Annotated in this window: 42 protein-coding genes and 1 pseudogene; 7 read left to right on the forward strand and 36 right to left on the reverse strand. The window is 71.7% G+C overall.

Translation table 11 applies throughout. From position 1 onward, the window contains the following. Nucleotides 1-270: 270 nt before the first annotated feature. Complete coding sequence (locus ABZ956_RS29675; RefSeq protein WP_361900303.1) at nt 271-978, reverse strand: NAD(P)-binding domain-containing protein; 708 nt, start codon at nt 976-978, stop codon at nt 271-273. A gap of 218 nt (nt 979-1,196) precedes the next feature. Here ABZ956_RS29675 and ABZ956_RS29680 point away from each other — a divergent pair, with 218 nt between their 5' ends. After that, nucleotides 1,197-1,781 carry a TetR family transcriptional regulator gene (locus ABZ956_RS29680; protein ID WP_361900306.1) on the forward strand — a complete coding sequence of 195 codons (585 nt, stop codon included), beginning with the start codon at nt 1,197-1,199 and terminating at the stop codon, nt 1,779-1,781. Nucleotides 1,782-1,811: 30 nt separating this feature from the next. On the opposite strand, the gene ABZ956_RS29685 is transcribed toward ABZ956_RS29680, so the two are convergent. The 3 genes from ABZ956_RS29685 to ABZ956_RS29695 form a co-directional block, all read right to left on the reverse strand. Further along, on the reverse strand, nt 1,812-2,468 hold the full coding sequence (locus tag ABZ956_RS29685) for a DUF4360 domain-containing protein (RefSeq protein ID WP_361900309.1): 657 nt from the start codon (nt 2,466-2,468) through the stop codon (nt 1,812-1,814). Between the two features lie 195 nt (nt 2,469-2,663). Beyond that, a complete protein-coding gene (locus ABZ956_RS29690) occupies nt 2,664-3,311 on the reverse strand; it encodes a DUF4360 domain-containing protein (RefSeq protein ID WP_361900312.1) in 648 nt (215 codons plus the stop codon). Nucleotides 3,312-3,409: 98 nt separating this feature from the next. Next, complete coding sequence (locus ABZ956_RS29695; protein WP_361900315.1) at nt 3,410-3,673, reverse strand: hypothetical protein; 264 nt, start codon at nt 3,671-3,673, stop codon at nt 3,410-3,412. A gap of 267 nt (nt 3,674-3,940) precedes the next feature. Between ABZ956_RS29695 and ABZ956_RS29700 the strand changes: the two genes are divergently transcribed. After that, complete coding sequence (locus ABZ956_RS29700) at nt 3,941-4,876, forward strand: DUF5995 family protein (protein ID WP_361900318.1); 936 nt, start codon at nt 3,941-3,943, stop codon at nt 4,874-4,876. A gap of 190 nt (nt 4,877-5,066) precedes the next feature. Further along, nucleotides 5,067-7,127 (forward strand): phosphocholine-specific phospholipase C, encoded by a 2,061-nt coding sequence (locus ABZ956_RS29705; protein WP_361900321.1) that lies wholly within the window; start codon nt 5,067-5,069, stop codon nt 7,125-7,127. A 35-nt stretch (nt 7,128-7,162) separates the two neighbouring features. Here the strand turns inward: ABZ956_RS29705 and ABZ956_RS29710 are convergent, their stop codons facing one another. Then, entirely contained in the window at nt 7,163-7,747 is a 585-nt protein-coding gene (locus ABZ956_RS29710; RefSeq protein ID WP_361900324.1) for a hypothetical protein, read from the reverse strand. A gap of 437 nt (nt 7,748-8,184) precedes the next feature. Here ABZ956_RS29710 and ABZ956_RS29715 point away from each other — a divergent pair, with 437 nt between their 5' ends. Further along, nucleotides 8,185-8,487, forward strand: coding sequence for a hypothetical protein (locus tag ABZ956_RS29715; protein WP_361900327.1), 303 nt, complete (start codon nt 8,185-8,187; stop codon nt 8,485-8,487). A gap of 168 nt (nt 8,488-8,655) precedes the next feature. Here ABZ956_RS29715 and ABZ956_RS29720 read toward each other — a convergent pair whose 3' ends face one another. Further along, complete coding sequence (locus ABZ956_RS29720; RefSeq protein WP_361900330.1) at nt 8,656-9,876, reverse strand: glycosyltransferase; 1,221 nt, start codon at nt 9,874-9,876, stop codon at nt 8,656-8,658. A 409-nt stretch (nt 9,877-10,285) separates the two neighbouring features. Next, on the reverse strand, nt 10,286-11,419 hold the full coding sequence (locus ABZ956_RS29725; RefSeq protein WP_361900333.1) for an amidase domain-containing protein: 1,134 nt from the start codon (nt 11,417-11,419) through the stop codon (nt 10,286-10,288). 268 nt (nt 11,420-11,687) lie between these two features. Here ABZ956_RS29725 and ABZ956_RS29730 point away from each other — a divergent pair, with 268 nt between their 5' ends. Continuing rightward, nucleotides 11,688-13,697 carry a SpoIIE family protein phosphatase gene (locus ABZ956_RS29730; RefSeq protein WP_361900336.1) on the forward strand — a complete coding sequence of 670 codons (2,010 nt, stop codon included), beginning with the start codon at nt 11,688-11,690 and terminating at the stop codon, nt 13,695-13,697. A 13-nt stretch (nt 13,698-13,710) separates the two neighbouring features. Next, the gene (locus ABZ956_RS29735) at nt 13,711-14,454 is read left to right on the forward strand and encodes an SOS response-associated peptidase (protein WP_361900339.1); all 744 of its coding nucleotides are present in this window, start codon (nt 13,711-13,713) and stop codon (nt 14,452-14,454) included. A 21-nt stretch (nt 14,455-14,475) separates the two neighbouring features. Here ABZ956_RS29735 and ABZ956_RS29740 read toward each other — a convergent pair whose 3' ends face one another. The 10 genes from ABZ956_RS29740 to ABZ956_RS29785 form a co-directional block, all read right to left on the reverse strand. Next, nucleotides 14,476-15,459, reverse strand: coding sequence for an AraC family transcriptional regulator (locus tag ABZ956_RS29740; RefSeq protein ID WP_361900342.1), 984 nt, complete (start codon nt 15,457-15,459; stop codon nt 14,476-14,478). A 42-nt stretch (nt 15,460-15,501) separates the two neighbouring features. Continuing rightward, nucleotides 15,502-16,443 (reverse strand): VOC family protein, encoded by a 942-nt coding sequence (locus tag ABZ956_RS29745; protein ID WP_361900345.1) that lies wholly within the window; start codon nt 16,441-16,443, stop codon nt 15,502-15,504. A gap of 35 nt (nt 16,444-16,478) precedes the next feature. Beyond that, nucleotides 16,479-17,606, reverse strand: coding sequence for an FAD-dependent monooxygenase (locus tag ABZ956_RS29750; protein WP_361900348.1), 1,128 nt, complete (start codon nt 17,604-17,606; stop codon nt 16,479-16,481). Nucleotides 17,607-17,711: 105 nt separating this feature from the next. Continuing rightward, nucleotides 17,712-18,602 (reverse strand): catechol 1,2-dioxygenase, encoded by an 891-nt coding sequence (locus ABZ956_RS29755; protein ID WP_361900350.1) that lies wholly within the window; start codon nt 18,600-18,602, stop codon nt 17,712-17,714. Nucleotides 18,603-18,627: 25 nt separating this feature from the next. Further along, nucleotides 18,628-19,599, reverse strand: coding sequence for a quinone oxidoreductase (locus ABZ956_RS29760; RefSeq protein WP_361900353.1), 972 nt, complete (start codon nt 19,597-19,599; stop codon nt 18,628-18,630). Then, nucleotides 19,599-21,476 carry an asparagine synthase (glutamine-hydrolyzing) gene (gene asnB, locus ABZ956_RS29765; protein WP_361900356.1) on the reverse strand — a complete coding sequence of 626 codons (1,878 nt, stop codon included), beginning with the start codon at nt 21,474-21,476 and terminating at the stop codon, nt 19,599-19,601. Before asnB ends, ABZ956_RS29760 begins: the two co-directional genes overlap by 1 nt. A gap of 20 nt (nt 21,477-21,496) precedes the next feature. Continuing rightward, nucleotides 21,497-23,011 (reverse strand): 4-hydroxyphenylacetate 3-hydroxylase family protein, encoded by a 1,515-nt coding sequence (locus ABZ956_RS29770; RefSeq protein ID WP_361900359.1) that lies wholly within the window; start codon nt 23,009-23,011, stop codon nt 21,497-21,499. After that, complete coding sequence (locus tag ABZ956_RS29775; protein WP_361900362.1) at nt 23,008-23,868, reverse strand: TauD/TfdA family dioxygenase; 861 nt, start codon at nt 23,866-23,868, stop codon at nt 23,008-23,010. The genes ABZ956_RS29770 and ABZ956_RS29775 overlap by 4 nt, the downstream gene beginning before the upstream one ends. Further along, complete coding sequence (locus ABZ956_RS29780; protein WP_361900365.1) at nt 23,858-24,844, reverse strand: isocyanide synthase family protein; 987 nt, start codon at nt 24,842-24,844, stop codon at nt 23,858-23,860. The genes ABZ956_RS29775 and ABZ956_RS29780 overlap by 11 nt, the downstream gene beginning before the upstream one ends. A gap of 79 nt (nt 24,845-24,923) precedes the next feature. Further along, nucleotides 24,924-27,896, reverse strand: a complete 2,973-nt coding sequence (locus ABZ956_RS29785; RefSeq protein ID WP_361900368.1) for a BTAD domain-containing putative transcriptional regulator — start codon at nt 27,894-27,896, stop codon at nt 24,924-24,926. Between the two features lie 262 nt (nt 27,897-28,158). Between ABZ956_RS29785 and ABZ956_RS29790 the strand changes: the two genes are divergently transcribed. Further along, on the forward strand, nt 28,159-28,671 hold the full coding sequence (locus tag ABZ956_RS29790; protein WP_361900371.1) for a secondary thiamine-phosphate synthase enzyme YjbQ: 513 nt from the start codon (nt 28,159-28,161) through the stop codon (nt 28,669-28,671). 18 nt (nt 28,672-28,689) lie between these two features. Here ABZ956_RS29790 and ABZ956_RS29795 read toward each other — a convergent pair whose 3' ends face one another. The 19 genes and pseudogenes from ABZ956_RS29795 to ABZ956_RS29885 all read right to left on the reverse strand — a co-directional run bounded on the left by ABZ956_RS29795 (nt 28,690) and on the right by ABZ956_RS29885 (nt 49,980). Further along, entirely contained in the window at nt 28,690-30,063 is a 1,374-nt protein-coding gene (locus tag ABZ956_RS29795) for a DUF2079 domain-containing protein (protein ID WP_361900374.1), read from the reverse strand. 380 nt (nt 30,064-30,443) lie between these two features. Further along, nucleotides 30,444-31,394 carry a DMT family transporter gene (locus ABZ956_RS29800; protein ID WP_361900377.1) on the reverse strand — a complete coding sequence of 317 codons (951 nt, stop codon included), beginning with the start codon at nt 31,392-31,394 and terminating at the stop codon, nt 30,444-30,446. Continuing rightward, nucleotides 31,387-32,910: an aminotransferase class I/II-fold pyridoxal phosphate-dependent enzyme gene (locus ABZ956_RS29805; RefSeq protein WP_361900380.1), complete on the reverse strand. Its 1,524-nt coding sequence runs from the start codon at nt 32,908-32,910 to the stop codon at nt 31,387-31,389. The genes ABZ956_RS29800 and ABZ956_RS29805 overlap by 8 nt, the downstream gene beginning before the upstream one ends. A 38-nt stretch (nt 32,911-32,948) precedes the next feature. Next, a complete protein-coding gene (locus ABZ956_RS29810; RefSeq protein ID WP_361900383.1) occupies nt 32,949-34,790 on the reverse strand; it encodes an FAD-dependent oxidoreductase in 1,842 nt (613 codons plus the stop codon). A gap of 49 nt (nt 34,791-34,839) precedes the next feature. Next, a complete protein-coding gene (locus ABZ956_RS29815; protein ID WP_361900386.1) occupies nt 34,840-35,565 on the reverse strand; it encodes a GNAT family N-acetyltransferase in 726 nt (241 codons plus the stop codon). Continuing rightward, the gene (locus ABZ956_RS29820) at nt 35,565-36,287 is read right to left on the reverse strand and encodes a gamma-glutamyl-gamma-aminobutyrate hydrolase family protein (RefSeq protein ID WP_361900389.1); all 723 of its coding nucleotides are present in this window, start codon (nt 36,285-36,287) and stop codon (nt 35,565-35,567) included. Before ABZ956_RS29820 ends, ABZ956_RS29815 begins: the two co-directional genes overlap by 1 nt. A gap of 293 nt (nt 36,288-36,580) precedes the next feature. Continuing rightward, nucleotides 36,581-37,639, reverse strand: a complete 1,059-nt coding sequence (locus ABZ956_RS29825; RefSeq protein WP_361900424.1) for an aldo/keto reductase — start codon at nt 37,637-37,639, stop codon at nt 36,581-36,583. Between the two features lie 348 nt (nt 37,640-37,987). Continuing rightward, nucleotides 37,988-39,604: pseudogene (locus ABZ956_RS29830) on the reverse strand (ABC transporter ATP-binding protein); the annotation flags it as partial. Further along, nucleotides 39,553-40,533, reverse strand: a complete 981-nt coding sequence (locus ABZ956_RS29835) for an arginine deiminase-related protein (RefSeq protein WP_361900391.1) — start codon at nt 40,531-40,533, stop codon at nt 39,553-39,555. The pseudogene ABZ956_RS29830 and the gene ABZ956_RS29835, both read right to left, overlap by 52 nt. Before the next feature lie 139 nt (nt 40,534-40,672). Beyond that, a complete protein-coding gene (locus tag ABZ956_RS29840; protein ID WP_361900394.1) occupies nt 40,673-41,566 on the reverse strand; it encodes a GNAT family N-acetyltransferase in 894 nt (297 codons plus the stop codon). Nucleotides 41,567-41,570: 4 nt separating this feature from the next. Then, nucleotides 41,571-42,008, reverse strand: a complete 438-nt coding sequence (locus tag ABZ956_RS29845; RefSeq protein ID WP_361900397.1) for a DUF5990 family protein — start codon at nt 42,006-42,008, stop codon at nt 41,571-41,573. After that, nucleotides 42,005-42,610 carry an ankyrin repeat domain-containing protein gene (locus tag ABZ956_RS29850; protein WP_361900400.1) on the reverse strand — a complete coding sequence of 202 codons (606 nt, stop codon included), beginning with the start codon at nt 42,608-42,610 and terminating at the stop codon, nt 42,005-42,007. The genes ABZ956_RS29845 and ABZ956_RS29850 overlap by 4 nt, the downstream gene beginning before the upstream one ends. Before the next feature lie 85 nt (nt 42,611-42,695). After that, nucleotides 42,696-43,064, reverse strand: coding sequence for a BLMA family bleomycin binding protein (gene ble, locus ABZ956_RS29855; RefSeq protein WP_361900403.1), 369 nt, complete (start codon nt 43,062-43,064; stop codon nt 42,696-42,698). Nucleotides 43,065-43,197: 133 nt separating this feature from the next. Next, the gene (locus tag ABZ956_RS29860; RefSeq protein ID WP_361900406.1) at nt 43,198-44,130 is read right to left on the reverse strand and encodes an aspartyl/asparaginyl beta-hydroxylase domain-containing protein; all 933 of its coding nucleotides are present in this window, start codon (nt 44,128-44,130) and stop codon (nt 43,198-43,200) included. Nucleotides 44,131-44,155: 25 nt separating this feature from the next. Next, nucleotides 44,156-45,439 carry a coproporphyrinogen-III oxidase family protein gene (locus tag ABZ956_RS29865; protein ID WP_361900409.1) on the reverse strand — a complete coding sequence of 428 codons (1,284 nt, stop codon included), beginning with the start codon at nt 45,437-45,439 and terminating at the stop codon, nt 44,156-44,158. Further along, on the reverse strand, nt 45,436-46,935 hold the full coding sequence (rfaE2, locus tag ABZ956_RS29870; RefSeq protein WP_361900412.1) for a D-glycero-beta-D-manno-heptose 1-phosphate adenylyltransferase: 1,500 nt from the start codon (nt 46,933-46,935) through the stop codon (nt 45,436-45,438). Before rfaE2 ends, ABZ956_RS29865 begins: the two co-directional genes overlap by 4 nt. After that, the gene (locus ABZ956_RS29875) at nt 46,932-47,204 is read right to left on the reverse strand and encodes a phosphopantetheine-binding protein (protein ID WP_361900415.1); all 273 of its coding nucleotides are present in this window, start codon (nt 47,202-47,204) and stop codon (nt 46,932-46,934) included. The genes rfaE2 and ABZ956_RS29875 overlap by 4 nt, the downstream gene beginning before the upstream one ends. After that, nucleotides 47,201-48,832, reverse strand: coding sequence for a carbamoyltransferase C-terminal domain-containing protein (locus ABZ956_RS29880; RefSeq protein WP_361900418.1), 1,632 nt, complete (start codon nt 48,830-48,832; stop codon nt 47,201-47,203). The genes ABZ956_RS29875 and ABZ956_RS29880 overlap by 4 nt, the downstream gene beginning before the upstream one ends. Beyond that, nucleotides 48,829-49,980 carry a glycosyltransferase family 9 protein gene (locus tag ABZ956_RS29885; protein WP_361900421.1) on the reverse strand — a complete coding sequence of 384 codons (1,152 nt, stop codon included), beginning with the start codon at nt 49,978-49,980 and terminating at the stop codon, nt 48,829-48,831. The genes ABZ956_RS29880 and ABZ956_RS29885 overlap by 4 nt, the downstream gene beginning before the upstream one ends. Nucleotides 49,981-50,123: the final 143 nt, after the last annotated feature.

The following is a 50,123-nucleotide window of genomic DNA, read 5'->3' on the forward strand; positions in this document are numbered from 1 at the left end:
GATCGACGGCGCCGTGCGACCCCGTAATTGTTAGCGGCAGCGAAAACCCCTGGCAATCATGTGACCTACTACCCCACCCCGTAAAACACCCCCACTAACCACCGAGCACCCCACCGAATACACCCCACCTCTTACTAAAGAAAGGGGAAGGTGATCCGGGCCCTATGGGCGGCCTCACACCGTGCGCACCGAGCGCGAGCGCTCGCCTACGGGCCGCGCACGGAGTGAGGCCGGTGGACGCCTGGCCGCCATGCGGCGCGTCCTCGCTGGTCAGCGCACGATTTTGACCCCGAAGTGGCCGCCGAGGGCCAGGCCGATGGCGCTGTGCATGTGGGCGTACATCTCCATGCCGCGCGCGGCGACGAGAGTGCCGAGGTCGAGGATGTCGCTCCAGCCGTAGGACTCGAGCAGGGCGGTGACGGCCTTCTTGGCGTCCGCGTGGTCACCGGCGATGAACATGGTGTGGTCGCCGTCGCCGATGGCCCGGGGATTGACGACGGTGTCCTGTTCCTGGGTGACGAACGCTTTGACGACCTTGGCGTCGGGAAAAGCGCGCTGGATCTGCTCGCCGAGGCTGTCGACGTCCACGGGCTCGAGGCGCGGCATGATCCCCCACGGCGTGGGCCACGGGTGCTCGACGTCGGGGTTGTAGATGAAGGGGACGGCGTAGTCGACGAGCGTCTTGCCGGCCAGGTTCTCGGCGCCCGCGCTGGTGAGGGCCTTGACGGAGTTGATGCCGTCGGTGCCGTTGATGATCAGCTCGCCCGCGGCCGCCGCCTCGGCGAAGGTGGCGAGGGTGATGCCGGGGTGGTCGGCCAGCCACTCCTTGTAGGGCGGGTTGCCCATCATGTCGGGCTCCGTGCGGGCGAGGGTCGCCCGCGGGTCACGGGTGCCGACGATGACCTCGTGACCGAGCTCGAGCAGCTTGGCGGCGTGGGCGCGGCCGCCACCACCGGTGCCCAGGACTGCGATCTTCATGAGGGTGCTCCTTGCGCTGACTTCCGAACAGTACATTAGTACTGTAATGCTGCCGCGAAGGGTGCGCAATACGGACATACTCCTCAATTTATGGCCGCGAAACGGCAGCACCGGGCCGGAGTAACCGCAGGTTGGGCCGGATGTGTGGGCCAAGAGGCGCCGCTTCAGTACGTACGTACTACGCTGACCGTAGAGACGAGCTCCCGAGAGGACAGGCAATGACGGCCGACCAGCAAGCACCCCGGCGCAGGCGCGACCCGCAGCGGCGGATCGAGGAGATCGCGGCCGCCACCGAGCGCGTCATCGCCGCACGGGGCGTCGAAGGGCTCACGCACCGCGCGGTCGCCGAGGAGGCGGGGGTCCCGCTCGGGGCGACGACCTACCACTTCGCCACCAAGGACGACCTCATCGAGGCCGCCCTGCGGCGTTCCGTCGACCGGTACGCCGCCGACCTGGAGCAGTGGGTCGCCCAGCGCCCGGAGCTCACCCGTGAGCAGCTGACCGTGCTGCTCACGGATGTGCTGATGGGCTGCTTCGGGCCGGAGCGCGACCAGCGGACGGTCGAGCTGGAGCTGTACCTGGCCGCCCTGCGGCGCCCCGCGCTGCGGGCGCTCGCGGACCGGGACATCGAGCTCACCGTCGGGGCCCTGCTCTCCTACGTCGACCGGACGACCGCGGAGGCCGCCGCGGCGGCCATGACGGGACTGACCCTGCGTGGCCTGGCCGGCAGCACGCCACCGGCACGCGGCGAGGTGGAGGCGGTCATGCGGCGCGTATTCGCCCCCGCCGGCGCGGCTCCGTGACCGCTCGGCCCGGTGCGGTGAGCGCCGGCCTCACGACCTGGGCTTGGGGCACGTCTTCCAGGCGAAGTGGTAGAGGGTGCTGATGTTTCCGTCGGTCGAGTCCATGGCGACGAAGCTGGTCGTCTTGGTGGGGTCGGAGGTGCCCGCGTCCACGCGGAGCTCGGTGTTGACGTTGAAGTACCGGAGCGCCCCGCAGGGCGCGTAGATCAGCGCCTCGATGTCCGTGGTGTCGGTCGTCTGCCAGTTGTCGTTGACCGGGCCGGTGAAATGGTGGTTCACATAAGCGGTCTGCGACATGCCCTGGAAGTAGTAGTTGGCCCGCTCCAGGCCCGTGGCGCCCTTCTCCAGGTGGGCGAAGCCGCGGTAGTCCGCCTGGGCGATCGCGTAGGTGAAGCCCTGCGGGACGTGGACGTTCAGGCTGAGCTGGCAGTTCTTGCGGAAGTCGGTGGGCTTGGACCCGACGCCCACCTGGGCTATGTAGTTGCTGTAGGAGACGGTGAAGGCGGTGTTGTCCGGTGAGACGGAGACGTTCGCGGTGCCGGCGGGACAGCCCGACCCGTTGACGGACACGACATCGATCACGATCTTGTCCGGCGGAGGAACCCCGTCCGCGGCGGCGGTCCCGGGCGTGAACAACGCGGCGAGGAGAACCGCGGTCGCGCTGCCGATCGTCACGGGTCTGAACATGGAGATCCCTCCTACTGCCCTGGGGCCCACTCGGACGCTTGAGGGCTCATAGCACCACCAGCGACGAGAGGTGTACAGATCAGGTTGAGCCGATACCGCGCTGTCGTGCGGCCCGCGGCGCCGGCCCATGGCCCGGCGCCGCACCGTGTCCGCCTCACCCGTTCCGCAAGCCGGGAACGGGACCGGGGCAGCCGGTCAGGAGCATTCCTTCCAGGAGAAGTGGTAGAGGGTGTTGACGCTGCCGTCCGTCGAGTCCATCGCCATGAAGCTGTTCGTCGTCGAGGCGTCCGAGCTGCCCGCGTTCACCCTCAGCTCGGTGTTCACGTTGAGGATGCGCTGGGCCCCGCAGGGGGCGTAGACGAGGGCGCTGGCCTCGTTGACGTCGGACGTCTGCCAGTTGTCGCTGAGGGGGCCGGCGAAGCGGTGGCTGACCGAGGACGTCTGCGACATGCCCTGGAAGTAGTAGCTGGCCCGCTCCAGGCCCGTGGCGCCGCGCTGCAGGTGGGCGAAGCCGCGGTAGTCCGCCCTGGCGATCGCGTAGGTGAAGCCCTGCGGGACGTGGACGTTCAGGCCGAGCTGGCAGTTCTTGCGGAAGTCGGTCGGTGCCGAGCCGACGCCCACCTGGGCGAGGTAGTTGCTGTAGGTGACGGTGAACGCCGTGTTGTCCGGGGCGACCGCCACGGCGGCCGTGCCCGCGGGGCAGCCCGACCCGTTGACCGAGACCAGGTCGATCACGACCCGGTCCGGCGGGGGCACCCTGACGTCCGCCACGGCCGTCCCCGGCGTGAACGAAGCGACCAGAAGCGTTACGGCCGCGCTGCCTGTCATCACCGGTCTGTACATGGAGACCCTCCCGCTGGTCCGCGGACCGACGCCGCGGGGTTCATGCCACCACCGGAAACGGGTCATGTACAGGTCAGGTTGAGCCGAACCTCGGGATGTTACTTGCCATTGTCGGCGACCTGCGCGACCCAGCCGTACGGCAGGGCCTTCCCGTCGACCGTCACCGCCTCGACGGTGCGCGTCTCGGGGTCGATGTCCGCCTGGACACCCTCGCCGGAGTAACGGGGGAAGCCCGACCTGCCCAGCTCCCCGGTGGCCTCGACGGTCGCGGAGCGAAGCGTGGCCCCGTGGCGGGGATGGGCCTCCTCGTCGGTCAGCTGGGGCTTCAGGACGACGGTGTACCGGGGAACGTCAGCGCTCATGATCCGAGGCTAGCCCCGGATCACGCGTACGGATCGGATTCGTGGACCGCCTTCTGCGCGATGTCCAGGAGGTCGGGGTCCTCGTACTCGTCGGGCTCGCGGCGCGTGCCGTCACCCGTGCAGTCGATGCCCGACAGCCGGTCGAGCCGTGCGGGCAGGTCACGCAGCGTCTCGATCCGCCGCGTTGCCTGGCAGGGGCGGGCTCGTTGGGCAGGGCCGGGAGGCAGCGGAGCTTCCCGTTCCGCTCATCGGTCCGGAGGCCCTCTCGTGTTCACGACTGAGACCGTGCGGGCCGTCGCGGTGTCCCTCACCGCGGCCGTGGTGGTGCAGCTGGGCGCGGCACCGGCGGACGGGCGGTCCCAGGGCCGGGCCCTGACCTGCCGTGGGTCCGCGGTGGAGTGCGCGGCACGGCTGGAGGGGACGCTCGTCTCGCTGCGCGACCGGCTGGGCTGTGACCATCACGCGCCCTTCGCCGCCGAGTACACATGGGTGCAGAGAACGCTGCGGGAGACGCTGCGGGAGCGGCCCGGGTTCTTCGCCGAACCCTCCTGGGTGGCGCGTGACCTCAACGCCGCGTTCGTGAGCAGCTATCTGCGGGCCTATGAGGCCGACCGGGCCGGGCGCCCGGCGCCGGACGCCTGGCGCATCGCCTTCGACGCGGCCCGTACGGGCCGCACCAACGCCGGGCAGGACGCCCTGCTGGGCGCCAACGCCCACATCCAGCGCGACATGCCCTACGTCCTCGCGGCGCTCGGCTTCGTCCGCGCCGACGGGGCCTCACGCAAGGGCGACTTCGACCGGTTCCAGACCGTTCTCGACCGCGCGTACGGACCCTCGGTGCGGGACATCGCCCGCCGCTACGATCCGCTGCTGGCCCTGGCCGACGACCGGTGGAACCCCGTCGCGCACTTCACCGCGCACGAATTGTTCGTCCTGTGGCGGCAGAACGCATGGCACTATGCCCGGCGGCTGGCCGCCGCGGACGGCGCCGGAGAGTTCCGCGCGGCCTCCCGCGCCGTCGAGGCGAACGCCGCCGCGTGGGCGACGCTGCTGGCGTCCGTGCAGGTCCCGGGCTACGGCCTGGTGCGTGACGCGTACTGCCGCGACGGCCGCACAGGGCCGGTGGGGGTCGCGCCCCCGGCCTGGACGCCGTTGCCGCTGCCCGTCCCGCTGCGGTCGGGCCGGCTGCCGGACGGCGGCTGAACCGCCGCGGCCGGAGGGGATGCGGGCGCCGGCGGGCTCCGTGCCGCACGGCCCCGGTCATCACGTTCGTCCCCCGTACGGCGCCCCGTCACCCGGGCGACACCGCCCCTTCCCTCCCTTCCCAGACGCTCGCTGCACTTGGAACACTTCGCTGGTCCCAGCCCTCACACTCCAAGAGGTGCCCAGACTCATGGCTGAACTCAATCGCCGCCGCTTCCTTCAGATCGCGGGCGCCACCGCGGGCTACGCGGCCCTGGCCGGCAGCATCGAACGCGCCGCCGCCATCCCGGCCACGCGCCGCTCCGGCACCATCGAGGACGTCGAACACATCGTCGTCCTGATGCAGGAGAACCGCTCCTTCGATCACTACTTCGGTGCCCTGAAGGGCGTTCGCGGGTTCGGCGACCCCCGTCCGGTGACCCTGCCCGGCGGCAAGTCGGTCTGGCACCAGCCGGACGGCGGCCGGGAGGTACTGCCCTTCCGCCCCGACGCCGAGAACCTCGGCATGCAGTTCATCGCCGGCCTCAACCACGACTGGGCGGGCGGTCACAGGGCCTGGAACCGCGGCAAGTACGACCAGTGGATCCCCGCGAAGTCGGCGGGCACCATGGCCTACCTCACGCGTGAGGACATACCGTTCCATTACGCGCTCGCCGACGCGTTCACCGTGTGCGACGCCTACCACTGCTCGTTCATCGGGGCCACCGACCCCAATCGCTACTACCTGTGGACGGGGCACACGGGCAACGACGGCAAGGGCGGCGGCCCCGTCCTCGGCAACGAGGAGGCGGGGTACGGCTGGACGACCTACCCGGAGCGGCTGGAGAAGGCCGGGGTGTCGTGGAAGATCTACCAGGACCGGGGCGACGGCCTGGACGCCGCCGGCCACTGGGGCTGGATCGACGACGCGTACCGCGGCAACTACGGCGACAATTCGCTGCTGTACTTCAACAACTACCGCAACGCCAAGCCGGGCGATCCCCTCTACGAGAAGGCCCGTACCGGGACCGACGTCAAGCAGGGGGACGGCTACTTCGACATCCTGAAGGCCGACGTGAAGGCCGGAAGACTGCCCCAGGTCTCCTGGATCGCCGCCCCCGAGGCGTTCTCCGAGCACCCCAACTGGCCCGTGAACTACGGGGCCTGGTACATCGCGCAGGTCCTCGACGCACTCACCGCAGACCCGGACGTGTGGAGCAGGACCGCCCTGTTCATCACCTACGACGAGAACGACGGCTACTTCGACCACGTCGTGCCGCCCTTCCCGCCCGCCTCCGCCGCTCAGGGCGCCTCGACCGTCGCCACCGCCCTCGACGTCTTCGCCGGCAACAGCCGCTACGCAGCCGGACCCTACGGACTCGGCCCGCGCGTTCCTATGATCGTCGTCTCCCCCTGGAGCACCGGCGGCTACGTCTGCTCGGAGGTCTTCGACCACACCTCCGTCCTGCGGTTCATGGAGCGCCGCTTCGGCGTGGGCGAGCCCAACATCTCGCCCTGGCGCCGCGCGATCTGCGGCGACCTCACCTCGGCCTTCGACTTCCGGCTGCACCAGAGCGGGCACGCCGAGCTCCCCGACACCTCCGCCTACCGGCCGCGCGACCACGAGCGGCACCCCGACTACATACCGAAGCCGCCCGCCAACCCCTCCCTGCCCAAGCAGGAGCCGGGCTCCAGGCCCACGCGCCCGCTGCCGTACGCGCCCGTGGTGGACGGCTCGGCGACGCCGTCGACGGGGCGCTTCACGCTGACCTTCAGCGCCGGCCCGGCGGCGGGGGCGTGCTTCACCGTCACCTCACAGAACCGCTCGGACGGTCCGTGGACGTACACCGCCGGGCCCGGCGCGAAGCTGTCCGACACCTGGAACTCCGCCTACTCCAAGGGTTCGTACGATCTGTCGGTGTTCGGCCCGAACGGCTTCCTGCGCACCTTCAGGGGCCCTGGCTCGGTGGCGGGCCCCGAAGTCACCGCCCGGCACGTGGCCGCCGACGGCGGCGGCATCGAGCTGACCATGACCAACGCCGGCGGTACCGAATGCCGCCTCACCGTGACGAACGCCTACGGCGGAGAGAGGCGGACGTTCACGGTGCGGGCCGGCGGACGCGTGGTGCACACCGTCGACCTGCGCCCGAGCAAGCGCTGGTACGACCTGTCCGTGGTCTCCGGCTCCGACGGCACGTTCCTGCGCCGGTTCGCCGGGCACGTGGAGAACGGCGAGGCCGGGGTGAGCGATCCGGCGATCGCCACCGGCTGACGGCGCCGTCGCCGCCTCCCCGGACTCCGCCCGGCTCAGCTCTGGGTGTTGAGGAATCCGATGATCACGGCACCCCACCAGCAGACCTGGGACACGAGGGCGGTGGCCCCGCCCCAGGCCAGGAGGCGGGGTCCGGGGGCGGCGCCGGCGTGCCGGGCCATGCGCTGGTTGAGGAGGCCCGCCTGCAGGCCGTTCAGGCTGAGGAGCAGCACCAGCGCCAGCTTGACGCAGGTGAGGGTGGAGGACGGGTCGGGGTGGAGCAGGGTGCCGCTGGCCATGAGTCCGGCGAGGCCGGCCCAGATGGGCAGGTGCAGACGGCTCGCACTGCCGAGGGCGTCGCGCAGGGAGCAGCGGCCGGTGATCCACAGCAGGCCGTAGTAGTCGGCCACGAGGACGGCGCCGAAGCCGAGCACGAGGCAGGCGAGGTGGACGAAGAGTGCGGCGGTGTGCAGGGCCGCGTCCGCCTGCAGGTGCAGGGAGATCCACACGCTCGCGCCCCAGATGGCGCAGATCGCCAGTGCGGCGCCGGTGATCGTCCACCAGGAGTCGTACAGACCCATGGGCCGGGCGTGACGGGCGCCCGGTGTCGTGGCGGAGGTGGGGCGAAGGTGTGGCACCACGGACAAAGATGATTCCGACGACAAAGCAGGCACGTCAATACTCCAAACACAGACCCTTACAAAGGCAAGGCTTATCCGGACGGCCGGGACTTCGGCGTCGACGGGGGCGGCCGCTAGGCGGCGCAGTGCCCGATAAACCTGAACATTCCCTCGTTGAAATCGCAAGCTTCGCAGGTCACGGGGGTTTTCCGGAAGTTGATCCCCGGCTCGTCCGAACTCTGCGGGGGCGAAATGATCGGATGGGCTCGAGTGCCTTTTTGAGAATGCTGGAAGGCAAGGGGAATGTGATTCTTGTCCCGGTCCGGCGGCCGGGAAGTGTTTCGGCGCACATCACCTGCCGTGACAACCCGCCCGGCTCGTCCGGCGTCCTGCGGTACGGAAGAGCCCGCCCGGGGGACGAGGGGCGGGCGAGCGGAAACGAGGAAGGGAGCGCGCACATGGCCGGAAAGGTGACGGACGAGGAGATCCTCGCGGCGGTGCACCGGGTACGGGAGCTGGAGGCACGGCACGCCGAGGCGTCGGCGCGGGTCGACGCCCTGAGGTCGGCGGCCACGCCCGGGGAACTCGAGGAGCGGGACCGCTGGGGAGCGGTCATGGCCGACCTGGCCCGTGCGGTGGTGCTGGAGTCCCTCGAGGTGCTGGACCGCATCGGGATGGTCACGGCCGCCCAGCTCGTCGAGAGCGTCGCCGACGAAGAGGGCATCACCGCCGACGGCGAACGGCCCGAGGGCCGGGACTGACGGACGTACCGCGGGTCCCGGGGACGGCTCCCGGGACCCGCGTCGGTGCCCCGTCCAGTTCTGTCAGTACTTCGTCAGCGGATTGTCAGGCATCGGTTCCCGATAATCAGCTGAGCAGCGACGGAAAAGAGCCGTTGCCGTTTTCATGTCCGCCCGTGACAGCGGATATTACGCGGTGCGCGCGAGCCGTTCCAGGTCGGCGACGGCCGATTCGATGGGCGGAAGGGCCAGTATCTGCCGCTGGGCGCGGCGCGTGTGCGCGGCGACGTGCCGGTCGTCGAGGAGGCGTTCGCAGACGGCGGCGACGTCCGTGGCGTCCGGGACCTGCCCGGGGCCGCCCATCCGCCTGCCCAGTCCGAATTCCTGGACGCGGTCGGCGTTGGCGAGCTGGTCGCCGAACCGGGGCGTCACCACCATGGGCACCCCGGCGCCGACGGCTTCCCTGATGCTGTTGTAGCCGCCGTGGGTGATGAACAGCTGGGCGCAGCGCAGCAGCAGGGGCTGGGGGATGTGGTCGACGAGGTGGGTGTTGCCGTGGCGCCGGGTGGTTGCCGGCCGGGTGCCGCCGGTGGCGACGAGGGCCACGCAGTCCACCATGGACAGTCCGGCGACGATCGCGTCCAGCAGTTCCGAGGCGTCGAAGAGGGCCTCCATGGCCGGGGGGATCCGCGCACCGGCGTCGCGCATCCGGGCCAGGGCCGGCAGTACGGTGCCCACGGCGGCGATGACCAGGGGTTTGTCGGTGGGCAGCGCGGCCATCCACGGTGTCAGGGCCTCGGCGTGGTCGACGTCGGCCGGCTGACGGTAGTTGATGGTGGTGGGGGCGGGGTGGACGGTGAAGGAGTACTGGGGCGGCATGCAGTCCATGCGCCCGTAGCGGTGGATGCCGTACGGATCGTGCGCGAGGGGCAGGCCCAGCCGGCTGCGGTGTCCGTTCAGCACGGGCATCAGCTGTACGGGGTCGATGTGGTTGGCGGCCCCCGAGGGCGCCGACACGTGCGGCACGCCGAGGGCCTCGGCCACCAGGCATCCGGCGAACTCCCCGCCGTCGCGCACCACGAGGTCGGGGGCGAACTGCTGGGCGAGGGGCAGCAGAGCGGTGAAGCTGTCGGCGACGTGCGTGCCCGCGAACACCTCGATCCATGCCTGAGCCGGGTCCGCCTCCGGCCGCCCGGTGGTGTCCGCGCCGTCGCGCAGGAGCCGGCGCATGTGGTCGTGGGGGTCCGCCATGACGTCGGTGGTCCGCCCGGGGCTGTCGGCGAAGACCGGTACGAGCTGCGGCGGGCCGGCGATCAGCACCTCGCAGCGCGCCGCCGCGAGCGCGGACACCAGGGGCAGCATGGCCCGGGCATGCGAGGGCGATCCGGTCACCGTGCACAGAACACGCATGGCGGCTCCTTTCGAGCGCGCTCATTCACGGGGTGGATGACGTGCCGGGGCGCGGACGTGCGCCCCTGTCCCGGACCACTCCGCAGGGCGACGCGGCGCCGCGAAGGGTCGGGGAATGGGTCAGGGGGGTGGTGAACGGAAGGACGGCGCTCCGGCCGCCGAACCCGAACGAGCAGGTGACCGCGGCGGTCGTCGCCGCCCGGCAGGGGACACTGCCGCACTGTCGAGCTTATGGTCACCGTCCCCGCAGGGGAAGTTGACCGTAGGGGTGACGAGCTGGTGTTCGAGGCCCGCGCCGGGGCGGGAGAGAAGCGACAGGGCCCCGGGACGGCGAACCGTTCCGGGGCCCTGCGACCTGCCTGTTCCCATGGGCCGCCGGGCCGGGCGGTCAGCCCGGCCCGGCGGGCGATCAGGTGCGGTAGGCGTAGTAGACCGCGTCCGGGTTGGACGCGATGATGCTCGCGACCGACTTCCGGAACGTGTTGGTCGAGTGGTACGTCAGGTACGGGACACCGGCCCTGCTGCGGTACGTGGTGATCATGGAGTGGTCCTTGGACCCGTCACCGTCGAAGTCCATCTGCATGATGTCGCCGATGTCCATCTGGTACACGTTCGCCAGGTTGGTCGCCCGCTTGGCGTTCAGCGTGAACCACGACCACTCGTTGGCGCCCACCCAGGAGGTGGACTGGGACGAGGAGTCGTACCACCAGGCGCGGTAGTCCGAGGCCGAGCCGGACGCGTTCTTCCAGCCGCCGGCCTTGAGGGCCTGGCTGATGAAGTTGGTGCAGTCGCCGCCGGCGTCGTTGAACTTCTGGTACTCGGGGTTGTAGTTCCGCCAGTACTTCTCGGCGTAGGCGGCCATGGCCTTGTAGTCGTTGCCGGCGGTCGCCTGCTTGCCGGAGGGCTTGCGTCCCGGGTACGAGATCGAGGCGGGCTTCGCCTTCGGCATCGAGTTGGCGCTCGGTGCCGCCGCGACCTTCGTCACGGGAGCGTTGACCGGCCTGGGGCCCTGGTCCATGGGCCGGATGGCCGTCAGCTCCCACTTGCCGCCGGAGGCGGTGAAGGTCAGCTCGTGGCGGGCCTTGAAGCCGGTGTTCTCCGGCTCGTCGCCGCGGATCTTCTTGTACGTCAGCGTCGTGGTCTCGGTGACCTCGACCGTGACGCGCTTGCCCTTGACGCTGGTCCTGTCCGCGGTGACCTGGGTGGCGGCGGAGGTGTACGCCTCCCCCAGGCCGGCGAGGCGGGACTTGCGGGTCCGCAGCGAGGACAGCGCGCCGTCCTCACTGCGTGCCAGCTCGGCCGAGAGGCGGACCTTCTTCTCGCGCTTCGGGGCTATTCGCCCGGTGGATCCGTTGTCCAGGAGCGCCGTCGTACGGTCGGTCAGAACCGCTTCGGCGAGGCGGCCGAAGGAATCGACCGTCGCGTTGTCCACCTTGCCCGGCTTCTTGTCCGCACCCGTGCCGATGGCCGAGGGCAGGAACGCGGCCGAGACGGCGACGGTGAGGACCGCTCCGATCGCGCATCTGAGCGTAGTTTTTTTCACGAAGTTCCCCTTGTCACCCGGTCCGGATGGACCGGGGGACGGAATCTTCGCACATAGATCATAATTCCATACAGGTGTGTGAATGCCTCACGCACCGTTACGGATACCTCCGCCGGAGGACTCGGACGTGGCGCGGTCCCCCGCGCGGGGCGTCTGCCGAGATCTCTTGGGCTGGTGGGGCACTCTGGGAGCTATGACACGGCCGCCCAGAGGACGCGCACCGCACGAAAGGGAGGGTGCTCCACCGCCCCCGGATCCGGATTGGTCCATGTTCGACCCGGCTCCCGTCGCCATGGCCGTCACCCGCGGCCCCCGCCACACTCTGGCCTATACCAACCGCGTCTACCGTGAACTCTTCGGTGACCGCCCGCTGGGCCGCCCCCTCGCGGAGGTCTTCGCCGACCTGCGCGAGCACGCCTGCTTCGAACTGCTCGACCAGGTCATGGCCACGGGCGAGGCCGTCACCGTCACCGCCGCCCCCGTGCACATCGCCGCCGCCGAGCGCTTCTTCACCTTCAGCCTCTCGGCCATCAGCCCCGCCCCCGGTGAGGAGTACGGCGGTGTCCTGGTCGTGGCGGTGGACGTGAGCGACCAGGTCCGCGCCGCCGAACGGGCCCGGCTGCTGTCGGAGGAACGTCTGCGTGCGCTGCGCCGCTACGAGAGCCTGGTGGCCACCGGTACGCACATGATGTGGGTGACCGCCGCCAAGGGCGGCACCATCGAACCCAGCCCCGGCTGGGAAGAGGTGACCGGCCAGAGCTGGGAGGAGTTCCGCGGCGACGGCTGGCTGGACGCCCTGCACCCCCACGACCGCGCACCGATGATGACCGCCTGGCGGCGCGCCCTGGAAGAGGTGCCCGACCAGTTCGAACACGTCTACCGGCTGCGCACCGTCGAGGGCACCTACCGGCACTTCGACGTCAAGGCCGTCCCCGTCCGCGAGGGCGGCACGGTCGTGGAGTGGGTGGGCACCTGCACCGACATCGAGCAGCGGTGGCTCGAGACGCGCCGCAAGGACCTGCTGGCCCGTGCGGCGGCGGTCCTGGCCGAAGCCACCCAGCCGCGCGAGGCACTGGCCGCTCTGGCGGAAGTGATCGTCCCGGCACTGGCCGACAAGTGCGGCATCTACCTCCTGCCGGCCATCGACGGCCACGTGGCCGTCGAGGGACCCGTCACCGTCGAGCGCATCGCCACCCGCACCCGCGAGGGGCTGCCCTCCGAACTGCCCGGGCGTCGTGAGGAGCGCCTGGAGGCGGGCAGCGCCTTCGTCCGGGCGATCCGCGAACGGCGTGCCATCCACGAGACCTTCACCCCCGATGCCATCCCGCCCGACACCGCGCCGCCAGCGACCATCTCCTGGCTGGAGCGGGCCGGCGCCCACAGCATGGTGATCGTGCCCATCGTCATCGACGGAGCCCTCGCCGCGGTCGTGGACGCCTTCGCCTGCGGCGAGCGTGAGGCGATCGGACCCGCCGACATGGCCCTGATGCGAGAGTTCCTGGAACAGGCTCACGAGCCCTTGCGCCATATCGCGGAGTTCCAGCGCACCCGGCGCGTCGCTCTCGCCCTCCAGCACAGTCTGCTCACCGCGCCGCCCCAGCCCCAGGGCCTGCACATCACCGCCCGTTACCTGCCCAGCCCCACCGCCGCCGAGGTCGGCGGCGACTGGTACGACAGCTTCGTTCTGCCCGACGGCGCCCCCGTCCTGGTCATCGGTGACGTCGCCGGCCACGACATCGCCGCGGCCGTGACGATGAGCAAGATGCGCAACATGATGCGGGGCCTGGCCACCGACCGCCAGGAACCGCCCGGCGACATCATCCGCCGCCTGGACCGCGCCACCCAGACCCTCAACCCCGAGGAGGGCACCGCCACCTGTGCCCTGGCACGCCTGGAGAGGACCGCCACCGGGGGCTGGCAGGCCCACTACAGCGTCGCCGGCCACCCCCCGCCGCTGCTGGTGAGCCCCGACGGCGCCACCCGCTACCTCGAGCAGGCCACCTCCCCGCTGCTGGGCCTGCCCCTCGGCGACGACTGGCGCGTCAGCGCCATCGAGCCGCTGCCTGCCGCCGGCACCCTCCTGCTCTACACCGACGGCCTCGTCGAGCGCCCCGACGAGGACATCGACCAGGGCCTGGGACGGCTGGCCCAAACCGCCGCCCAGCTGGCGCGCGAGCCCCTGGACGTCTTCTGCGACACCCTGCTCGCCGAGCCGGCCGCCACCGGCCGCGACGACATCTGCCTGATCGCCCTGCGCCTGCCCGCCGCGGACGTCTGAGAGGGTGGTGCGCGTGTGCGGCAGATACGTATCCACGCGCAGCCCGCAGGACCTGGCCGGGCTGTTCCACGCGACCCTGTGGGATCCGCGGGAGGTCCTGGCCCCGTCCTGGAACGTGGCACCGACCGATGACGTGTGGTCCGTGCTGGACCGCGCCGACCGGGAGACGGGTGAGGTGGTGCGGCGGCTGCGGCCGCTGCGCTGGGGCCTGGTGCCGTCCTGGGCGAAGAACGTGAGCGTCGGCGCGAAGATGATCAACGCTCGTGCCGAGACCGTGGCGGAGAAGCCGGCCTACCGTCGCGCTTTCGCCAAACGCCGGTGCCTGTTGCCCGCCGACGGCTTCTTCGAGTGGGTACCCGTGCCGGCCACCGGGAAGCAGAAGGCGTACAAGCAGCCCTACTTCATCACGCCCACTGACGAGCAGGTCATGGCGATGGCCGGGCTGTACGAGCTGTGGCGCGACCCCGCTGTCGCCGATGACGACCCGGCGGCGTGGGTGGCGACATGCACCATCATCACCACCGAGGCCACCGACACCGCAGGCCGGATCCACCCACGGATGCCCCTGGCCATCGCCCCCGACGACTGGGACAGCTGGCTCGACCCCGCTCACCAGGACCCCGCCGAGCTACGGGCCCTGCTCACAGCCCCGGCCGCCGGCCGCCTCGACGCCCGCGCGGTGTCCACCGCGGTCAACGATGTCCGCAACAACGGCCCACACCTGCTCGACGCCCCGGACGAGGCCCAGAAGACCTGACGGCCTGGTTCCGAACCGCCGCTACCGGCGGGCCGCGGTGTCGGAGGGCAGCTCGTCGAAACGGCCGCGGTAGTCGCCGGCGAAGCGACCCAGGTGGGAGACGCCCCACCGGTAGGCGATGGTGCCGACGTTGTCGGTGGTGGTGAGGATGTCCTGGCGGATCCGGTCCAGCCGCAGGTTGCGTACGTAGGACATGGGAGACAGGCCGAGCCGGTCGCGGAATGCGGAGCTGATGGTCCGCGGGGCGCAGTCGGCGGCCTTGGCGATGTCGCCGAGGGCGATGCGCTCGGCGAGGTTGGCTTCGATGAACGCGAGAGCCGCGCGCAAGGAGCGCGGGTAGCCGGGTCGAGGACCCTCTCGCAGCTCGTCGGTGTGCGAGTGCGGCTGGGCCAGGAGCAGCGCGGCGACGATGCAGCGAATTTGGCTGCGCTGCAGTTCGGCGCGCTGGAACAGGGGATCGCCCGAGTCCAGTTGCTCCAGGAAGGATCGGACAAGGAGTCGTACGGCCCGGCCCTTGGGCTTGGCCAGGTCCAGGGCGAAGTCGAAGCGGACGGTGGACTCCGGCGGGCTCCCGGTCAGTGCCGCGTACTCCTGGTCGACCAGGGCCGCGTCGATCCGAAGCCCCAGGAAGCGTGGCGGGGTCGGTCGTGCGGGGCGCAGTTCCTGGGTGTCCCCGGGGTTGACCACCCCGGCCGTGGCGGTGTCGAGGGTAGCGTTCAGGCCACCGCGGGATGCGGCGATCGCACCGGACACGCCTATGTTGACGAAGTAGGAGCGGCGCCCTTCCGCCGAGGAGACGCGTACCCCGAGCGGCGAGGCGAAGTAGCCGACGGCGAAGTCGTGCGCGGCCACCCCGCGCAGTTCGTGGTCTCCCCCGCACAGGCCGTCCAGCGGCGAGGTGGCGATGGAGCCGCCGAACAGGCGGGTGGCGGCGTTCAGGAGGTCGACGGGGTTGGGGGAATGGGTGATGAGGAAGTTGCGCAGCGGGGCCGGCAACGCGTTCACCTCCTTCGGGGGCGCCGCCACGGGCGCGTGGTGGTGGCGTGCTCACATCGGCGGAGCGACGAACAGCCCGGGATCGGCGTCGTTGTGGGACTTGGCGGCGATGAACTCGTCCATCTCGTTGGCTGTGCCCCATTGATCCGCGTTGGCGGGGTCGCGCAGGTCGTAGAGGTGGGGGTGCCAGGTGTCCTCGTCCAGGATCTGCAACTCCGTCGTGTACTCGACGGTGTTGCCCGCCCGGTCGAGGTAGTAGCTGAAGGAGTTGTCTCCCGCACGGTGCCGTCCCGGTCCCCACAGGCGCTCGATGCCCAGGCGCCGCATCCGGCCGGTGCCTCGCATGAATTCGTCGATCCCGCGCATCTCGAAGGAGGCGTGGTGGAAGGCCGCGTGCGGGCCGCGCACGATGCCGAAGCTGTGGTGGAAGGCGTTGCACCGCAGGAACCACATGATCCCGCCGTGGTCGCCCAGGCACATGGTGTCCGAGAGGCGGAATCCCAGGTGCTTGATGTACCAGGCGACTGTGGCCTCGGGGGTGGGGGAATTCATCAGCACGTGGGAGAGGCGCACGGGGATCGGCTCGCGGGCCTCGATCGTGCGGTGCCGGCGTGGGGCGACGTCGGCGGAGACCTCGACCACGCGGCCCTCGTTGTCGAACAAGCGGACCGCGTAGCCGCCCCCGGGGGTGTCCAGCTGTTTCGGCTCGTGCACCAGCCGCACGCCCTGGGCGCTCAGCCGTGAGGCCAGGGTGTCGACGTCGTCGGCGCTGTGGGCACCGAAGGCGATGAGGTCAGTGCGCTTGTGGGCGTCCTCGCGCAGCCGCACCACGTACTGCTCCGGGGAGCCTTCGGCCGCCAAGAACGAGACACCGGTGTCGGAGGCGGTCTCCGTCAGGCCCCACAGCTCGGTGTAGAAGCGACGCTGCTCGGCGAAGTTCGGCATGGCGACGTCGATGTGCCGCAGGTGGGTGATCAGACTGCTGTTGCTCATGGTGGTGCACTCCCTTGGTACGAACAGCCGGTCGGCTACGCGGGTTCGGCCATGAGGCGGTGACAGGCATCGGCCAGCCGATGCGCTTCGCTGTGGCGCTGGACCTGCTCCAGACCGGCGATGGCCACCGAGGTCTCCACAAGCGTGCGGCACTGCTGTGTGCGCCGGCGCACGAACGCCTTGAGCCCTGTGCCGACCGACTCGTGCCGCCCCAGCTCCTGGGCCAGCACGAGGCCGTCCTCGATGGCCAGGGCCGCGCCACTGGCCATCTGCGGTGCGGGGGCGTGGGCGGCGTCGCCGATGACCACGCCGCTGCCGCGATTCCAGTCGCCCTGAAGGAAGTGCGTCCGCACCGGGCGGCGTACCACCGACCCGGACGCGGACACCAGCGGGGCGAGCTCCGCCGCCCGGCCGGGGAAGGGATCCAGCAACCGCGCCAGGCGCGGGACGAGCTCGGCGTCGGGGAGGATGCCCTGCTCCACCCCGTTCTCCGTCAGGAAGACGTATGCCTGACTGGCCGAGAGCGGTACGAGTCCCGCCGTATGGGCCTTACCGGCGAAGTGATGGATCCCGGTGCCCCACGACGGGCGCCGCACCAGCGCCCGCCACACCATCTGTCCGTGATAGTCGAGCGAGGTCCGAAGGCCCAGCAGCCCCCGTGCCGAGGAACGGATCCCGTCCGCTCCGACGACGAGCGCGGCCTGTCGCTCGGTCTCGTCCGACAGCAGCACGCGAACCAGTTCTGCCTCTTGGTCCACCGCGGTGACGGTCAGTCCGTGGTGCACCACCACGCCGCACCGCTCTGCTTCCGTGTGCAGGATGCGGTGCAGTACGGGACGTGCGATGCCGACCATCGCCGGCCGCCGCGCACCGATCAGACGTCGCAAGGGCACCCGATCCGCGGTTTCGCCGTCCACATCCACATGCGTGATCTCGCTCATGCCGTGGCCCTCGGCCAGACACGCTTCCGCGAGCCCCAACTGGGCCAGCGCGCGCAGCGAAGGCCCGGTCAGGCACAGCCCCCAGCCGGATGTCGCTCTTGACGGGCTGACCTCGACGATCTCAACCTGCCATCCCTCGCGTGCGAGGGCTGTGGCCGCCGTCAGGCCGGCGACACCGGCGCCCACGATCAGGGCCGTCCGCACACCGCGATAGTTGTCCATTGACGCCTCCAGAGCACTGGTTTCTCCGAACCGTAAGATCCGTCGGCTCTCCGCCCTATCCGCATCGGGCGGCAACCATCCGCTGTCGGCAATCAATCGGGTTCGTCAACCGGCCGGTGCGCGCTTCCAGCCGGACGCGAGGCGGTCGAACCAGAGGTGGACCTGGCCGGTCCCGATCCCGTTCTCGTACTCCCCGAAGCGCCGGCCCCGCGCCCCGCACGCCGCGCCGCCCACCGCGCCCGCCAGCATCAGGTAGTGGCCGAAGCGGGCTTCGGGGGCGAAGCGGAGGTAGTGCGGCATGGACGCGATGACCTGGTCGTGGCGGCCCGCCTCGAGCCAGGCGATCCGCTGCTCGTCGGCCGCGCGTGCCTCGGGGGTGACGATGTTGCGCGGATCGCCCGCCATGCGGTCGCGCAGTGCGGCCAGCGGCCAGAAACGGTGGGACAGGCCCCCCGACGCCACCAGCAGCACCCTTCGTCCGAGGCCGGCCACCGCCTCGGCGACGGCCTCGCCGACCGCGAGGAAGTCCTCGGTGGTCGCGGTCTGGCAGACCGAGACGGAGATCCACGGCGTACCGGGCGGGCCGAGGTAGGTCCACGGATTGAGGGTCGCGTAGTGGATCGGCAGGTACGGGTCGTCGTTCGCCGTGATCCACAGCGACCTCTTCCGCCCCGCCCCGGCGATGGCGTGGGCCAGTTCCGGGTCGCCGGGGATGTCGTAGGGCAGCCGGCTGAGGGCGCTGGGCATCTCGTCCGAGGTGAACAGGCCCGCGCGGCGCGGGTGTGCGGTGACGACCACCTCGGTCGTCGTCGCCCAGTGGCTGTCGAACACCACGACGACGTCGTGGCCGGTGGTGTCGACCACCTCGTGGCGGAGCCGCCTCAGACCGGTCGCCAGGGTGAAGTCACGGCCTCCGTTCGCCTCGATCCGCTGCGGTTCGGGGAACATGATGACCGGTGCGTGCGAGATCAGGCCCGCACCGACGATGTCACCCATGGGGTGACCTCCTTCGTTCGAGGGCCTACGGGACGAGCAGGAGCTTTCCGGTGGTGCGCCGCGCCGCGAGGTCCGCGTGGGCGCGGTGTGCCTCGGCGAGGGGGTAGGTGCCGCCGATGGTGATCTTCAGGGTGCCGTCGGCGATGGCGTCGAACACCTCGCCCGCCCGCCACGCGAACTCCTCGGGGGTGGCCCGGAAGTGCTCCAGGTAGGGACGCGTCAGCGTCAGTGATCCACCCCACAGCAACCGCATCACGTCGACGGGCGGCACCGGCCCGCTGGCGCCTCCGTAGAGCACCAGCGTCCCCCGGGTGCGCAGGGAGTCCAGGCTCGCGTCGAAGGTGGCGGCGCCGACGCCGTCGTAGACGGCGTGGACGCCCTTCCCGCCGGTGAGGCGGCGCACTTCGGCGGCCAGGTCGCCGGTCTCGGTGTAGCGGATGATCTCGTCGGCGCCGTTGGCCCGGGCCGTCTTCTCCTTCTCCGGGGTGGAGACCGTGCCGATGACGCGGACGCCGCGCCGCTTGAGCAGCTGGGTGAGCAGCAGCCCGACTCCCCCGGCGGCGGCGTGCAGCAGCACCGTGTCGCCTTCGCGTGCCGGGTAGGAGTCGCCTGCCAGGTAGTGGGCTGTCATGCCCTGGACGAGCACGCCGCCGGCGGTCGGCAGGTCGATGCCGTCCGGCACGACGATGGCCTTGTCCTCGGGTACGACCACCCGGCTCGCGTAGCTGCCGAGGACGGTGGTCCAGGCGACCCGGTCACCGGCCTTGAACCGGCTGACTCCGGGGCCGACGGCGAGGACGGTTCCCGAGCCTTCCTCGCCGGGGACGCAGGGCACGGGCAGCGGATAGCGGCCTTCCCTGCGGTAGAGGTCGATGAAGTTCACCCCGGCCGCGGCGAGCTCGACGAGTATCTGTCCCTCGCCCGGCTCGGGGTCGGGCTTCTCGACGTACAGCTGGACCTCGGGGCCGCCGGTCTGGCGGATCTCGATGGCGTGCATCAGTGCGTTCCCTTCACTCCGGTGAGTTCGACCTGGTAGGTGCGCAGCCAGTCGTCGAGGCGGACGGTGGACTCGACGAGGATCCGCTCGAACTCCGAGAGGCTGCCGGTGGTGGTCTTCGCGGTGGTCCGCCGTACCGCGTCGCCGTCGAGGAACGGGCTCAGCGGTGCGCCGCCGTCGCCGGCCGCGGCGGTGAGGCCGGTGATGAGGGCACGGTCGTAGGCGGGGTCCTGGATGGAGGGGTAGGCGGCCTTCTTGCGGCGCAGGACCGATTCCGGCAGCAGGTCGGCGGCGGCCGCGCGCAGCAGGGCCTTCTCCTCGCCGGTGTAGGTCTTCATGTCCCAGGGGATGTTGAAGACGTACTCGACCAGGCGGTGGTCGCAGAACGGCACCCGGCCCTCCAGACCGCTGGCCATGCCCATGCGGTCCTTCTTGTCCAGCAGGATGGGCAGCCACCGGGTGAGGGTCAGATAGCCCAGCTCGCGGGTGCGGCGGTCCTCTGCATTCTCGGCGTCCCCGCCGTCCAGAACCGGGACCTCGGCGAGCGCGGTGCGGTAGAGGTCGGCCTCGTACTCGGCGAGGTCGATGCCGTCGACGAACCAGGGGTGGAACAGCGAGCGGGGGTCCAGGCCGCGGTGGGCGCCCAGTTTGAGCCAGGGGAAGGTCTCGGCGCGGCGTGCTTCGGGGTCGGAGAACCACAGGTAGCCGCCGAAGACCTCGTCCGCGCCCTCCCCGGACAGCGCTACGGTGGCGTGCCTGCGGACGGCGGCGAAGAGCAGGAAGAGGGAGACGTCCAGGTCCGCGAAGTTGAACGGCAGGTCCCAGGCGCCGAGGACGGTGCGTCGTACCGCCGGGTCGAGCAGGCGGGCCCGGTCCAGGACGACGGGGTGGTGGTCGCTGCCGACGTGCCGGGCGACTTCGAGGGCGTACGGGCCGTCCGGGGTGGGGCGGATGGCGTCGGCGCGGAAGTTCTCGGTGTGGCCGGTGAAGTCGACGGAGAAGGTGGACAGTGTCCCGCCGTCGGCGGCGCGGGCCCGTGCCGCGAGTGCCGTGACCGTGCTGGAGTCGAGTCCGCCGGACAGCAGCGAGACCAGCGGCACGTCGGCGACCATCTGGCGCGGGACGATGTCGTCGAGGAGGTCGCGGATGGTGGCGATCGTGGTGGGCAGGTCGTCGGTGTGCGGGCGGGACTCCAGCGCCCAGTAGCGTTCCTCGCTGATTCCGGCGCGGCTGACCCGCAGCAGGTGGCCGGGCTTGAGTTCGCGCATGCCGCGGAAGGGGACGCGGCCGGGGGTGCGCAGGAACAGCAGCGCGTCGCAGAGCTCCTCGGCTCCCGCGGCGGCGTCCGCGAGGGGGTTGGCGAGGATGGCCTTGGGCTCGGAGCCGAAGAGCACGCCGCCCGCGGTGGGGTGGTAGTAGAGCGGCTTGACGCCCAGCCGGTCCCGCGCCAGCAGCAGTTCCTCACGGGCGGTGTCCCAGATGGCGAGGGAGTACATGCCGTTGAGCCGGCGGACGAAGTCCTCACCCCACTGCAGGTAGGCGCGCAGGGCCACTTCGGTGTCGCTGCGGGTGGTGAACCGGTGCCCGAGCAGGACGAGTTCCTCGCGCAGTTCGGGGAAGTTGTAGATCTCGCCGCCGTAGGAGATCACGGCGCGCGGCAGGTCCCCGGGGCCGCGCTCCGGGGTGCGCATGGGCTGGGTGCCGTGTTCGAGGTCGATGACGGACAGCCGCCGGTGTCCGAGCGCGGCGTGCCTGTCCAGCCAGGTGCCGCGGGCGTCCGGCCCTCTGGCCGCCAGGGTGTCGGTCATGGCGTCGACGACCGTGGACGCGGTCGTCAGGTCGCGGGTGAAGTCGACCCATCCGGTGATGCCACACATGGCTTCGTTCTCTTTCGTCGTCAGTCGGTGGATGCCGGGTCGTGCCAGGGGCCTCTGCGCCAGCCGTCGAGGCCGTAGTCGTCGAGGCACTCCTGCACCAGGGCTTCGTAGCGGGCGAGGCTGCCGCGCCGGGTCGCCCATTTCAGCGCGTCCAGGCGGACCTGCTCGCCGTTGCCCGAGTAGTTGCGTTCGTACAGCTCGTGGCGGCCGCCGAATTCGGTGCCGATCGCGTCCCAGACCAGCTTGAGCAGCTTGATCCGGTCCACGGCGGCGGTGTCGGAGCCGCGGTAGAAGCGGTCGATCAGCGGGCGGAGTTCGGGGTTGGTCAGGTCGCGGGCGCTGGAGGGCACCGCCAGGGGCGACCCGCCCAGCGTGGTCTCGAACAGTTCGTGGACGCGGTCCCAGACCCGGGCGTTGTACATCCGCATCGCAGACGCGTGCTCCAGGCGTGGGACGACCGTGCCGCCGCTGCCGGGCTCGGGGTCGTACGCCATCGCCGACGTCAGGGCCCACACCATGTCCCGCATGGTGATGATCTCGCCGACGGCGGCCTGGACCCCGCGGAAGGCGTCGGTGCCGTTGGCCCTGGTGCCGCGGGAGAGCAGGCCGGCCATGAGTTCCAGCTTGACGCTCAGCCGGGTGCCGGACTGGAAGTTGTACAGGTTGGGGAAGCCGGAGGTGGCGTAGAAGCCCGTCGCCCGTTCGATGTCCCGGTGGACGAGCACGTCCTCCCAGGGGATGAGCGCCTCGTCGAGCAGGAGCACGCTGTCGTTCTCGTCGAAGCGGCTGCTCAGCGGGGCGTCGAAGGGGCCGGCTGCGGCCTGTGCGTAGGAGGTGCGGCTGATCAGTTTCACGCCGGGGTTGTCCATGCGGACGAAGAAGACCAGGGCGAACGCCTCGGCCTTGCCCGGTGCGAGGACCGCCGAGCCGACGGGGGCGACGAAGCCGGCGTTGGTGATGGCCGAGCCCGTCGCCAGCATCTTCGCGCCGCTGACCACCACGCCGGCGTCCGTCTCGCGCACGGCGCGCACGAAGACGTCCTCCATGTCGTGGATGGCGCGCTTGCGGTCGACCGGCGGATTGATGATGACGTGGTTGAGGTAGAGCGCCTTGCCGGCGAACTCGCGGTACCAGGCGGTGGCGTTGGCGGCGTACGGGCCGTAGTAGTCGGCGTTGACGCCCAGGCCCGCCATGAAGGACGCCTTGTACTCGGGGGTGCGCCCGAGGAAGCCGTAGCTCATCCGGGCCCAGGTGGCGATGGCCTCGCGGGCCTCGACCAGCTCGGCCGCCGAGCGGCTGGGCTTGAAGAACTTGTGGGTGCGGATGCCGGTGTCCTGATCGACGCCCGTGAGGACGTCGGCGGTCGCCGGGTCGTGCAGGGCGTCGTAGAGCCGGGCCACCGACAGGGCGGAGTTACGGAAGGCGGGGTGCCGGGTGACGTCCTTGACGCGCTCCCCGTCCAGATACACCTGGCGGCCGTCGCGCAGGCTCTCCAGGTACTCCTCGCCGGTCATCAGGGTGTTGTCGGCGTTCATCGCACCAGCCCCGGGTTGTCCAGGGGCGGGGTGCCGAGCACCTGTACGCGTCGCAGGTGCCGGGGGGCGCCGCTGGTGAAGGCGTTGCGGCCGTGCAGCAGGGTGTAGTTGTCGGTGATGACCAGGTCGCCGGTTCGCCAGCTGTGGGCGTACAGGTGCGCGGGGTCGTACAGGGCCGCGCGCAGGCTGCGGTGGACCTCGGCGAGTTCGTCGTCGGGGACGCCGGAGAACGTCAGGTCGGGGTGGTTGACGAAGTCGCTGTCGTCGGCGGCGGTGGGTTCGTTGTAGCGGATGACCGGGGTGCCGTGCACGGGGTGGGCCGTCACGAGCGGGGAGACGGTGACGCTGTCGTAGTACTCCATCGCGCGGTGGTAGGTGCCGGTGACCTTCGACCAGCGCTCGACCGTGCGGGGGTCGGTGTGCTCGAGCACGGAGGTGGTGTGGGAGAAGGTGGTCTCGCCGCCGTTGCCCGCGCCGGGCGCGTGGACGCACTGGAAGACCTGGAACTCCGGTATCTGTTCGCGGTACATGCCGTCCCAGTGCATCGGCATGTAGCTGGAGTCGAAGATGTGGTCCTCGGGCTGTTCCTTCTCCACCAGTTCGAGGACGGTGCCGAACGGCCACACGCTCAGCTCGCCCCAGCGCTCGCAGTACGCGGACAGCTCGTCCGGTCCGGCGAAGGTCTCGAAGCCGCGCAGCAGCACGATGTGGTGCTCGCCGACGAGCGAGCGCAAGTGTGCGACGGGTACGTCGCCGACGTGGGCGCCCTCCTGGCGGGGCCGTATCGCCACGCCGAAGGGTTCGATCGCCGTGATCTCGTACCGGCTGTCGGCGAGCGGGTGGCGGTCATCGGTCATGGTGCTCTCCTGTGATGGTGGTGGGGTCGGCCGGCTCCAGCACGTAGTGGCTGGGGCGTCCCTCCGTGAACGCCTGCCGGGCGCCGGCCTGCTCGGCCTCGGCGCGCTTCATGAGCGTGAAGCGTCCGCCGGATTCGACCGCGACGCTGTGCCAGGGGGTCAGCCAGGCGTCGGGGGTGTCGGCGAGCAGGATGCCGATCTTCTCCGTGCCGCACGGCTGGGGGTGGATCGACAGGCGGACGGCCGTCGGGAAGAGCCGGTCCAGCAGATCGCCCCACGCCCTGCTGCGCTGGATGACGCGGTAGGCGAGCTCGCGGCACTTGCGTTGCAGGGCGGAGCGGGTGCCGGTGTAGTGCGGGCCCGACAGGTCCTCCAGCATGAAACGGGTGATGCCGCGGTACATGGCCAGGGGGGCGCCTCCGCCGCGTACCTCTTCGCGCAGTTCCTCGATCGTCGGGGCGTAGCCGGCCGCGAGCATGGTGCGCATGTCCTCGTGCCCGGCGTTGCTGTAGACGTCGTCGAGGGTGAACTGTTCGAGGTGGCCGGCGCCGATCCGGGTGATCATCGCGTCGAGGGCCCGGGCGTAGCCGGTGACGTTCTCGTCGCTCACCCCGAGCAGGTCGTTGAAGACCCGTCCGTCGGAGCAGATGAGGATGGCGGCGCCGGGCGGGTAGAGCTCGGTGATGCGCTCGCACAGCTGGTTGAGGAAGCGCAGGGCGAGTTCCTCGGCCAGGTCGGGCAGCGGGCCGAGCACCTTGGCGGGGTTCGGGGACTTCGTGGGGAACGCCGGCAGGACGAACTCGATCCGCCGGCCGCTCTCCATGGCGCTGCGCACCGTGTCCAGGTGGTGCCTGACGCACTGGGGACAGACGTCTCCGGTGCAGCCGCCTCCGCGCATTCTGCGCTGGTGGGACAGCACTTCCCGGAGAACTTGGACGGAAACCAGTTCGATATCGGGTGCGGCGAGATCGGACACCGCGCCTCCCTTCGTGGACTGGTTCCCACCGTGCTCCGTGCGCGCATGAGAAACGCACAAGGAGCGCACAGCGGCCAGGTCAGCGTCGAGGGGAGGGCTCCGCCGAGGGGGTCACGGAGGGTGCCGCGGCCCGGGTGAGGCGGTCGGCCCACAGCTGGGCTTCTTCGGCCCAGAAGGGCATGCCCAGTCCGCGGAATCCGGCCAGGGCCGCGGTGAGATGGCTCGCCGCCCGGGAGGCGTCTCCCAGCTCGGCGTGGGCGCGGCCGAGCCAGTAGGAGGTCAGCGCCTCGCCCCGGCGTTCGCCGAGCTCGGCGAAGACGGACGCGGCCTCGCCGAGCGGTGCGAGTGCCCGCGGGGCGTGCTCGGCGCCGAGGGCGAGGTGCATCCTGCCCAGCGTCAGCAGCGCGTACGCCTCGCCGGGGCGGTGGCGTACCGTCCGGAAGCCGTCCAGGGCCCGGTCCAGGTGGCGGGCGCACCGGTCGAGGCGGCCCTGGCCGATCTCGGCCGAGGCCAGCAGGAGCAGGATGTCGGCGAGGGCGAGCGGGTGGCCGAGTCGCTCCGCGGCCTCCAGGGCCGGCTCCAGGGCTTCGACGGCTTCCGCGTCGCGCCGGCGGTGGACGAGCGCGAAGCCGAGGCTGCGCAGGGCGACGATCCGGCCGTGTTCGTCGCCGAGGCGGCCCATCACGGCGGCCGCCTCGGCGGCGTCGTCGTGGGCGAGGTCGCCCATGCCCCGGTCGGCGATCGCGAAGCCGCGGTGGGTGCGCAGGCGGGCGGCGTGGTGCTCCTCGCCCAGCGCGTCCAGGCGCTCGATGGCCGTGGCCCACCGCGTCACCGCGTCGTCGACGCGGCCCCGTACGGCGAAGGCCCGGGCCAGGGAGCCCTCGGCGACCGCGGCGGCGACGGCGTCGCCGTCGGCTTCGGCGCGTTCGAGCGCGACCCGTGCCACCCGTTCCCACTCGTCCCACCAGTTCCGCAGGTGGCAGACCTCCTCCATGGCGTGGGCCAGGGCGGACGCCTGGGTTCCGTAGCCGTTGCCCGCGGCGAACTCGACCGCGGTGACCAGGCTCGTCCGCTCGCCCTCCAGCCATCGGACGAGGTCGCCCGGCTCCCCCGGGGGCCGGTCGCCCGGTCCCCGGCGGATGAGCTGGTCGGCGGCGGTCCGTACCCGGGAGAGCCAGCCGTCCAGCACCCGCGCCACCGCGGTCCGCCGCCACTCGGGCGGATCCTCGGCCGTGGCGCGTTCCGCCGCGTAGACGTGCAGCAGGTCGTGCATGCGGTAGCGCGGCCGGCCCTGGGCGTCGAGCGACTCGACCTGGACGAGGTTGGCGTCGATCAGCGCGTCGGTCGCGTGGTCGGTGTCGCAGGAGTCGAGCAGGGCGGCGAGGGCCCAGCCCGGGAACTTCGGCGAGGGAAGCATGCCGATGGCCCGGAAGGCCCGGGCGGCGTCGGCGGGCAGGGCGTGGTAGCTGGCGGCGACGCTGGTGCGGACGGCGAGGTCACCCACCGTCAGCTCGCCCAGCCGACCCTGTTCGTCGGCGAGCCGGTCGGCCAGGTGCCCGATCCGCCAGTGCGGGCGGCTCGCGAGCCGTGCGGCACTCACGCGCAGCGCCAGGGGCAGGCCCGCACAGCCGGCCAGGATCCGCTCGGTCGCCTCCGGTTCCGCCGCGAGCCGCTGGGGGCCGACGATGCGCCGCAGCAGGTGGTGCGACTCCTCGTCGCCGAACGGGGCCACGTCGACCAGTTGGGCCCCCGTCAGGCCCGCCAGCCGGGCCCTGCTGGTGACCAGGGCCGCTGATCCCGGGGTGCCGGGCAGCAGCGGCCGGATCTGGGCCTCGTCCCGTGCGTCGTCGAGCAGCACCAGCACCTTGCGGCCGGACAGCAGCGCACGGAACATCGCGGCGCGGTCCACCGTCGCCTCGGGGATGGAGCAGCCGGAGACGCCCAGGCTGACCAGCAGGTCCGCGAGGACCGCACCGGGCGAGCGCTCAGGGCCGCGGGCGCCGTCGAGGTGCACGAACAGACGGCCGTCGGGGAAGACGTCCCGCAGCTGATGGGCGAGCCGGGTGGCCAGGGCGGTCTTGCCGACCCCGGGGAGCCCGGTGAGGATGACGACGGGCACGGCGCAGGGCGAGGCGGCGTTCGCCGCCGCGCCGAACGGTTCGAGCAGTGCCGAGGCCCGTGCCAGCACCTGGCCCCGGCCGACGAAGTCGGTGGTGTCGGCGGGCAGCTGGCTGGAGGGCCGCCAGGCGTCGGTGGGGCGTTCGGCGCGTACGCCGGCGGGCGACGGTCCCAGCAGCGGTCCCCCGGTGAGGATCGTGCGGTGCAGCCGGCGTAGTTCGGCGCCCGGCTCGAGCCCCAGTTCGTCCCGCAGCGCCGTGCGGGCCAGGGCGTAGGACTGCAGGGCGTCGCCCGGGCGGTGGCAGCGGTACTGTGCGGTCATCAGCTTGGCCCACAGCGACTCGCGCAGCGGGTAGCGGGTCACCTCCGCCCTGAGCATGCCCACCACCTCGCGGGATTCGCCGAGGGCCAGGCGTGCCTCGGCGTAGTCCTCGGTGGCGGCCAGCCGGGCCTCTTCGAGGCGGGCCGCCTCGATGTGCAGGGCGTCGTGGTGCGCCACCCCGTCGAAGGCGGCGCCGCGCCACAGTGCCAGGGCGGTCCGCAGATGGCCGGCGGCCGCCCGGTATTCTCCCCCGGCCAGGGCGGAGCGGCCGCGTGCCGCGAGGTCCTCGAAGAGGTGCAGGTCCATTTCGCCGGGCAGCACGCGCAGCTGGTAGCCGCCGTGGCCCAGGCTCAACCGGTCCTCGCCCGCCGCCGGGTTGAGCACCCTGCGCAGCGCGGCGACATAGCTGCGGACGTTGGCCTGGGCCGAGGCGGGAGGGGCCGCACCCCAGACGGCGTCGCACAGGCGCTCCCCGGACACCGAGGTGTGGGTGTTGACCAGCAACGTGGCGAGCAGCGTCCGCTGCTTCGGCCCGCCGAGCGGGAGCGCACGGCCGCCGGCGATGACTTCGAGGGGCCCCAGCACCCTGAACTCGACGCGCGGAGCCTCCACCGCAGGACCGCCTTTCTGTGGGACGCGTGACACAGAGCGGCACGCCCCCTGTGCACGATTCGAACAATTGACTGTTCGACAACCCTATGCGTCATTTGGTGCGGGGCCTCCCCCTGCGCCGGGGGCCCGGACGGCGTCCCACCCCCTACGGCCGGCGGACGGCGCGGAAGTGACCGGAACGGCCGTTACGCGTCCTGACGGAGGGCTGTCAGCGTTCAGGGTGCGCTCGGTCCCAGTGGAAACGCACGCTCTTGGAGGCGCCATGACCACCGTCTCGGGCCCCCGCGTCGAGGTGACCTCACGCGACGCCCGCCCGGAAGGCAGCTCGATCGCCCTCTCGGCCCGGATCACCGTCACCGTCGGCGGACCCGACGGCATCGTCGACCTGACCGGGGAGTTGCGTCAGTTGACCGAGGAGTCGGGCGTCGCGGAAGGCACCCTGCACCTGTACTGCGGCCACACCACCTGCGGTCTGATCGTCAACGAACGCGATCCGGGGCTGGAGTCGGACCTGCGCGACCTCCTGGAACGCCTCGCCCCGCACAGCGCCCACCACCCTTACGCCCACGACACCACGCGCACCCCCGCCGAGCGGCTGGTCCACGGCGAACGCGACAACGGCCACTCCCACGCCCGCGCCATCGTGAGCACCCACCCCGAGCTGAGCATCCCCATCACTGCCGGGGCGCTCCACCTCGGCCGGTGGCAGGCGGTCCTCCTGGCGGAGTTCGACGGTCCCCGCACCCGGGAACTGCTCGCCCGCGTCCACGACTGAGCGCCCCGTCGCACACCGCTACGGCGCGCCGGACGTGCGCCGCAGGAGCACGTAGCCCGCTGTGTCGGCGGCGACGCGGTAGCCCTGGGCGCGCAGGCCGGGCAGCAGCCGGCCCTGCTCGACCCCGGACATGGGCCAGCCCTGGGACGTCCTGGTGTCCACGATGACCCACTGCGGGTCGGGCCGGCTGCCGTTCATGCCGAACGCGGAGACCGTGGTACGGGCGGCCAGCTGGGGAGCCAGATGGTTGGAGGCGGCGACCGTCGCCCCGTCGGGTATGAGGCTCATGACCCGGTGGGCGACGGCGACCCGGGCGGCGGTGCGCCAAGTGGCGGGCAGGGCGAGCTGGAAGAGCGGGAACTGCGGCACCAGCAGCGCGGTGACCGCCCCGGTGACGATCAGCGAGTGCCGCCGGGTCCGCGGATCGACCGCCGGCCGCTGGGTGAGGGCGTCCAGATAGGCGGCGAAGACGATCGGCATCAGCACCGCGCTGTACTGGAAGCCGGTCCCCCAGTACAGCGGATTGTCGGAGGCGAAGCGCCAGGCGAGCGTGGGCACGACCGTCCACGCGAGCGCGGAGCGCAGGGCGAGGAACGCGGTGGGGGCGAACAACAGGATCAGGGTGACGGCCTTGGGCTCGGGCATCGCTACCAGGCCGACCGTTCCCCGGTACAGCAGCGCGGGCAGAGAGGAGGCGGTGGAGCCGGTGGACTCCGGCAGCTTCTCCCAGTAGGAGTAGTGGCCGTCGTCGCTGAGGGCGGGGATGGCCACCAGGATCTCCAGGGCGGTGCCGGCCATCCCGGCGACCGCGGTGCCCAGCCCCAGCCGGAGCCGGCCGCGCCGGGCGATCAGGACGCCGATCACCACCACGGTCAGCCCCAGGTCCTCCTTGACCAGCAGCAGGGGCAGCGCCCACGCGGCCGCCGGGACCAGCCGGCCCTGCCCGAGCGCCGTCAGCGAGAACGCCAGCAGCGGCACGGCGAAGCACACCTCGTGGAAGTCGAAGCCCACGGCGGAGGCGATCCCCCAGGACGCGCCGTAGCCCAGCCCCACGACCCACGCGGCCCCGGCTCCCAGATCCCGGCGCGCCCACCGGGTCAGGGGCACCACCGCGACCGCCAGCAGGGCGGCCTGGGCCAGCAGCAGCACCAGGGGCGAGGGCCACAGCCGGTAGAAGGGCGCCAGGGTCGCCAGGATCGGGGAGAAGTGGTCCCCGAGCTCCGCGTAGCCCGGTCCCTTCAGCTCGACGACCGGCAGGTGACCGTGCGCGTAGGAGCGGACGACCTGCTCGAAGATGCCCAGGTCGTAGCCGGTGGTCTGCATCCGCTGGTGCCGGCGCACCGACGCCGTCGCGTACACCGCGCACAGCAGCGCCGCCAGGCCCCAGGTCACCCACGCCGTCCCGCACCGGCCCCGCGCCGCGTCCGGGCTTGTAGCCGGCGCGGAGGTGGTCTCCGGGCGCCGGAACGCGGCACGAAGCGCGATCGGGAAAAGGGGCACACCGCCGCCTTTCGGGGGAAGGGGACGCCTCCGGCGAGCCGCGCGGACGCCCGGACCCCTGCGCGGCCCGCGCCCACGTCGCCGGGCCCGGGCGCCCGGGCCGACCACTCCGCTCCCATCCTCACCGTGAGGTGGCAGCACGGCGATCCGCGTTGCGCCGTCCGTGGGACCGCGGACGCACCACCGGTGACGGTACGCATGCCCGCCCCGGGCGCCAAGAGGGCCACTGGGTACGCCAGCACGACGCTCGAACCGCCGTCCGTGCCGCCGACTCAGCCCGTGGCCGCCAGCCGGGCCCGGTTGAACATGTAGGCGCACAGGAAGACGCCGGAGACGACGAGCAGCCCGCCCCACAGCTCATGGAAGGCGGGCGTGCGCCCCTCCCACATCAGGTTGAAGACCACTCCGAACACCGCTTCCATGCCGATGATGGGGCCCATCATCGTCGTCGGCAGGTGTTTCGTCGCGATGTTCCAGAACCAGGTGGCGCACCAGGACCCCAGCAGGGCCAGCGCGGTGCACCAGGCCAGGAAGGACCAGAACGTGGCACCGTCCGAGAACGGCGAGGGGCCCTCTCCCGCCCGGGCCAGGGGCAGCAGGAGGAGCGAGGCGCAGAACGCGCCGAATCCGATGCTCGCGGTCCAGACCCTGTTGTCGACGGGTGTCCTGGCCCGCTTGAGGATGACTCCGTTGACGATGACGAAGTAGGACCACGCCAGGCACGCCGCGACGCCCAGGGCCGTCCCGATGAGGGCGTCCCGTCCCCGGCCGTCGGACCAGACCGAGGTGATGTCCCCGCTGACCAGTACCAGGCCGCAGGACATGATGACGACCGGCAGCAGCAGTCTGCGCCACCGCAGCGCCTTCTCCATCGAGTTGGAGACGAGCGCGACCATCGCGGGGATCAGCCCGGTCAGGGTCGAGGCGAGCACGCCGCCGCCGATCGAGGCGGACATCGACAGCAGGAGGTAGAACCCGATGTAGCCCACGACGCCCAGGTGCATCGCTTTCAGGACGTTCGCCGTGCCGAGCGCCCGCAGTCTGCCGAGGTTGCTCAGCAGGACCGCCAGGGAGATGACGCCGAAGACCGCGTACCTGCCCACCACGAGGTAGTAGATGTTGACGGGTTCGACGGCGGCGGGTCCGAGGAAGGTGAAGCCCCACAGCGCCGTGGCGGCGAGGGCGGCCGGCAGGCCCACCGAGTAGGCGCGGGCGCTAAGCACCGGTACCCGCCCGGTTCCCGGCCAGCTCGTCGCCGATCGAGACGACCTGATCGACGAGGAAGTCCATGTCGTCCTTGACCGTCCGGTGATTGGTGTTGGCGACCCGGATGACGAATGTACCGTCGATGATCGTGTGCGAGGGGACGGCGAGCCCGCCGACCTGCAGACGCGTCAGGATCTCCTGGTTCACGGCGTTCAGCTCGTCGGTCCCCGCGTCCGGCAGGACGTAGCGGAAGCACACGACGTTGAGGTCGCTGCGGGAGACGGTCTCGAGCCGGGGCGCCGCGTCGACCAGGCGGGTGAGGTGGGCGACCTGGTCGATGTTGCCGGCGATGGACCGCGCGAAGGCGTGGATGCCGTGGGTCTTGAGCGCGAACCAGACCTTGAGGGCCCGGAAGCGCCGGGACTGCTCGATGCCGCGGTCGGAGAAGGCGACGGGGTACGCGGCGGGGCCGCTGGTCGTCCTGCTGATGTAGTCGGCGTTTGAGCCGAACGTCTCCTCGAGGATGCCGGGCCGCCGGACCAGGACGCAGCTCACGTCGAACGGCATGTAGAACCACTTGTGGAGGTCGAAGACGAGGGAGTCCGCTTCCCTCATGCCGGCCAGCGTGCCGCGGTGGGTGGGCAGGAGGTAGGCGAACGCTCCGAAGGCGCCGTCGAGGTGGAGCCACAGGCCCTCCTCGCGGGCGACGGTGACGAGCTCGTCGAGGGGGTCGATGGCACCGGTGTTGACCGTTCCGATGTTCCCGACGAGGCAGAGGGGGTGGAATCCCGCCGCGCGGTCCTCGCGGATCGCCCGCCGCAGGGCGGCGACGTCGATCCGGAAGTCCCCGTCGACCGGAATGGCACGGAAGAAGGCCGTCCCGATCCCGAGCAGCTCGACCGCTTTCTCGAACGAGTGATGGGTTTCCGTGGAGCCGTAGACGGTGAGCCGCGGGGCGGCCCCGGCGCCGTCGTGCCGGATGTCCCACCGCCCGGCCCCGGCCTGGCGGGCGGCGGCGAGGGCGACGATCTGGCCCATCGAGCAGCCGCTGGTGAGGATCCCCGAGCCCTCCGCCGGCCAGTCGAAGACTTGTTTGAGCCACTCGATGACCTGTTCCTCGACCATCATGGCGGCGTTCTCGCCGGAGCCGAGCGTGCAGTTCATCACGGACGCGAGGAGGTCGGCGTAGGCCGCGACGGGCAGGCCCGAGCCGTTGACCCAGCCCCAGAACCGCGGGTGGATGTTGCCGCGCGGGTAGGGCATGACCGTCGAGCGGAATTCGTCGTAGACGGCAGCCATCGGCGTGGGGTGCTCGGGCAGGCCCCGGCCCAGCGCGGCGCGGGCCTCGTCGGGCACGGGCTGCCAGACGGGCCGCTCGCGCAGGCCCGCGAGGTAGTCGACCGTGTCGTCGATGATCCGCTTGCCCAGCGCCCGGAACTCCTCCCAGTCCGCGGGCTCCAGAGGGGGAACCGTTGCTCCGGCAGGCGCGAGGGGCGCGGTGCGGTCCGGTGGCGTGGTGTTGTCCACTGACATTCTCGATCCTGAACTGTCGCGAGTGGTACGGGTGACGCTCAGTTGGCGCTCAGCTGTCGCGTGACGGGTTCCTTCTCGGGCGGGCCGGCCACGCCGTCACCATCGGCGAATCCCGTGAAGCGGTCCGGGCGGTAGAGCCGGTGCATGGGGTGCGGCCGGCCCTGGAGCGAGGCGAGGACGGCGTGGGCGATGGCGGGCGCCTGGGCGAAGCCGCCGGTGTTGTGGCCGCCGTTGATGACGAAGAGCCCGCCGTCCTGGGTCGGTTCGGCGTGGTAGATGCCGAGCGAGGTCGCCGTCCAGGGCCGGACGCAGTACTTGAACGCGTAGTTCTCGGCGGGGTGCGAGGAGCCGGTGAGGGGCTCGCGGCCGGGGAAGAGCCGCTCGACGGTGTCGAGGATGCCGCGTTTCATCGCCTCCAGCTGCCGGTCGTCCACGGCGTTCGGGTCGGCTCCGGTGTAGCCGTAGCCGGAGCCGACGATCAGGATGTCCCGGCCGTCGGCGTCCACGGCGACGGTGACGTTCGCGTCCTCGGTGACGTGTCCCTTCCGGGCCACCTTGAGCGAGTTCTTCAGACGGACGGTCTCGTTGCTCATCCGTATCCAGCCGCCGAGCACGCCGTGGATCCGCCCTTCGCAGGGGGATCCCTCGACAAGAGCCTTGCCGTGGACGCCGGGCGAGGCGATGACGTGGGCGCCCGCGGGCAGCCGCGCCGGGCAGTCGAAGGCCACGACCCGCCCGCAGGCGTCCCTCCGGACCCCGGTGACGGGGGTGTTCCACAGGAAGGTGGCGCCCCTCTCCCGGAGGTGGCCGATGATCCTGGCGGAGAACTTGTGGACGTTGAGGGTGAAGCCCGGCACGGTGAAGCCGCCGACCAGGACTCCGGTGCGCATCGGCTGGACGAGGCCGGGGAAGTGACGGGCGACGCCGCCGGGTGTGAGCTCGCGTACGTCGACGCCCAGCGCCCGGTGGCGTGCCACCGCCGCCCGGAGGTGGGCGCGGTCGCTGTAGAGGCGCAGGATGCCGTCCGTGAGGACGACGTCCTCGAACAGGCCGGGGTGGTGGTGGCGCAGGTGCTGCCAGCCGTCGTGGGCCTCGGCGTTGAAGGCGAAGACGTCGGCGTTGTAGGAGCGGGCGAGCCAGGAGGGGATCCTCTCGAACTCCTCGATCCACGCCCGCTCCTCGCCCGGGGCGGTGCGGCGGTCCGCGGCCAGCCAGCCCGCTTCCTCCACGGGTGCCCGGAAGTATCCGGGGCCGACCGTGTGCGGATCGCGGTTGTTGTAGCTGTCCATCTCGGTGAGGGTGAACATCCGGGCGTCGTCACCGGCGTGGGTGCAGCCGTACCGCCGCCAGTCGGCGCTGCCCGGCGCGGGTGACCGGTCGGCGACCGTGACCCGGTATCCGTGGTCCGCCAGGTGAACCGCCGTGATCAGGTTGACGATGCCGGCGCCGATGAGGACGACGTCGCGCCGTCCCTCCTCGACGAGGAGGGGGGCCGTCGGCCTGTGGTGGGTGAACCACCGCTCGCAGCGGCGCAGGGCCTCGCCGGTCGGCTCCAGGCCGGGGCCGTCGTACCGGTACGCGCTGATGCCGTCCGTGCCGTCCATGTCCTCCGTCCCGCTGTCCACCGGGCCGGCCGGCTCGGCGGGGGTGGCCGCGTAAGCGAGGAACTTCGGACCCTTGAGGCTCTTGGACCACAGCCGGAGCACGGCATCGGCCGGCCGGCGCGGGGTGATCAGCGCCGTGGCGCCGTGGAGGATGAGGGCGTCGATCAGGTCCTCGTCCGGCCCGTCGTGGAGGCCCGGCGCGTGGATCACGTTTCCCGGCCGCAGGAAGTCGGAGGTCTGAAGGTCCGGGTCGGCCGTGGTCAGCAAAATCTTCATGGTGGAAGCGCTCCCTGTGTCCGCTGGCGCGGTGCAGCGACGAGAAGGGTCAGGTGCCGAAGGGGAGGGAACGGCGGCGCATCCGCAGCCGGGGGGCGGTGCCGTCCGTGCCGTTCGTCGCGTTCGCGACGCCCATGTGGAGGTCCGTGCCGATCCAGCCGCTCCCGAAAGCGGCTTCGAGATCGCCGGTGGCGGACAGCGGCAGGAGCTTTCCGCCGGTGTGGTCCTGCGCGTCGTCCGGTGCGTCGTCCCCCGCGGGCTCCCAGCCGCCGGGGAAAGGCCGGTAGAACAGGAATCTCTGGTTTCCGCCGAACTTCACGACGAGACGGACGGGACGGAATCCCGCCGCGATCAGCGACCGGACACCGTGCGGGTTCCTGGGCGAGCTGGTGGCGAAGAGGTGCCGGATCCCCGTCTCGCGCAGGTCGGAGAGGGCCCGGGCGTTCATGAGGGCGGACAGCCGGTGGCCGCGCCACCGGGGCAGGACCGCGATCGTGTCCCAGTGGGCGACGCGGGCGTATTCCTCCGCGGGCAGCGGAACGTCCTTCGCCAGGTTGAATTCACGGTCCCGGGGAAAGTAGACGACTCGGTAGGCGACCGTCTCGCCGCGGTGCCGGACCGCGTAGCAGCGCCCGCCCTCCGCCAGGCAATACGAGAGGAAGTCCGCGGAGCTGCGCTGGAACACGCTCCCGTCGGGCAGGGCGGCATGAATGCGCTCCTGCAGGTCGAGGAGGAGCCCGAGGGCCTGCGGACCCAGGCGTTCGACGGTGAACATCACGCGGCTCCGGCGGCGGTGACGAACGCGGAGATCAGCGGGTCGCCCGTCCCGTTCTCCCTCTTCTCCCCCTTCACCGGCAGCTCGGGGTGCCACAGCACGCCGACGGCCCAGGTGTCGCCCGTGTACTCGATCGCCTCGACGAGCGAGTCGTCGGCACGCGCTGTCGCGCGCCAGCGTGCGTCGGCGCCCTCGGCGAACTCCAGGCCCTGGTGGTGGTAGGAGGTGACCAGCAGGGACGGCTGCGCGTAGGCGTCCCGGACGCGGCTTCCCCGCGTCAGCGTGACGAAGTGCTCCGAGGTCTCGGTCACCGAGGTGCGGTGGGCGACGAGGTCCCCCAGGACGTCGGGTATGTGCGGGATGAGGGTGTGGCCGGCGGCGACGTGGAGGACCTGGCAGCCGCGGCAGATGCCGAGCGTCGGAACGCCGGCGTCGAGGGCCTTCCGGGCGAGGGCGAGCTCGAAGTCGTCGCGGTCCGGGAAGTAGTCGTAGCCGTCCTGCCGTTCGGCGCCGCCGTAGCGCGAGGGGTCCATGTCCTCGCCGCCGGTGAGCATGAGGCCGTCCACGGATCGCAGGACGTCATCGCAGCGGGACGCGTCGCCGAAGGGAATGAGGACGGGAAGGCCCCCGGCCCGGACGACTTCGTCGACGTACCCCTCGTGGACGCTGTAGCTGCGCAGGGCTTTGCGGTAGCGCGTGGTGATGCCGATCCGCGGGGTCATGACCGCGGCGGGCAGGGGAAGGCCGGACGCCGTAAGGAGAGGGCGCTGCGGCGTCCCCGGTGCCAAGTGGTGCGCATGTCTCGAATCCCCCTGGAACAGTGAGCTCTGCCGGCGTGCACCGGCGGGTCCGTTCGAACGGCGTCCCCACCCGGTGCGGCAGATGGCTTCTCAAATCAGGCGATCTTGCAGCGAGTTGTCACACTAGGCGAAGCTTCTGCGGTGCCGCAACAGTTCGATCATTGCTTTGTGCGGCCTTCGTCGCGCCTCCTGCGGCGAAGCAGTCGAACGGCCCCCTAGAGGATCCGGTCGGTCGTGCGGCGGTGGGTGGAGCGGCGGTCCTCGATGGCGGCCCAGCGGTCGCCGTAGACGTTCTCGGTGATGCCCGGCTCCCGCAGGAAGTCGTGGGGGAAGCCGAGCGGCACCGCGCTCACCTCGTCGAGCCGTGCGACGGCGGCGGCGTCGAGCTCGACCCCGAGGCCGGCGAGGTTGTCCGCCAGCTGGCTCTCCTTGGTGGCGGCGATGATCGGGACGACGTTGCCGGGCCGGCTCCGCAGCCATGCCAGCGCCACCTGGGCCGGGCTCCAGCCGCCTTGTTCGGCGATCTCCAGCACCGCGGTGATGATCTCGTCCTCGCGGCGGTCCGTGCCGCTGTCCCAGCCCTCGGTGTCGAGCCTGCCCGTTTCGCCGCGCCGGTACTTGCCGGTGAGTTTGCCGGCGGCGAGGGGGCTCCAGGCCAGCACCGCCAGGTCGAAGGCGCGGGCCTGCGGCAGCAGTTCACGCTCCGGCGTCCGGTCCAGGAGGTTGTAGCGCAGTTGCGAGCCCGCGAACGAGGTCCACCCGCGGAGCTCGGCGAGGGTGTTCGCCTGTGCGATCTCCCAGGCGGGCCAGTCGGAGACCCCGATGTAGAGCACCTTGCCGGTGCGGACGAGGTCGTCCAGGGCCCGCATGACCTCCTCGACCGGTGTGAAGTTGTCCCGCGCGTGCACCCACAGCACGTCGAGGCGGTCGGTGCGCAGCCGGCCGAGGCTCGCCTCCACCGACTGCACGAGGTTCTTGCGGTGGTTGCCGGCCGCGTTCACATCGCCCTCGCGGGTGGCGCAGCTGTACTTGCTGGCCAGGACGAACCGGTCCCTGCGGCCGTGGAGCAGTTCGCCGAGGATGGTCTCCGAGCTGCCGTCGGTGTAGTTGTTGGCGGTGTCGATGAAGTTGCCGCCCGCGTCCGCGTAGGCGTCGAGGATCCGCCCGCTCGTGTCCTTGGCGGCGCCCCAGCCCCAGTCCTCGCCGATGGTCATGGCGCCCAGGCTCAGCTCGCTGATCCGCAGGCCGGTCCTGCCGAACAGTGTGTATCGCACGGTGTTCCCTTCGGTCGGGGTGGTGCCTGCGACGGTACGGGCTGGAGTGCGCTCCAGCGCAAGCGACGTGGCGTCACCGGGGTCCGTGTCGCCCGGCTTCCCGCCGGTGGCCGCCGGGCCGATGCGCAGGGCGGCCACCAGGTCGCGGTAGAGCCCGTCCTCGCCGAGGAGCTGGGCGTGGGTGCCCAGGGCGCGCAGGCGGCCGCGGTCCAGGACGAGGATCTGGTCGGCGTCGGTGACGGTGGAGAGCCGGTGGGCGATGGTGAGGACGGCTCCGCGGTCCGCGACCCGGTGGACGACCTCGCGTACCGCGATCTCCGTCAGGCCGTCCAGCTGGGCGGTGGCCTCGTCGAGCAGGAGGATCTCGGGGTCGCCGACGAGGGCGCGGGCCAGGGCTATCCGCTGGCGTTCGCCACCGGAGACGGCCGGTCCCGACAGCACCGTGTCGAGGCCGTCCGGCAGTTCCCGTGCCCTCTCCTCGAGCCGTACGGCGCGCAGGGCCGTCCAGAGCGTGTCGTCGTCGGCCGCCGGGTGCCGGCAGAGCAGGTTCTCGCGCAGGGTTCCCGGCAGCAGGGGGGCGTCCTGTTCGACGTAGGCCATCCGGGCGCGGATGTCGTCCAGGGTCCACCGGGGGTAGGGCACTCCGTCGAGGGTGAGCTCGCCGTGCTGGGGGTGCAGGAAGCCCAGTATGAGGGAGAAGACGGTGGTCTTGCCCGCCCCGGACGGGCCGACGATGGCGGTGTGGCCGCGGCGCGGGACGCTGAAGGTGACGCCGTCCAGGGCCGGCGGGCCGTCCGGTCGGTGACGGGCGGTCACCTCCCGGAAGGCGACGACGGGGACGGAGGGCGCGCCGGAGGCGGTCCTGGGCCTGGGCAGGGGGGCCGTCGTCGGTGACGCGGGCAGCGGTTCGGCCTCGATGCGCTGTACGTCGCGGATGCGTGCCGAGGCCGCCATGCCCGCCTGGAGTTCGGTGACCGTGTGGGTCAGTCCGCTGACCGGGTCCAGGATCTGGAAGGCGTAGAGGAGGAAGGCGACGAGGCTCGACACGGGGAGCGCTCCCTCGGTCACCCGCCACGCGCCCAGCGCGAGGACGACGAGGATGGCGATGTGGATGCCTCCGGCCGCCACCGTCCAGGCGACGGCCTCGAAGCGGACGGCTCTGATGCTCTGCCGGGTCGATTCGCGTGCCTCGGCGAGCACCCGGTCGCACTGTCTGCCCTCCGCCCGGGCGGCCTTGACCGTGCGGATGGCGCGCAGGGAGCCTTCCAGTACGCCGCCCAGACGGCCGACGGCGGCCTGGGCCTGGCGCTGGGCGGCCGCCAGGGGCGGCATCAGCAGGGCGATCACCAGCCCGATGACGGCGAGGGCGCCGAGTGTGGTGGCCAGCAGGACCCAGTCGAGGGTGCCCATGAGCACCAGCGACCCGGTGAGCAGGACGACGGCGTTGATGAGGTCGACGACCGAGGTGGCGGCCGCCTCCCGAAGCAGCAGGGTGTCGGAGGTGACGCCGGTGACGAGTTCACCGCTGGAGCGCCCGGCGAGCACGCCGACCCGGGCGCGCAGCAGCCGTCGGACCATGGCGCTGCGGGCCTCCAGCACGATGTGTTCGGCCAGGGCACCGAGCATGATCCACTGGATGAGCGCACAGCCCGTGCCGGCCACCAGCAGGCCGACGAGCAGGGTGATCGACGGGCCGACGGGGGCCTTGGTCCCCAGTCCGTCCAGGATGTCCTTGGTGACCAGGGGGGTGGCCAGCTGGGCCAGGGTGGTGCCCAGCCCGAGCAGCAGTCCCAGCAGGAGCCGGCGGCGGTGCGGGCGGGCGAACGACCACAGGACGGCCGCGTTCTGCCACCGCCCGCCCGCCGCGTCCGCCCCGGCGGGCTCCGCGTCCGCGTCGCCCGTCTCCTGAACCGTCACAGCAGGGGGAAGGCGTAGGAGAAGCGGTTGAGGTGCATCATCATGCACGACAGCAGGGCGCCGCCCTTGTGGTACTCGGACAGGTTGAAGTAGGAGACCTCGAAGGCGAGCCGGGAGGCGACGTCCTCCAGTTTCCGGTTCTTGCGGATCTCGCTGTCGTATTCCTCCGTCCCCGCCTTGAGGTCGTGGATGTGCGAGGAGTTGAGGATGACGTTGTCGAGCCGCACCGAATTGCAGATGCCGGTGTAGGCGTCGTCCTCGTCGACGTCGATGATCTCCGTGTGCTTCTCGAGCTCGCGGATCTCGGCCTGGTCGTAGAGCGAGGTGCACACCAGCGTCTGTTCCGGGGTGAGCGGGAAGACGGTGCAGTCCAGGTGGTACATGCGGGGATCGGTCATCCGGAGCTTGACGACCTGCATGTCGAAGGTGCGTTCCATCCAGGTGTACGCCTCGGGGTCGGAGCGCTGGCCGTAGCCGCCCACATAAACGTTTCCCCGGAGGTACTTCAGTTCCGCCTCCCCTTCGAAGCGGGCCTGCGGTATGTGCGTGTCGTAGCCCATGGCCCGGAAGAAGTCCCTGCCCACGGGGGTCTCCGCCTGCCGGGGCGGTGAGGTGAAGCGGGAGATGACGACGGTGTTCCGGTCCTCGAGGTGTTCCAGCACGATGCCGAGGTTCGCCGTGAAGACCAGGTCCTGGAGCCCGGTCGTCCGTGGCGTCGGCAGGAGGGTCACCAGGGCCTCGGAGGCCACGTAGTTGTAGAGGTCGAAGAACTGCACGAACGCCCGTTGCGCGTCCGGGACCCGGTCCTCGTCGGTCAGGTCCTCCATCCAGACGTTGTTGGCGACCTCGCAGGAGTAGGAGAACGGCGGGTTCATCAGGAAGGCCGGCCGCCCCAGCTGGCTGGGGTTGGCGGGGCGCTCGCTCAGCCGCTCCCAGGGCTCGCTGGACGATTCGGCCGGACGGGCCACGTTGGACATGGGTGTGTCTCCTTGATCGGCACGCGGACGGTTGAACGCCGCTGGGCGGCCGGTTCCCGTGCGGGAACCGGATCGCGGCGCACGGATCCTCGGTCGGTACTGGTCGGAGAACGCCCCGCGCGGGCGGGGATGCCGTCGCTCAGGCAGGGGCGGAGACGGTCAGCTCATGGCCCTCTGGGAGCGTGATGACGAATTCCGTCCGCCCCCACGGTTGGCGCGTCGGCTCCCCGTCGACCCGGGCCCCGGCGGCGACGGCCCGGCGGTGCAGGGGGCCGGCCGCGGTGGCGACGTCGAGGTGGAGCCGCACCGGGCTCACCCGCTGCCGGCGGCCGACGGCCGCGAGACGGAACCGGGGCCCGGCGCTCCACGGCGTCAGGGCGACCTCGGCGAACTCCGGCGGCTCGCCGATCGCGAAGCCGGTGCGGGCGCCGAGCGCGGCGCCCAGCAGGGCGAGAGTGGCGGCGACGTCCCGCACGGGCAGTTCGGCGATGACGCCCAGGGTCGTCCTGGGCTCCTCCTCGCGTGGCCTGCCCAGGACGACGGCCTCGTGGGGGCCGTCGCGGTGGGCGTAGTGCTGGGCGATGCGGGCGCGTTCGCTCAGGCCCGCCCGCGCGGCCACGGCCAGGGAGCGGTGGTTGGCGGCTTCGACCCACGCCTCGACCCGGTCCAGGCCGAGGTCGCCGAGGGCGTGGCCGACGACGGCCGTCGCCGCCTCCGTGGCGTAGCCCCGGCCCCAGGCGTCCTTGCGCAGCAGCCAGGTCAGCCCCGGCACCTCGACCTCGCCCAGGAGCCCCGCCATGCCGAGGGCCTCGCCGTCGGCCGTCCGGACCGTCCACAGCCGGGCGCCGCTCCGCCCGGCGCAGGAGGCGAGGTGGCGCTCGGTGTCGGCGACGTCGGCGCAGACCGGTCTGGTCCACCAGCGCATCACTTCCCCGTCGCCGTACGCGCGGTGCAGCTGCCCGGCGTCGGCGGCGGGGTCCAGCGGCGTCAGGGTCAGCCGGGCCGTGCGCAGCGTCGTGTCGTGTGCTCGCATGTCGTCAGCCACCGGGCCGCTTCCCCACGGTCCAGCCGTCGGCGGAGAGCCGGGCGCGGCTGGTGCTCGTGTCGGTCACGGTCGCCGCGAGGCTGTGGCCGTCGGCGGGTGCGCTCCCCGGCAGCATGATCTTGCAGCGGCGGGCCCAGCCGGGGCCGTGCGGGTCGCGCGTGCTCAGGTACAGGAACCGGGCGCCGCGCGTGCCGTGGACGAAGGGGCCGGAGAAGTCGAGGGCTTCGCCGCCGGCGCCCTTGCCGGCGCCCGCCGCGCGGAGCTTCACGTCGACTTCGTAGCGCGTCGTCGCGTCGGGCAGCACCCGGCCGGGCAGCAGCTCGCCGGACTTGTCCTGCAGTCCGACGTCACCGGTGGTCCCGGCGTCGCGGGGCGGTGCGGGGAGGGTGAGGAGGATGCGGAGGGTCCTGTCGTCGCCGGCCGCCGTCATGGCACCAGGTCGAAGTCGTCGGGGGCGGCGAAGCCGAGGTCTTCGCGGCAGAACCGCTCCCACTCCGGTGTCACCGCGTCGAACACGATGTCTTCCCCGTGCCAGATGGACCGGGTGACGGTGAGGTCGTGGTGGAGGTAGAACACCGTGGCCGCGCCGTCCTCCTCCAGCCCCTCCTCCTGGTCCTCTGGGTCCTCTTGGGCGCTGTCTCCGCGCTCCTCCCATGCGGGGTAGCGGGCGAGCTCCGCCACCGGGTAGGCGCGGCAGTACGGTTCCCAGGTGCGGCGCGGCGCCGGGCCGGTGCCGCTCGCGGCGTCCTCGGCGGCGCGCAGCTCCCGCGCGGCGTCGAGGTGGCCGGCCGCCAGGGCGATCTCGTAGGGCGTGCGCGCCTCCCGTCCCACCGCGCCGGGCGCCGCCCCGGCCGCCAGCAGGGCTCGTACGGCCTCGACGTCGCCCCGGCCGGCCGCCCAGTCCAGGGCGCTCCAGTCGTCCTCGTCCCGGGCGGACAGGTCCGCCCCGGCGGCGACCGCCGCGTGGAGGGCCTCCAGGTCGCCGTTCCTGGCCGCTTCGACGGGCGCCGGGGCCGTCGCGCTGTCTCCCATGCCTGATTCCTCTCCGTCTTTCTCCGGTGCCGTCCGGACGGGGTACGCGGACGGTCGCGTGCGCGGTGTGCCGGCTCGGCGCCGCTCAGTGCTCGGCGGCGAAGTGGACGCAGTTCCCGGCCGGGTCGCGCACCGCGAACTCGCGGCCCGCGGGGGAATCCGTTACCTTGGTCATGGCCGGGCCGGAGGCGTCCGCGTAGTCGGTGGAGACCACCCGTGACCACTCCTCGTGCAGTTCGTCGAGGCCCACGACCTCCACCCACGCGGAGGTGTTGTCCGCGACGACCTGGTGTTCGGTCCGGCTGATGAAGAGCTGCACATCGCCGCGGTGGATGCCCGCGAAGCCCTCGTCCGCGAAGTCCTCCTCGAAGCCCAGCGTGCCGACCCAGAAGGCGACGTCGGCCGGCACGTCGAGGGCGGTCAGCACCGGGATGGCACCCGTGAATTTCACCATGACGGATCCTTTTCGGAATTTCTCTGACGTACGGGTGGGAAATCGTCTTCCACTTATCAGGAATTCAAGCTTCTCCGGCTCCGGCACATCCCGGGACATGAATGCTGCACACGGCACGGAAAGTCACGCTCTGTTATGTGTGGAGAATTTTTTCATCGTAGCATAAGCGACCGTCACGCAACTCGACTGCGGATGCCCCGACTTCACGCAGATGACGGTGGATCAGGCTCGCGGTGCTGCGGTCCGCGAAGAGCCTGACCGCGTCGTCGTCGATTTCCACCCGGCCGATACCCTGCCGCCGCATAAAGCCGACGACGCGCTCCTCGAAGGACGCGCGGTCCGCCAGGATCGCGTCCCGGGTGTGCTCGTCGAGGGCGGGGTGGGTGACGTCCAGGAGCAGCACGACGCGGGGCTCGGTGCCCTCGTGCCGGACCTCGTGCTCGAAGGAGTCGTCGAAGACGAGGCACCTGCCCTCCTCCCAGTGCAGCCACTCCTCCCCGACCCGCATGACGGGCCCCTCGGGCACCTTCAGTCCCAGGTGCACCCGCAGCCGGGCGTTGGTGCCGCCGCAGTGCGGCACGATGTGCGTCCCCGGGTACAGCCAGGAGAGGGTGGCGACGCCGCTGCCCGCGTGCGCGGCCTCGGGGATGCCCTCGATGACCGCGGCGGTGACCGGGAACCGTGCGCAGGCGTCGTCGAAGCGGTGGCCCGCCTCGTAGAAGGTGACCTGCTCCCACCGGCCCTTGCCCAGCAGCGGCTCCTCGACCGGCAGGAAGCCCTGGCCCGCCGGGTCGGTGACCGCGTCCAGCTCCGCGCGGATCGCCGCGTGGTTCTCCTGGAGGTGGGCGGTGAACCAGAACGCGGACGGGTCGTACACCGGTCGCGGGGGGATCGAGGGGAGGTAGTGCACGGGGCGCTGCGCGGGGTGGCGCCACACCCCCTGCTCCACGGCGAGCGCGGCGCAGCGGCGCGCCGCGTCGTGGTCGCCCTCGGCTTGCAGGGCGTTGATCAGCTCGGTGTAGCGGGTGCGCACGTCCTGGGACCTGCGGGGGGCGGGGTGGGTCATGGGCAGCTCCTGTGGGCCGCGCGCCTCAGGCGCGTTCGGGCGCCAGGCCATGGGCCATGGTGTGGGCGAGGTGGGTGATGTAGGCGCGGTGGATGGAGGACCGTTCCAGGCGGAGGCTGTGGCCGGTCTCGACGAACCGGCCGCCGCAGCGCTCCAGGAGGTCGAACCAGCGGGTGACGTACGGGGTGGCCCGTACGTCCGCGAAGTCCAGTCCGGTCAGCCTGCGGAAGCGGGCGTAGTCGACTCCTTCCCTGGTCATCAGGGCGCCGCCGATGGGGGCCGTCAGCCGGTCCGGTTCGTCGGTGGTGAACCGGTGGGCGTGGGTGAAGTCCCGGGGGGCGAGCAGGTACTGGGCGTACTTGCTGTTCTCGTTCCACAGCAGGTGGTGCCCGATGATGGATTCGGCGCCGCTGCCGAAGCCGATCTTGTCGCCGGCCAGGTCGTACTTGTAGTTGCCGTCCTGGTCCTCGTGGCGGGCCTCACGCACCCAATAGCCGTGGCAGTACTCGTGGTAGCCGGCCTCGCCGAGCACGTCCATGGCCAGCTCGTAGGCGTCGATCATGCTGTGCCGGTCCTGGGCCTCGGTCAGCGCGCGGTCGAGCTGCATCGCCATGACGGTCCTGGGGGTGGCGCGGTAGGGGTAGACCGACACGTGCGGCGGGTCGAGCGTGAGGACGGTGCGCAGGGTCTCCTCGAAGGATTCCCTGGCCTCGCCGGGGAAGCTGGAGATCAGGTCCACGTTGAACTCGTCGATGCCGGCGCGGCGGAGCATGGGCAGGGCCGCCAGGGCCTGTTCCCTGGAGTGGGCCCGGCCGGCCTTGCGCAGCTGGTACGGGTTGAGCGACTGCACGCCGACGCTGACCCGGGAGACGCCGAGGCCGCGCATGACGTCGAGGGTGGCGGGGTCGAGGTCGTTGGGGGTGGTCTCCACCGACCACTGCCGCAGCCCGGACAGGTCGAACGCCTCGTCCAGCGCCCGGTGGACGGCCGTCATCTCCGCTCCGGTGAGCCGGGTGGGCGTGCCGCCGCCCCAGTACATGACCTCGGGGCGGTAGCCGAGCCGGGTCAGCTGGGGGCCGTAGAAGCGGATCTGGTCGCACAGGGCCTTGACGTAGGGGGAGCGTTCCTCGCCGGTGCTGCGGAGCCTGCTGACGGGGATGTCGGTGACCCAGTCGCAGAAGTGGCATTTGGAGGAGCAGAACGGCACGTGGACGTAGAGGGCGAGTTTCGGCTCGCGTTCTCCGTCCAGTGCTTCGCCGATCGCGTCGAGGAGCCGGCGTGGCCCCATCGCTGTGCTCGTCGGGCTCATCGGGTCCCTCCCTCGCCGCCGGGTGGTGACATGGCGTGGATGCGCCGGATGATGTCGGTCGTCGAGGTGTCGGCGACGGTGGGCATCAGGTGGACGGTGCCGCCGAGCCGTTCCACCAGCGGCGCTTCGGGCAGGGTCGCGCGGGTGTAGTCCCCGCCCTTGACGTAGACCTCGGGGCGCAGGGCCTCGATCAGTGCGAGGGGGCTGTCCTCGTCGAAGGGCACGACCAGGTCCACGCAGCTGAGCGCGGCGAGCACCCGCATGCGTTCGGCCAGGGGGATCACCGGCCGCTGGGCTCCTTTGAGCCGGCGCACGCAGGCGTCGGAGTTGACTCCGACCACCAGCAGGTCGCCCAGTTCCTTCGCCCGGCTCAGGCAGGAGACGTGGCCGCCGTGCAGGAGGTCGAAGCAGCCGTTGGTGAACACGACCCGGCGGCCTCGGCCGGCGGTGTCGAGCAGCCAGTCGGGCAGCGAGCCGGTGGGCCGGACCTTGCCGGTGCCGCCGAAGAGGCGGCGCAGTTCGCCGGCGTCGCACCTGCTGGTGCCGGGGGTGCCGACGACCGTGCTCGCGGCGGCGGCCGCGAGTTCCGCGGCGGCCGAGGAGTCCGCGCCCGCCGCGAGGGCGAGGGTCAGGGCCGCGGTGAACGTGTCGCCCGCGCCGACGGTCGTGCTCGTCGTCGCCCGGTCGCCGCGGGCGTAGGTGCGCAGTGGGGGCCGGTGGTGCTCGAAGAGCATCGATCCGTCGGCGTCCAGGGTGAGGGCGACGCGGTCGGCTCCGGTCAGGCGCAGGAGTTTGTCGCCGAGGAGGGCGAGCCGGTCGGCCCGGGCGGGGCCGGGCGGGGTGCCGGGGTCGTCGAGGAGCCGCAGGGCTTCGTCGTAGTTGGGTTTGACGGCGCTGGCCCGCAGCGCGGCGAAGCGGGCGGGCCACCGGGAGTCGACCACCAGGGTCGGCGGGCACCGGTCGCGGCGCGTGGCGAGCCAGGCGGCCGTCTCCGCTGCGCACACGCCGTAGCCGTAGTCGGAGACGATCACGGCGTCGACGGTGGGCAGGAGGTCCTCGGCGCGTGCGGTCAGCGCGGTCAGGCTGCCGTCGGCCGGGGTCAGGGGCTGCTCGGCGCCCTCGTCGAGGCGCAGCAGCATCTGTCCGTCGGCCATGACCCGGCGTTTGGTCACGGTGGTGCGGGCGGGGTGGCCCGGTACCCCGTCGGTGCCGACGCCTTCCGTGCGCAGGGCCTCGCGCAGCCGGCGGGCGGCCGGGTCCTCGCCCACGGCGGAGAGCAGTACGGGCTCGGCCCCCAGCGCCCGCAGGTTCACGGCGACGTTGGCGGCCCCCCCGCACTGGTGGCGCACGGAGGTAAGGCTGACGGCGGGCACGGGCGACTCGCGGCACAGCCCGGAGGTGGCGCCCCACACATAGGTGTCGAGGATGGCGTCGCCGATGACCAGGACGCGCTGTCCGGCGATGCGGTCGAGGAGGCCGGGCAGGTCGGTGTTCACGCGTCGTGCTCCTCTGCCAGCATCCGGTCGACGTGGTCCGTCATCCCGGCCACGGTGCGGGTCTCGAGCAGCACCCGGATGGACAGCTCGGCGTCGATGAGTTCCTCCACCCGGCTGATGATCTTCATGGCGTGGATGGAGTTGCCGCCCAGCTCGACGAAGCTCTCGTGCGGTCCGACGCTGTCCCGGCCGAGGGTCTCGGCCCAGATCGCGGTGATCTCACGTTCCAGCGCGCGGCGCCTGCCCCGCCGGCCCCGTCCCCCGGTCATGCGTGTGCCGCCCGGCCGCTGATGATGACTCCGGGCATCACCAGGTAGTCGAGTCGGGAGGCCAGCAGGGTGCGGACGGCGTCCTGCGGGGTCTCCACGATCGGCTCGCCCTTGGTGTTCAGGCTGGTGTTGAGCACCATCGGTATTCCTGTCCGGTCCTCGAAGGCGTGGATGAGGTCGTAGAAGGCGGGGGCGTCCGCGCGGGTCACCGTCTGGATCCTGGAGGTGCCGTCGATGTGGGTGATGGCCGGCACCCCCGCCTTGAGGACGGGGGCCGCGCGCAGCATGAAGGGGCTGTCGGACAGCCCGAACCACTCGGTGGCGCGTTCGTTGAGCACGGACGGCGCGAAGGGCCGGAAGTGTTCGCGGAACTTGACGCGGGAGTTCAGCCGGTCCCGCATGGCCGCGTCGCGCGGGTCGGCGACGATGCTGCGGTGGCCGAGCGCGCGCGGCCCGACCTCGCTCGCGCCGTCGTACCAGCCGATGACGGCGCCGCCGGCGATCAGTTCGGCGGCCTTGCCGACGTAGTCGCCGACCTCTTCCACGACCAGCTCCCGGGCGTGGGCGTCCAGGGTCCGTCGCACGGTGTGCCCGGAGTAGCCGCGCACGGAGTACATCAGGTCGGGGTTGGTGTGGTGGCGGCGGGGGTTGCCCAGCACGTGGTGCCAGTGCCACAGGGCCGCGCCGATCGCGGTGCCGTCGTCGCCGCAGGCGGGGTGGAAGTGCATGCGCTCGAACCGCGAGCTTTCGAAGGCGAGCTGGGTGGCGATGGCGTTGAGGGCGGTGCCGCCGGACAGGCAGATGTTCGGCTCGATGCCGTTGCGGGCGCACAGGGGGCCGAGGTCGGCGAAGACCGCGGCCATCTGGCGCTCCAGGCCCAGCTGGATGTAGTGGGCGAGGGTGGCGTTGAGGTGCCGCCCGTCGACCTCGACGGTGCGCGGGTGACAGTCGGCGAGGGCCACCAGCGAGGCGAAGTCGTGGACGGTGTCGGGCAGTTCCTCCTCGGGTTCGCCGTCCGCCGGCCTGCCGTAGGGCGCGAGCCCCATGACCTTTCCCGCTCCGATGATGCTGGAACCGAACATCAGCTCCGCGACGTAGCAGTAGCCGATGTTGGCGTTGAACCACGCGTCGAGATCGCGGCGCAGGGGGTAGAGGCGGCTGCCCCGGCCCACGAAGGCGCGGCAGCCCGTGGGGTCGATGGCCACGGCCATCGAGGAGTCGTAGGGGGAGGTGTAGTAGGCCGTGGCGGCGTGGATGAGGTGGTGGTCGGGGTTGACGGTGCAGGGGATGCGGCGGCCGCGGATGCTCACCTCGTCGTGGCGCTGGTTCACCCAGAATTCCGGCCAGGTCTCCTTGAGGTCCGAGCCGTGCAGCCGGGCCACGTCGGGCGAGTCCATGAGGTGCAGGTTGCAGAGCATGACGTGGTCGACGTCGGCCAGTTCGGCCCCGGCCTGGTCGAGCAGCTCGTCGAGGTCCTCCTCGCGCAGCCCGGGGTGCTTCTTGAGGCGGGAGAAGCGCTCGGTGGTGACGTAGCCGGCGACCCGGCCCGCCCGGAGCAGCACGGCGGAGCCGTCGTGGTTGAAGTTGACGGAGAGGATCGTCCGCACCGGGGGTCGGTCGGCGCTCATGGGGTACTCCTGATCGTCGCGGGGTGAGGGCTCGCCAGCTGGGCCGTCACCGCGCTCCACACCCGCTCCACCGGGAGCTCGGTCAGACACCGCGGGTACGGGCCCGCGGGGCCCCGGTAGGCGGCCACGCAGTCGTGCTCGCAGCGCCGGTCGGCGAGTCGGCCGGGGGCGTGCAGCAGGTTCTGGCACGGCCGGCGCAGGGACACGCCGCGGTGGTGCGGGTAGATCCTGGTCCACAGGAATTCGGTGCCGGTCGGGCCGTAGAGGACGACGGTGGGGGTGCGGACGGCGGCGGCGATGTGCGCAAGGGCGGAGTCGTTGCCGACCAGCAGGTCCGCCTCGGCCAGCAGGTCGACGGTGTGGCCGAGGCCCGCGCCGGCCTCGACGCGCACGGCGGTGGCGGCCTCGGGGGCCTCGCCGAGGACGGTGTCGCGCAGGAGCTCCAGCTCGGCGCGCTCGGCCGCGTCCCCCAGCAGGCACACGGCGGCCGCCCGCCGGGTCACCAGGCGGGCGCACAGCCGGGCGTAGTACCGCTGCGGCCACCGGCGGTTCCAGTGGGGTGCCCCGCCGGGATGCACGGCGACGACGGTCCGGGCCGGGCGGGCCCCGGGTACCGGTGGTGGCCGCCGGGGCAGTTCGGGCAGGACCTCGCCGGGTCGCAGCGGGCCGGGCAGGCCCAGGGCGCCGGCCAGTGCCGTCGCGTGGTCGAACAGGTCGGGGCGTCCCCACAGGGGCGGCGGCAGCCGCAGTGGGCGGGTGATGTGCTCGTCGCCGGGCCGTTGCCGGGGCAGCCCGATGCGCTCGGGTATCCCGGCGGCGCGGGCGTGCCCGGCGTGCAGTCCCACGCTGTCGGGGTCGACGACGCAGCACTGGAAGCGGCGTTCGGCCAGGGTGCGCAGGAAGCCGGGCCACCGGGGGTCGCTCTCGCCCCGGGCCGGGCACGGCAGGACGTCGGTGGCGTAGGTGTGGTGGGTGAGTGCTTCGTGGAAGCGGGTGGCGAGGTCCTCGCCGACGACGAGGGTGACGTCCGCTTCGGGGTGGGCGCGGCGGATGAGTGCGAGGCCGATGTTGCGCTGGATGAGGTCGCCGAGGCCGGGGCCTTGCAGGCGGGCGAAGACGCAGATGCGAGCGGGCTTCGGTGCGCCCATGTTTCCCTCCCTTCCGTGCGGTCCGGGTGGTCGTGACGGGTGGCTCTTTCCCCTGCCCCGCCCCTTCCCGTAACCGGGGGCTCCGCCCCCGGACCCCCGGTCCTCAAACGCCGGACAGGCTGAGTGGTTGCCCGGAACCGGCA

It is taken from the genome of Streptomyces sp. NPDC046261 (genome assembly GCF_040646235.1).
Classification (GTDB): domain Bacteria; phylum Actinomycetota; class Actinomycetes; order Streptomycetales; family Streptomycetaceae; genus Streptomyces.

What these genes read in the sequence shown, in the direction of transcription:
- ABZ956_RS29675 (WP_361900303.1), bottom strand. Translation starts at nt 978, where the DNA reads ATGAAGATCGCAGTCCTGGGCACCGGTGGTGGCGGCCGCGCCCACGCC.
- ABZ956_RS29680 (WP_361900306.1), top strand. Translation starts at nt 1,197, where the DNA reads ATGACGGCCGACCAGCAAGCACCCCGGCGCAGGCGCGACCCGCAGCGG.
- ABZ956_RS29685 (WP_361900309.1), bottom strand. Translation starts at nt 2,468, where the DNA reads ATGTTCAGACCCGTGACGATCGGCAGCGCGACCGCGGTTCTCCTCGCC.
- ABZ956_RS29690 (WP_361900312.1), bottom strand. Translation starts at nt 3,311, where the DNA reads ATGTACAGACCGGTGATGACAGGCAGCGCGGCCGTAACGCTTCTGGTC.
- ABZ956_RS29695 (WP_361900315.1), bottom strand. Translation starts at nt 3,673, where the DNA reads ATGAGCGCTGACGTTCCCCGGTACACCGTCGTCCTGAAGCCCCAGCTG.
- ABZ956_RS29705 (WP_361900321.1), top strand. Translation starts at nt 5,067, where the DNA reads ATGGCTGAACTCAATCGCCGCCGCTTCCTTCAGATCGCGGGCGCCACC.
- ABZ956_RS29715 (WP_361900327.1), top strand. Translation starts at nt 8,185, where the DNA reads ATGGCCGGAAAGGTGACGGACGAGGAGATCCTCGCGGCGGTGCACCGG.
- ABZ956_RS29720 (WP_361900330.1), bottom strand. Translation starts at nt 9,876, where the DNA reads ATGCGTGTTCTGTGCACGGTGACCGGATCGCCCTCGCATGCCCGGGCC.
- ABZ956_RS29730 (WP_361900336.1), top strand. Translation starts at nt 11,688, where the DNA reads ATGTTCGACCCGGCTCCCGTCGCCATGGCCGTCACCCGCGGCCCCCGC.
- ABZ956_RS29745 (WP_361900345.1), bottom strand. Translation starts at nt 16,443, where the DNA reads ATGAGCAACAGCAGTCTGATCACCCACCTGCGGCACATCGACGTCGCC.
- ABZ956_RS29750 (WP_361900348.1), bottom strand. Translation starts at nt 17,606, where the DNA reads ATGGACAACTATCGCGGTGTGCGGACGGCCCTGATCGTGGGCGCCGGT.
- ABZ956_RS29755 (WP_361900350.1), bottom strand. Translation starts at nt 18,602, where the DNA reads ATGGGTGACATCGTCGGTGCGGGCCTGATCTCGCACGCACCGGTCATC.
- ABZ956_RS29760 (WP_361900353.1), bottom strand. Translation starts at nt 19,599, where the DNA reads ATGCACGCCATCGAGATCCGCCAGACCGGCGGCCCCGAGGTCCAGCTG.
- asnB (WP_361900356.1), bottom strand. Translation starts at nt 21,476, where the DNA reads ATGTGTGGCATCACCGGATGGGTCGACTTCACCCGCGACCTGACGACC.
- ABZ956_RS29770 (WP_361900359.1), bottom strand. Translation starts at nt 23,011, where the DNA reads ATGAACGCCGACAACACCCTGATGACCGGCGAGGAGTACCTGGAGAGC.
- ABZ956_RS29775 (WP_361900362.1), bottom strand. Translation starts at nt 23,868, where the DNA reads ATGACCGATGACCGCCACCCGCTCGCCGACAGCCGGTACGAGATCACG.
- ABZ956_RS29790 (WP_361900371.1), top strand. Translation starts at nt 28,159, where the DNA reads ATGACCACCGTCTCGGGCCCCCGCGTCGAGGTGACCTCACGCGACGCC.
- ABZ956_RS29805 (WP_361900380.1), bottom strand. Translation starts at nt 32,910, where the DNA reads ATGTCAGTGGACAACACCACGCCACCGGACCGCACCGCGCCCCTCGCG.
- ABZ956_RS29810 (WP_361900383.1), bottom strand. Translation starts at nt 34,790, where the DNA reads ATGAAGATTTTGCTGACCACGGCCGACCCGGACCTTCAGACCTCCGAC.
- ABZ956_RS29815 (WP_361900386.1), bottom strand. Translation starts at nt 35,565, where the DNA reads ATGTTCACCGTCGAACGCCTGGGTCCGCAGGCCCTCGGGCTCCTCCTC.
- ABZ956_RS29820 (WP_361900389.1), bottom strand. Translation starts at nt 36,287, where the DNA reads ATGACCCCGCGGATCGGCATCACCACGCGCTACCGCAAAGCCCTGCGC.
- ABZ956_RS29835 (WP_361900391.1), bottom strand. Translation starts at nt 40,533, where the DNA reads ATGTCCAACGTGGCCCGTCCGGCCGAATCGTCCAGCGAGCCCTGGGAG.
- ABZ956_RS29840 (WP_361900394.1), bottom strand. Translation starts at nt 41,566, where the DNA reads ATGCGAGCACACGACACGACGCTGCGCACGGCCCGGCTGACCCTGACG.
- ABZ956_RS29845 (WP_361900397.1), bottom strand. Translation starts at nt 42,008, where the DNA reads ATGACGGCGGCCGGCGACGACAGGACCCTCCGCATCCTCCTCACCCTC.
- ABZ956_RS29850 (WP_361900400.1), bottom strand. Translation starts at nt 42,610, where the DNA reads ATGGGAGACAGCGCGACGGCCCCGGCGCCCGTCGAAGCGGCCAGGAAC.
- ble (WP_361900403.1), bottom strand. Translation starts at nt 43,064, where the DNA reads ATGGTGAAATTCACGGGTGCCATCCCGGTGCTGACCGCCCTCGACGTG.
- ABZ956_RS29860 (WP_361900406.1), bottom strand. Translation starts at nt 44,130, where the DNA reads ATGACCCACCCCGCCCCCCGCAGGTCCCAGGACGTGCGCACCCGCTAC.
- ABZ956_RS29865 (WP_361900409.1), bottom strand. Translation starts at nt 45,439, where the DNA reads ATGAGCCCGACGAGCACAGCGATGGGGCCACGCCGGCTCCTCGACGCG.
- ABZ956_RS29875 (WP_361900415.1), bottom strand. Translation starts at nt 47,204, where the DNA reads ATGACCGGGGGACGGGGCCGGCGGGGCAGGCGCCGCGCGCTGGAACGT.
- ABZ956_RS29880 (WP_361900418.1), bottom strand. Translation starts at nt 48,832, where the DNA reads ATGAGCGCCGACCGACCCCCGGTGCGGACGATCCTCTCCGTCAACTTC.
- ABZ956_RS29885 (WP_361900421.1), bottom strand. Translation starts at nt 49,980, where the DNA reads ATGGGCGCACCGAAGCCCGCTCGCATCTGCGTCTTCGCCCGCCTGCAA.